General features: G+C 65.3%; 53 protein-coding genes, 1 tRNA gene and 1 pseudogene (2 of these 55 running past the window's edge). 25 read left to right on the plus strand and 30 right to left on the minus strand.

Features of this window, described 5'->3' with window-relative positions; genetic code table 11:
- The 7 genes from paaE to paaI form a co-directional block, all read right to left on the minus strand.
- Window positions 1–140: the 5' portion of a 1,2-phenylacetyl-CoA epoxidase subunit PaaE gene (gene paaE / locus AAC014_RS02265; protein WP_121053322.1), read on the minus strand. Its footprint begins 940 nt before the window's first position; the window shows 140 of its 1,080 coding nt (coding positions 1–140); the start codon lies at window positions 138–140; the stop codon falls past the left edge of the window.
- 8 nt (window positions 141–148) lie between these two features.
- On the minus strand, window positions 149–616 hold the full coding sequence (gene paaD, locus AAC014_RS02270) for a 1,2-phenylacetyl-CoA epoxidase subunit PaaD (RefSeq protein ID WP_339703690.1): 468 nt from the start codon (window positions 614–616) through the stop codon (window positions 149–151).
- On the minus strand, window positions 613–1,365 hold the full coding sequence (gene paaC / locus AAC014_RS02275; RefSeq protein WP_339703692.1) for a 1,2-phenylacetyl-CoA epoxidase subunit PaaC: 753 nt from the start codon (window positions 1,363–1,365) through the stop codon (window positions 613–615). Before paaC ends, paaD begins: the two co-directional genes overlap by 4 nt.
- Complete coding sequence (paaB, locus tag AAC014_RS02280) at window positions 1,365–1,649, minus strand: 1,2-phenylacetyl-CoA epoxidase subunit PaaB (RefSeq protein WP_121053320.1); 285 nt, start codon at window positions 1,647–1,649, stop codon at window positions 1,365–1,367. The genes paaC and paaB overlap by 1 nt, the downstream gene beginning before the upstream one ends.
- Window positions 1,650–1,663: 14 nt before the next feature.
- A complete protein-coding gene (gene paaA, locus AAC014_RS02285; RefSeq protein ID WP_339703694.1) occupies window positions 1,664–2,650 on the minus strand; it encodes a 1,2-phenylacetyl-CoA epoxidase subunit PaaA in 987 nt (328 codons plus the stop codon).
- A 70-nt stretch (window positions 2,651–2,720) separates the two neighbouring features.
- Complete coding sequence (gene pcaF, locus AAC014_RS02290) at window positions 2,721–3,923, minus strand: 3-oxoadipyl-CoA thiolase (protein ID WP_339703696.1); 1,203 nt, start codon at window positions 3,921–3,923, stop codon at window positions 2,721–2,723.
- Window positions 3,920–4,396, minus strand: a complete 477-nt coding sequence (gene paaI / locus AAC014_RS02295) for a hydroxyphenylacetyl-CoA thioesterase PaaI (protein WP_339703698.1) — start codon at window positions 4,394–4,396, stop codon at window positions 3,920–3,922. The genes pcaF (AAC014_RS02290) and paaI overlap by 4 nt, the downstream gene beginning before the upstream one ends.
- A gap of 90 nt (window positions 4,397–4,486) precedes the next feature.
- Between paaI and paaG the strand changes: the two genes are divergently transcribed.
- Window positions 4,487–5,275 (plus strand): 2-(1,2-epoxy-1,2-dihydrophenyl)acetyl-CoA isomerase PaaG, encoded by a 789-nt coding sequence (gene paaG, locus AAC014_RS02300; protein ID WP_339703700.1) that lies wholly within the window; start codon window positions 4,487–4,489, stop codon window positions 5,273–5,275.
- A 38-nt stretch (window positions 5,276–5,313) separates the two neighbouring features.
- Window positions 5,314–7,326 (plus strand): phenylacetic acid degradation bifunctional protein PaaZ, encoded by a 2,013-nt coding sequence (gene paaZ / locus AAC014_RS02305; RefSeq protein ID WP_339703702.1) that lies wholly within the window; start codon window positions 5,314–5,316, stop codon window positions 7,324–7,326.
- Window positions 7,327–7,363: 37 nt separating this feature from the next.
- On the opposite strand, the gene AAC014_RS02310 is transcribed toward paaZ, so the two are convergent.
- Window positions 7,364–8,110 carry a LuxR C-terminal-related transcriptional regulator gene (locus AAC014_RS02310; protein ID WP_339703704.1) on the minus strand — a complete coding sequence of 249 codons (747 nt, stop codon included), beginning with the start codon at window positions 8,108–8,110 and terminating at the stop codon, window positions 7,364–7,366.
- Window positions 8,111–8,129: 19 nt separating this feature from the next.
- Window positions 8,130–9,224, minus strand: a complete 1,095-nt coding sequence (locus AAC014_RS02315; protein WP_339703706.1) for a helix-turn-helix transcriptional regulator — start codon at window positions 9,222–9,224, stop codon at window positions 8,130–8,132.
- Between the two features lie 276 nt (window positions 9,225–9,500).
- Between AAC014_RS02315 and AAC014_RS02320 the strand changes: the two genes are divergently transcribed.
- Window positions 9,501–11,705, plus strand: a complete 2,205-nt coding sequence (locus AAC014_RS02320; RefSeq protein ID WP_339703708.1) for a TonB-dependent receptor — start codon at window positions 9,501–9,503, stop codon at window positions 11,703–11,705.
- Window positions 11,706–11,772: 67 nt separating this feature from the next.
- Here AAC014_RS02320 and AAC014_RS02325 read toward each other — a convergent pair whose 3' ends face one another.
- From AAC014_RS02325 to AAC014_RS02370, 10 genes are read right to left on the minus strand one after another with little or no spacing between them, the layout of a single operon-like run.
- A complete protein-coding gene (locus AAC014_RS02325; protein ID WP_339703709.1) occupies window positions 11,773–14,136 on the minus strand; it encodes a TonB-dependent receptor in 2,364 nt (787 codons plus the stop codon).
- Between the two features lie 33 nt (window positions 14,137–14,169).
- Complete coding sequence (locus tag AAC014_RS02330) at window positions 14,170–15,309, minus strand: thiolase family protein (protein ID WP_339703711.1); 1,140 nt, start codon at window positions 15,307–15,309, stop codon at window positions 14,170–14,172.
- 7 nt (window positions 15,310–15,316) lie between these two features.
- Window positions 15,317–15,730 carry an OB-fold domain-containing protein gene (locus tag AAC014_RS02335; protein ID WP_339703713.1) on the minus strand — a complete coding sequence of 138 codons (414 nt, stop codon included), beginning with the start codon at window positions 15,728–15,730 and terminating at the stop codon, window positions 15,317–15,319.
- Window positions 15,727–17,331, minus strand: coding sequence for an AMP-binding protein (locus AAC014_RS02340; RefSeq protein ID WP_339703715.1), 1,605 nt, complete (start codon window positions 17,329–17,331; stop codon window positions 15,727–15,729). Before AAC014_RS02340 ends, AAC014_RS02335 begins: the two co-directional genes overlap by 4 nt.
- Before the next feature lie 7 nt (window positions 17,332–17,338).
- On the minus strand, window positions 17,339–19,417 hold the full coding sequence (locus tag AAC014_RS02345) for a hydantoinase B/oxoprolinase family protein (protein ID WP_339703717.1): 2,079 nt from the start codon (window positions 19,415–19,417) through the stop codon (window positions 17,339–17,341).
- Window positions 19,418–19,430: 13 nt separating this feature from the next.
- Window positions 19,431–21,572: a hydantoinase/oxoprolinase family protein gene (locus AAC014_RS02350; protein ID WP_339703719.1), complete on the minus strand. Its 2,142-nt coding sequence runs from the start codon at window positions 21,570–21,572 to the stop codon at window positions 19,431–19,433.
- A gap of 16 nt (window positions 21,573–21,588) precedes the next feature.
- Window positions 21,589–22,356 carry a hypothetical protein gene (locus tag AAC014_RS02355; RefSeq protein ID WP_339703720.1) on the minus strand — a complete coding sequence of 256 codons (768 nt, stop codon included), beginning with the start codon at window positions 22,354–22,356 and terminating at the stop codon, window positions 21,589–21,591.
- Window positions 22,353–22,691, minus strand: coding sequence for an acetone carboxylase subunit gamma (locus tag AAC014_RS02360; protein ID WP_339703721.1), 339 nt, complete (start codon window positions 22,689–22,691; stop codon window positions 22,353–22,355). Before AAC014_RS02360 ends, AAC014_RS02355 begins: the two co-directional genes overlap by 4 nt.
- A 3-nt stretch (window positions 22,692–22,694) precedes the next feature.
- Window positions 22,695–24,710 carry a hydantoinase/oxoprolinase family protein gene (locus tag AAC014_RS02365; protein WP_339703722.1) on the minus strand — a complete coding sequence of 672 codons (2,016 nt, stop codon included), beginning with the start codon at window positions 24,708–24,710 and terminating at the stop codon, window positions 22,695–22,697.
- A gap of 23 nt (window positions 24,711–24,733) precedes the next feature.
- Window positions 24,734–25,348, minus strand: coding sequence for a TetR/AcrR family transcriptional regulator (locus AAC014_RS02370; RefSeq protein WP_339703723.1), 615 nt, complete (start codon window positions 25,346–25,348; stop codon window positions 24,734–24,736).
- Between the two features lie 278 nt (window positions 25,349–25,626).
- On the opposite strand from AAC014_RS02370, the gene AAC014_RS02375 reads away from it, so the two are divergent.
- Together AAC014_RS02375 and AAC014_RS02380 are read left to right on the plus strand one after the other, a co-directional pair.
- The gene (locus tag AAC014_RS02375; RefSeq protein WP_339703725.1) at window positions 25,627–26,496 is read left to right on the plus strand and encodes an alpha/beta hydrolase; all 870 of its coding nucleotides are present in this window, start codon (window positions 25,627–25,629) and stop codon (window positions 26,494–26,496) included.
- Window positions 26,493–27,269 (plus strand): SDR family oxidoreductase, encoded by a 777-nt coding sequence (locus AAC014_RS02380; protein ID WP_339703727.1) that lies wholly within the window; start codon window positions 26,493–26,495, stop codon window positions 27,267–27,269. The genes AAC014_RS02375 and AAC014_RS02380 overlap by 4 nt, the downstream gene beginning before the upstream one ends.
- Here the strand turns inward: AAC014_RS02380 and recQ are convergent.
- The 6 genes from recQ to hisG form a co-directional block, all read right to left on the minus strand.
- Window positions 27,266–29,038: a DNA helicase RecQ gene (gene recQ / locus AAC014_RS02385; protein WP_339703729.1), complete on the minus strand. Its 1,773-nt coding sequence runs from the start codon at window positions 29,036–29,038 to the stop codon at window positions 27,266–27,268. The genes AAC014_RS02380 and recQ overlap by 4 nt on opposite strands.
- 53 nt (window positions 29,039–29,091) lie before the next feature.
- The gene (locus tag AAC014_RS02390) at window positions 29,092–29,721 is read right to left on the minus strand and encodes an energy transducer TonB (protein ID WP_339703731.1); all 630 of its coding nucleotides are present in this window, start codon (window positions 29,719–29,721) and stop codon (window positions 29,092–29,094) included.
- A 4-nt stretch (window positions 29,722–29,725) separates the two neighbouring features.
- Window positions 29,726–31,846 carry a TonB-dependent receptor gene (locus tag AAC014_RS02395; RefSeq protein WP_339703733.1) on the minus strand — a complete coding sequence of 707 codons (2,121 nt, stop codon included), beginning with the start codon at window positions 31,844–31,846 and terminating at the stop codon, window positions 29,726–29,728.
- A 94-nt stretch (window positions 31,847–31,940) separates the two neighbouring features.
- Complete coding sequence (locus AAC014_RS02400; protein WP_339703975.1) at window positions 31,941–32,327, minus strand: DUF2946 family protein; 387 nt, start codon at window positions 32,325–32,327, stop codon at window positions 31,941–31,943.
- Between the two features lie 66 nt (window positions 32,328–32,393).
- Window positions 32,394–33,674, minus strand: a complete 1,281-nt coding sequence (gene hisD / locus AAC014_RS02405; RefSeq protein ID WP_339703735.1) for a histidinol dehydrogenase — start codon at window positions 33,672–33,674, stop codon at window positions 32,394–32,396.
- Window positions 33,664–34,320, minus strand: a complete 657-nt coding sequence (hisG, locus tag AAC014_RS02410; RefSeq protein WP_339703737.1) for an ATP phosphoribosyltransferase — start codon at window positions 34,318–34,320, stop codon at window positions 33,664–33,666. The genes hisD and hisG overlap by 11 nt, the downstream gene beginning before the upstream one ends.
- A gap of 81 nt (window positions 34,321–34,401) precedes the next feature.
- Between hisG and AAC014_RS02415 the strand changes: the two genes are divergently transcribed.
- The 17 genes and pseudogenes from AAC014_RS02415 to AAC014_RS02495 all read left to right on the plus strand — a co-directional run bounded on the left by AAC014_RS02415 (window position 34,402) and on the right by AAC014_RS02495 (window position 47,020).
- Window positions 34,402–34,704, plus strand: a complete 303-nt coding sequence (locus AAC014_RS02415) for a hypothetical protein (protein WP_339703739.1) — start codon at window positions 34,402–34,404, stop codon at window positions 34,702–34,704.
- Between the two features lie 92 nt (window positions 34,705–34,796).
- Complete coding sequence (gene infA / locus AAC014_RS02420) at window positions 34,797–35,015, plus strand: translation initiation factor IF-1 (RefSeq protein WP_339703741.1); 219 nt, start codon at window positions 34,797–34,799, stop codon at window positions 35,013–35,015.
- Window positions 35,016–35,026: 11 nt separating this feature from the next.
- On the plus strand, window positions 35,027–35,605 hold the full coding sequence (locus AAC014_RS02425) for a nucleoside triphosphate pyrophosphatase (protein WP_339703743.1): 579 nt from the start codon (window positions 35,027–35,029) through the stop codon (window positions 35,603–35,605).
- A complete protein-coding gene (locus AAC014_RS02430) occupies window positions 35,598–36,575 on the plus strand; it encodes a ribonuclease (protein WP_339703745.1) in 978 nt (325 codons plus the stop codon). Before AAC014_RS02425 ends, AAC014_RS02430 begins: the two co-directional genes overlap by 8 nt.
- On the plus strand, window positions 36,553–36,735 hold the full coding sequence (gene yacG / locus AAC014_RS02435; RefSeq protein ID WP_339703747.1) for a DNA gyrase inhibitor YacG: 183 nt from the start codon (window positions 36,553–36,555) through the stop codon (window positions 36,733–36,735). Before AAC014_RS02430 ends, yacG begins: the two co-directional genes overlap by 23 nt.
- A gap of 70 nt (window positions 36,736–36,805) precedes the next feature.
- Window positions 36,806–36,881, plus strand: a tRNA-Phe gene (locus tag AAC014_RS02440).
- A 153-nt stretch (window positions 36,882–37,034) separates the two neighbouring features.
- On the plus strand, window positions 37,035–38,285 hold the full coding sequence (locus tag AAC014_RS02445) for an integrase arm-type DNA-binding domain-containing protein (RefSeq protein WP_339703749.1): 1,251 nt from the start codon (window positions 37,035–37,037) through the stop codon (window positions 38,283–38,285).
- A 195-nt stretch (window positions 38,286–38,480) separates the two neighbouring features.
- Window positions 38,481–38,879 (plus strand): sigma factor-like helix-turn-helix DNA-binding protein, encoded by a 399-nt coding sequence (locus AAC014_RS02450; protein WP_339703750.1) that lies wholly within the window; start codon window positions 38,481–38,483, stop codon window positions 38,877–38,879.
- A 72-nt stretch (window positions 38,880–38,951) separates the two neighbouring features.
- Window positions 38,952–39,416 (plus strand): annotated as a pseudogene (locus tag AAC014_RS02455) (nucleotidyltransferase domain-containing protein); the annotation flags it as partial.
- Between the two features lie 29 nt (window positions 39,417–39,445).
- Window positions 39,446–40,729 (plus strand): benzoyl-CoA 2,3-epoxidase subunit BoxB, encoded by a 1,284-nt coding sequence (boxB, locus tag AAC014_RS02460; RefSeq protein WP_339703977.1) that lies wholly within the window; start codon window positions 39,446–39,448, stop codon window positions 40,727–40,729.
- A 99-nt stretch (window positions 40,730–40,828) separates the two neighbouring features.
- Complete coding sequence (locus AAC014_RS02465) at window positions 40,829–42,394, plus strand: benzoate-CoA ligase family protein (protein ID WP_339703751.1); 1,566 nt, start codon at window positions 40,829–40,831, stop codon at window positions 42,392–42,394.
- Window positions 42,391–43,155, plus strand: coding sequence for an alpha/beta hydrolase (locus AAC014_RS02470; RefSeq protein ID WP_339703753.1), 765 nt, complete (start codon window positions 42,391–42,393; stop codon window positions 43,153–43,155). The genes AAC014_RS02465 and AAC014_RS02470 overlap by 4 nt, the downstream gene beginning before the upstream one ends.
- 2 nt (window positions 43,156–43,157) lie before the next feature.
- Window positions 43,158–44,360: a 3-oxoadipyl-CoA thiolase gene (gene pcaF, locus AAC014_RS02475; RefSeq protein ID WP_339703755.1), complete on the plus strand. Its 1,203-nt coding sequence runs from the start codon at window positions 43,158–43,160 to the stop codon at window positions 44,358–44,360.
- Between the two features lie 79 nt (window positions 44,361–44,439).
- Window positions 44,440–45,675: an FAD-dependent oxidoreductase gene (locus AAC014_RS02480; RefSeq protein ID WP_339703757.1), complete on the plus strand. Its 1,236-nt coding sequence runs from the start codon at window positions 44,440–44,442 to the stop codon at window positions 45,673–45,675.
- A gap of 19 nt (window positions 45,676–45,694) precedes the next feature.
- Complete coding sequence (locus tag AAC014_RS02485; protein WP_339703759.1) at window positions 45,695–45,883, plus strand: LysR family transcriptional regulator; 189 nt, start codon at window positions 45,695–45,697, stop codon at window positions 45,881–45,883.
- The gene (locus AAC014_RS02490) at window positions 45,880–46,287 is read left to right on the plus strand and encodes a hypothetical protein (RefSeq protein WP_339703761.1); all 408 of its coding nucleotides are present in this window, start codon (window positions 45,880–45,882) and stop codon (window positions 46,285–46,287) included. Before AAC014_RS02485 ends, AAC014_RS02490 begins: the two co-directional genes overlap by 4 nt.
- 7 nt (window positions 46,288–46,294) lie before the next feature.
- Window positions 46,295–47,020 carry a hypothetical protein gene (locus tag AAC014_RS02495; RefSeq protein WP_339703763.1) on the plus strand — a complete coding sequence of 242 codons (726 nt, stop codon included), beginning with the start codon at window positions 46,295–46,297 and terminating at the stop codon, window positions 47,018–47,020.
- Here AAC014_RS02495 and AAC014_RS02500 read toward each other — a convergent pair.
- The 4 genes from AAC014_RS02500 to AAC014_RS02515 all read right to left on the minus strand — a co-directional run bounded on the left by AAC014_RS02500 (window position 46,980) and on the right by AAC014_RS02515 (window position 50,974).
- Window positions 46,980–47,444, minus strand: coding sequence for a MucR family transcriptional regulator (locus tag AAC014_RS02500; RefSeq protein ID WP_339703765.1), 465 nt, complete (start codon window positions 47,442–47,444; stop codon window positions 46,980–46,982). The genes AAC014_RS02495 and AAC014_RS02500 overlap by 41 nt on opposite strands.
- Before the next feature lie 610 nt (window positions 47,445–48,054).
- Window positions 48,055–49,227, minus strand: a complete 1,173-nt coding sequence (pobA, locus tag AAC014_RS02505) for a 4-hydroxybenzoate 3-monooxygenase (protein ID WP_339703767.1) — start codon at window positions 49,225–49,227, stop codon at window positions 48,055–48,057.
- A 12-nt stretch (window positions 49,228–49,239) separates the two neighbouring features.
- Window positions 49,240–50,130 carry an amidohydrolase family protein gene (locus AAC014_RS02510; RefSeq protein ID WP_339703769.1) on the minus strand — a complete coding sequence of 297 codons (891 nt, stop codon included), beginning with the start codon at window positions 50,128–50,130 and terminating at the stop codon, window positions 49,240–49,242.
- Between the two features lie 13 nt (window positions 50,131–50,143).
- Window positions 50,144–50,974 (minus strand): aldolase/citrate lyase family protein, encoded by an 831-nt coding sequence (locus AAC014_RS02515; RefSeq protein ID WP_339703771.1) that lies wholly within the window; start codon window positions 50,972–50,974, stop codon window positions 50,144–50,146.
- A gap of 137 nt (window positions 50,975–51,111) precedes the next feature.
- Between AAC014_RS02515 and AAC014_RS02520 the strand changes: the two genes are divergently transcribed.
- The 3 genes from AAC014_RS02520 (at window position 51,112) to AAC014_RS02530 (ending at window position 55,998) form a co-directional block, all read left to right on the plus strand.
- Complete coding sequence (locus AAC014_RS02520; protein WP_339703773.1) at window positions 51,112–52,053, plus strand: LysR substrate-binding domain-containing protein; 942 nt, start codon at window positions 51,112–51,114, stop codon at window positions 52,051–52,053.
- A gap of 169 nt (window positions 52,054–52,222) precedes the next feature.
- A complete protein-coding gene (locus AAC014_RS02525) occupies window positions 52,223–54,496 on the plus strand; it encodes a TonB-dependent receptor (RefSeq protein WP_339703775.1) in 2,274 nt (757 codons plus the stop codon).
- Between the two features lie 77 nt (window positions 54,497–54,573).
- Window positions 54,574–55,998 carry a sulfatase-like hydrolase/transferase gene (locus AAC014_RS02530; RefSeq protein ID WP_339703777.1) on the plus strand — a complete coding sequence of 475 codons (1,425 nt, stop codon included), beginning with the start codon at window positions 54,574–54,576 and terminating at the stop codon, window positions 55,996–55,998.
- A 3-nt stretch (window positions 55,999–56,001) separates the two neighbouring features.
- Here AAC014_RS02530 and AAC014_RS02535 read toward each other — a convergent pair whose 3' ends face one another.
- Window positions 56,002–56,905: the 3' portion of an MFS transporter gene (locus AAC014_RS02535; RefSeq protein WP_339703779.1), read on the minus strand. It continues 323 nt past the right edge of the window; the window shows 904 of its 1,227 coding nt (coding positions 324–1,227); the start codon falls outside the window, past its right edge; it ends in the stop codon at window positions 56,002–56,004.

Genomic DNA, 56,905 nt, shown 5'->3' on the forward strand with positions numbered 1-56,905 from the left:
GCGCGCAGCGTGATGTGCTGGCCGGCGCGGAAGGCGAAGGCGTCGCGTTCGGCTTCAGGCACGTCGAACAGGATCGAGACGGCGCTCGGCGTTTCGCGGCGGACTTCGGCGATTTTCAGCGTGTGGAAATGCGTGGACATTCAGGGCCTCAATGGCATTTGAAACGATCGAAGGGTTCCCGGCAGCTGTCGCACTGCCAGAGCGCCTTGCAGGGGGTGGAACCGAACCGACTGACCTCGTGCGTCTGTTTCGATCCGCAGCGGGGGCAGGTGGCCGGTTGGCTGTTGAGCGCGGTGCTCGCGGGCGGTGGATCGATCCCGTAAGCGCGCAGTTTCTCGCGGCCGTCTTCGGTGATCCACGCCGTCGTCCACGGCGGCGACAGCCGGGTTTCGATGGCGACATCCTGCATCCCCGCCGCGTCCAGCGCCTCGCGCACGGCGAGCTGGATGTAGGCGGTCGCCGGGCAACCCGTGTACGTTGGCGTGATCAGCACGCGCGCCGGTTCGGCATCGGTGAGCACATCGCGCACGATGCCGAGATCGACGAGCGATACCGCCGGAATCTCGGGATCGGGCACGGAGGCAAGCACGGCCATGATGGCGCGCGCGTCGTTCACCAGACGGCTTCCGGGTAGGTGCGCGGAATATGCTGCATCACGGCGAGCATGTGTCCGAGATGTTCCGAATGATGGCCCTTGCGGCCGCCGACGATGGGGCGCGGCAGCTTCATTTCAGGCAGGCCTGCCTCGGCGAGCACCGCCGCGACGCGCGCCTCGAACACCGGACGCAGAGCGGCAGGATCGACCGCGATGCCTTCCGCGACGAGCGCGTCGGTGACGGCATCGGTCTGGAACAGCTCGTCGACGAAGCGCCAGTGCCAGTCGAGGCCATCGATCATGCGCGTCCGGCTCTCTTCGGTGCCGTCGCCGAGACGGATCACCCACTCCGCCGCGAGATCGGCGTGATAAGCGACCTCCTTCACGGCCTTGGCGGCGATTTCAGCAAGGCGCCCGTCCTTCGAAAGCGCGAGCTTGTCGAACAGCGCCTTCTGCCATGTCGAAAACAGGAACTGCCGGGCGATGGTGCGTCCGAAGTCACCGTTCGGCTGCTCGACCATCAGGCAGTTGGTCCATGCGAGCACGTCGCGGTGGAAGGCGAGGCGGTCCGCATCACGGCCCTTGCCTTCGACTTCGCCGGCATAGCCGAGGAACAGTTGCGCCTGCCCGACGAGATCGAGCGCGACGTTGGCGAGCGAAAGATCGACCTCGATGGTCGGCGCATGGCCGCACCATTCGGAAAGCCGCTGCCCGAGCACGAGGCTGTCGTCGCCGAGACGCAGCGCGTATGTGAAAAGCGCGTTTTCCATCACATGTGCTTCACAGCATCGGGGAGTTCGTAAAACGTCGGGTGACGATAAATCTTCGTCTCCGCCGGTTCGAACATCGGCCCGGCCTGTTCGGGGTCAGACGCGGCGATGTCCGACGAGCGCACCACCCATAGGCTGACGCCTTCCATGCGGCGCGTGTAGGTATCCCGCGCGTGGCGGAGCGCGATCGTCGCGTCGGGCGCGTGCACCGAGCCGGCATGGCGGTGCGAAAGCCCGCCGCGTGCACGCACAAACACTTCCCAGAGAGGCCAATCGGTCTTCATGTCTTGTCTTTCCTTCAGGCTGCGGCCTTGATGCGGCGACGGGCTTCATGGGCATCCGCGGCTTCGCGTACCCAGGCGCCGTCGTCCCATGCCTTGCGGCGGGCTTCCATGCGTTCCTTCGCGGTCGGGCCCTCGCCGCGCACGACGGCGTAGAATTCCTCCCAGTCGATCGTGCCGTAATCGTAGTGGCCGCGTTCCTCGTTCCACTTGAGATCGGCGTCCGGCACCTTCATGCCGAGCAGCAGCACCTGCGGCACGGTGGCGTCGATGAACTTCTGGCGCAGCTCGTCGTTCGTCTCGCGCTTGATGCGCCAGCGGATCGACTGCGCGGAGTTCGGCGAATTGTCGTCGGAAGGGCCGAACATCATGATCGCGGGCCACCACCAGCGGTCGATCGCGTCCTGCACCATCGCTTTCTGCTCGTCGGTGCCTGCGGCCATCACGAGGAGGGCGTCATAGCCCTGGCGCTGATGGAAGCTCTCTTCCTTGCACACGCGGACCATGGCGCGCGCGTAGGGACCATAGGACGTCCGCTGCAGCGGCACCTGGTTCATGATCGCGGCGCCGTCCACCAGCCAGCCGATGGCGCCGATGTCGGCCCAAGTCAGCGTCGGGTAGTTGAAGATCGTGGAGTATTTCGCCTTGCCGCTGTGCAGCGCGTCGATCATCTCCTCGCGCGAGGCGCCCAGCGTTTCGGCGGCGGAATAGAGGTAGAGGCCGTGGCCGCCCTCGTCCTGCACCTTCGCGAGCAGGATCGCCTTGCGCTTCAGCGACGGTGCGCGCGTGATCCAGTTGCCTTCGGGGAGCATCCCCACGATCTCGCTGTGCGCGTGCTGCGAAATCTGGCGGATCAGCGTGCGGCGGTACGCCTCCGGCATCCAGTCCTTGGGTTCGATGAAGGCATCGTCGGCGACTCGCGCCTCGAATGCATCGACAAGCTCCTGCGGCTCCCGCGTCGGGGCCTGCTGCGGATCAACCTTCTGAAGTTCAGTGGTATACACGGGGGCGCTCCTTCCTCCCTGCGAGTCCTATAATAAATCGACCGATCGATCAATTATTATTTCTGGTCCGTCAAACGCGCTCGATCAGCAGGGCAATGCCTTGCCCCACGCCGATGCACATCGTGGCGAGGCCGTAGCGCCCGCCGCGATTCCTGAGTTCGATCGCCGCGGTCATCGCGAGCCGCGCGCCCGACATGCCGAGCGGGTGGCCGAGTGCGATGGCGCCGCCATTCGGGTTCACGTGCGCGGCGTCGTCGGGCAGCCCGAGCTGGCGCAGCACGGCAAGGCCCTGCGCGGCGAAGGCTTCGTTCAGCTCGACCACATCGATGTCGCCAATCGACACGCCGGTGCGGGCGAGCAGCTTCTTCGTGGCGGGGGCGGGGCCGATGCCCATGATGCGCGGTGGTACGCCTGCGACGGCACCGCCGACGATGCGCGCGATGGGCGTCAGGCCGTGCCGTACGGCGGCGGCTTCGCTCGCGATCAGCAGCGCGGCAGCGCCGTCGTTGACGCCGCTGGCATTGCCTGCCGTGATCGTGCCGTCCGCCCGCACGATCGGCCGCAGCTTGCCGAGCGTTTCCATGCTCGTCTCACGCGGATGCTCATCGCGGTCGACGACGATGGGATCGCCCTTCTTGCGCGCGATCGTGACCGGCACGATCTCCTGCGCGAAGCGTCCGTTGGCCTGCGCGGCGGCTGCGCGGCGCTGGCTTTCGACCGCGAACCGGTCCTGATCCTCGCGCGAGATGCCGAACTCATCTGCGACGTTCTCGGCCGTCTCGGGCATCGAATCGACGCCGAAGCCCGCCTTCATCGCCGGGTTCACGAAGCGCCAGCCGATCGTGGTGTCGTAAACGGCATTGCTGCGCGAAAACGCGCTGTCCGCCTTCGGCATCACGAAGGGTGCGCGCGTCATGCTTTCAACGCCGCCCGCCACGATGAAATCGGCGTCTCCGCTGCGAATCGCGCGCGCGGCCATCGCCACCGCGTCGAGGCCCGAGCCGCACAGGCGGTTCAGTGTCGTGCCGGGCGCCGTCTCGCCGAGCCCGGCGAGCAGCGCTGCCATGCGCGCGACGTTGCGGTTGTCTTCGCCCGCCTGGTTGGCGCAGCCCATGATGACGTCATCGAGCGCGCCCCAATCGATGCCGGGGTTGCGCGCGGCGAGCGCCCGCAGCGGCACTGCGGCGAGGTCGTCCGGCCGGACCTCGGCGAGCGATCCGCCGTAGCGTCCGATTGCCGTGCGCGCGGCGTCGCAGATGAAAGCGTCGGTCATTCCTGTTCCTCTTCGATCACGGGGCCGCCTATGGTGCGGCTCAGCCCTTGGAATTCAGCGATGATGCGGCCGTCCTCGCCGAAGACGCTGACGGCATAAACCCCTGTGCGGCCCTTCACGGCGCGCTCCTGCGCCTCGGCGACGATTCGCTCGCCCGCGCGCCCTGAATCGATGAAGCTGATGCTGGCGTGTTGCGCAACCGTCTGCACGTTGCGCGAATTGCACGCGTAGGCGAAGGCCGTGTCGGCGAGCAGGAAGATCATGCCGCCGTGCGCCATGCCGAAACCGTTGAGCGTGGCAGGCGACAGCCGCATGGCGACGCGCGCATAGCCTGCGCATGCGGCTTCGATCTCCAGCCCCAGCGCGGGCGTCGTGCCTTCCGTCGACGCCATTGCACGCGCGATACGGAGCGCCGTATCATTGGCGGCGGATGACGCGGAGTCGGCCGGTTTCGGCGTGTCTGATTCGGGCATGGTGACGCAAATAGCCGACGATTTCGCGCTTGCCAATAATTGTTCGACCGTTCATTCTATCATTAACGATTGCGGATGGGGAGGCTTTGCGTGTCTTTCGAAACGATCATTTTCGACATCAGCGAGGGCGTTGCCACGCTGACGCTGAACCGGCCGGACAGGCTCAACAGCTTCACCGTGCAGATGCACGGCGAGGTCTCGCAGGCGCTTGATCGCACGGAGAAGGAGGGCGCACGCGCGCTGCTGCTGACGGGTGCGGGACGCGGTTTCTGCGCGGGGCAGGATCTTTCCGACCGTGCCGTCGCACCGGGAGAAAGCGCCGTCGATCTCGGCGATTCGGTCGAACGCTTCTACAATCCGCTGATCCGCCGTCTGAACACGATTCCGATGCCCGTCATCTGCGCCGTGAACGGTGTCGCGGCGGGTGCGGGCGCCAATATCGCGCTCGCCTGCGATATCGTTCTTGCGGCGAAAAGCGCCAAGTTCATTCAATCGTTTGCCGCCATCGGCCTCATCCCCGACAGCGGCGGCACGTGGGTGCTGCCGCGCCTCATCGGTCAGGCGCGCGCGCTCGGCCTCGCTATCACCGGCGAGCCGCTTTCCGCGGAACGTGCCGAGGAATGGGGCCTCATCTGGAAAAGCATCGACGACGAGGCGCTTGCCGGGGAAGCCCGCGCGCTCGCCGTCCGCCTTGCCGCCGGGCCGACACAGGGGATCGCCGCGACCCGCGCGGCCATTCGCGGTGCGTGGGCGAACACGCTCGACGAGGAACTCGCCAATGAGCGCGACCTGATGCGCCGCCTCGGCTTCTCCGCCGACTACAGGGAAGGCGTCGCCGCCTTCATGGAAAAGCGCAAACCCAAGTTTACCGGCGCCTGAGCCGATTCCTCCCCGCCGATTTTCGGAGCCATTCCCGCATGACCAAGATTCTTGAAAACTACGCCGAGGGCCGCTGGGTAAAGAGTGCGGGCGGGCTTTCGCCCATCCATTCCGCGCTCACCGGCGATGTCGTCGCCGAAACCGGCAGCGACGGCCTCGATTTCGGCGGCATGGCGGACTTCGCGCGGAAGAAAGGCGGCAAGGCGCTGCGCGCGATGACCTTCCACGAGCGCGCGCTGATGCTGAAGGCGCTCGGCCAGGCGATCATGGAGCGCAAGGAAGAGCTCTACGACATGTCGTGGGACACGGGCGCGACGCGCACGGACAGCTGGATCGACATCGAAGGCGGCGCGGGCACGCTCTTCTCCTACGCCTCAAAGGGCCGCCGCGAGCTGCCCAACGACCGCATCCTCCTCGACGGCGACACCGAGGTGCTGGCGCGCGACGGCACCTTCATCGGCCAGCACGTCTACACTTCGATGCAGGGCCTCGCGCTCCACATCAACGCGTTCAACTTCCCCGTGTGGGGGATGCTCGAAAAGCTGGGGCCGACGCTGCTCGCCGGTGTTCCGGCGATCGTGAAGCCCGCGTCTGCGACCGCCTATGTGGCTGAAGCCGCGTTCCGCATCATGATCGAAAGCGGCGTGCTGCCCGAAGGCGCGCTGCAGTTCATCGCCGGGATGCCGGGCGATCTGATCGATCATCTGTCGGGGCAGGATTCGGTGGCGTTCACCGGATCGGCGGCGACTGCGGCGAAGCTGCAGCAGATCCCGGTGATTGCGCGCGAAGCCGTGCGCTTCACGGCAGAGCGCGATTCGCTCAATGCTTCGATCCTTGCGCCCGATGCGGCGCCGGGCACGCCCGAATTCGACCTGTTCGTGAAAGAGGTCGCGCGCGAGATGACTGTGAAGGCGGGGCAGAAGTGCACCGCGATCCGCCGTGCGCTCGTGCCCGCCGCGCTGATCGACGCCGTGCAGGACGCGCTCTCCGCGCGCCTCGCGAAAACGGTTGTCGGCGATCCGCGCAGCGAAGGCGTCACGATGGGCGCGCTCGTCAGCCGCGGCCAGCTTGCGGACGTGCGCGCCAAGATCGCCGAGCTTTCGGCGGTCGCACCGGTCGTTTACGGCGATCCCAATGGAGCGGACGACGGCAAGGGTGCGTTCTTCGCGCCGGTCCTGATGCGCACCGACGATCCGTGGAAGGCGGCGGCGATCCACGAGGTGGAGGCGTTCGGCCCGGTTTCGACGCTGATGCCCTATGCCGATCTCGCCGATGCCGCCGCGCTCGCCAACCACGGCAAGGGCTCGCTCGCGATTTCCGTGTTCACGCACGACGGCGCCACGGCGCGCGAACTCCTGCTGGAATCGGGCGCGTTCCACGGCCGCATGGCCTTCCTCAATCGCGAGTCCGCGAAAACCTCCACAGGCCACGGCTCTCCGCTTCCGGTGCTCGTCCACGGCGGCCCCGGCCGCGCGGGCGGCGGCGAGGAGATGGGCGGCATTCGCGGCGTGAAGCACTATATGCAGCGCACCGCGCTGCAGGGCGATCCGGGGCTGCTTTCAAAGGCGCTCGGCGAATATCTGCCCGGCGCGCCGATGGAAGAGGGGGCGGTGCACCCGTTCCGCCTGCGCCTCGGCGAGCTGGAGCCGGGCTACACGCTGAAGACAGGTTCGCGCACGATCACGCTTGAGGATATCGAGCATTTCGCGGACTTCACCGGCGACAATTTCTACGCGCACATGGACGAAGAGGCTGCAAAGGCGAGCCCCATCTTCGGCGGGCGCGTGGCGCACGGCTATCTGATCCTGTCGTTCGCGGCGGGCCTCTTCGTCGATGCGCCTCCGGGGCCGGTGCTCGCGAACTATGGGCTGGAGCACCTGCGCTTCGTGAAGCCGATGAAGCCGGGCGATTCGATGAAGGTCTCGCTTACCGTGAAATCGAAGTCGCAGCGCTCGCCGGAAATGGGCGAGGTCCGCTGGGCGGTGCGCGTCACCAATCAGGACGACGAGCTCTGCGCGACCTACGACCTGCTCACGATGAACGCCGTATAGGTTTGCAGCCCGGCATCACCGGAAATCGCAACAAACCCTAATCGAGGATCGCCGGAAGGAAATCCGCCGCGCCTGAGAAGCCGAGCCGCTGATAGGCGCGCTGGCGGTAGGTGAGGACGCTGCTCGGGCGGATATCGAGCGCGTCTGCCGTGCGTTCGGCGGTCCAGCCCGCGACGGTGCGCGCGGCGACCTGCCGTTCGCGCAAGGTGAGCACCGGAAAGGCACGGGTGATGCGCGTTTCCAGCCGTTCGACGAGTCGCGCTTCAGGATCGGGTGACGTGATGTTTTGCCGGGCGAGCGCGGTAAGGCCGACGTTCGCGAGCGCGGCGAGCGCGGCGAGCGCGGCGGTACCTTCGCTGTCGCGGCGCCGATAGAAGCTCAGCACGATCGCGCGTCCCGCACCCCGCCAGCCGAAGCAGAGCTTGTCGGCGAAACGCGGCTGTTCGAAGCAGATCGCGCGGTAATCGCGCAGGCCGATTTCGCCCGCCCGCACGCAGGCGACGAAGCCGCGCCCCGCCGCGGTGCGCTGGCGGGCGTGTACGACGGGATCGTGATGATAGAAGCGCTCGGCATAGTGGCGCGCACGCCGATCGTGGTCGCCGCGTTCGCTGATCGAGGAGAGCGCGACCGGGCGTTCGCCGTCGCGGATGTGATAAGCGAAAATCTCGTCGACCCCCGCCACGCTCTGCGCGGCATCCAGCATCAATGTTCCGAACGCTGGCGTGCCTACGGCGTCGACGAGCGCGGCGCCGATATCGGGATCGAGGAGTGGAAGTTCGGCCATCGCCGAGACGCTACCCCGGCTACTGGATGTGCAGCAAGCGCGAGACGAGTTGTGTCCGGCTGCTGACGCCCACCTTGCGGTAGATCGAGCGGAGATGATTTTCGCCAGTGCGCAGCGAGATGCCGAGCTCGTGGCTGAGCGAGGCGTTGCACTTGCCCGATGCGATCTGGCGCGCGATCTCCGTCTCGCGCTCGGTGAGCCCGAACCGGCGGCACGCGTCGCCGATCGCATGGCGCGGGCCGCCGCCGCTGGTGACGACGAGGTGGAAGTTGCGCCCGTCGGCAGTCTTGAAATTGCGCACCTCGATATCGAATGTCCGTACGCCGTTCGCCTTGAAGCTGAACGAAACGCCCGGTGCGCGATCGGCAGCGAGCAACCGCGCCTTGATCTCGCCGAGCACCGACGATCCGCCCGGCGCAGCAACGGTAAGGCCCAGATCTTCCATGCCCTTCGCGTTGCCGTTGCGCACCACGAGATCCTCGTCGAGAATCAGGAAGCCCATTTCGGTCCCGGCCTCGCGCGCGGCGATGGCGATCGTTTCGGAAAGCGCCAGCGCCTCCTTGCAGGCGAGTGCATAGAGCACCGAACGGATCGCCGGCACCAGACGCTGGAACCACGAAAGCTGCTCGGGCAGGAAGGCGATGTCGCCGTGGCGACGATGGAAGCCGACGCAGGCGAGCTGCGTTTCCAGCCCCGTCCGCATCGGCATGGCGACCGCAACGACGTGGCCGATGTCATAAGGGCGGAGGAACGTATCGCGATACTGGGGGTCTTCCTCGAGGTCGCGTTCGAAAGAGCCCGTCAGCAGGCTCGGTGCCGGGCCGCGTTCGTCGTCCAGCCAATCCATCACCGGACGGATCACGGGGTCGAGCGCATAAAGCCCATCGACATAGACATCCACGGACGTGGGCTTGCTGCCCACATAGCTGCGCGCGCCGAAATGCCGATCGCCATAGGGCGAGGAAAAAATCTGCATGAAAACGCCGCTACGCGCGCCCAGGGCATCGACCATCGGTTCGAGCAGGGTTTCGCTGACTGCGTCGGCGGTCTCGCAGGACAGAATCTTCTCGAAGAGTTCCGCCGAGGGATCTCCCCTGAAATTCGCGCTGGGCACCTCCGCCTCCCCTCATGTCTCGGTCCGGCGCTGTTCACGGGCGCACGTGTTATAAATCGACCGATCGTACAATTAATCTACTGCCCCTGCAGCACGCATTCAATCAGAAAACAGGCAACAGGGAAAGTGCCGGATATTCGCGGCTTTCGTGCCACACCCCCCATGAGTGTTTCCCGTTATAGCAGGGGAGCCGCAAGCGGGGCATGAAGCACCCCGAGAAGCAAGATGCCGGCCGCCATGGGGCGTGACCGGCTTTTCGGGGGAGGTACCAGAATCATGAAACGGACCAGCGGCTTCAACACGGGTGCCGGTGTTTTCGCGCTTGCGATCGCGCTTTCCGCAGGCACTGCTGCCGCGCAGGATTCAGCGTCTGCCGCGAACGGCGACACGATCGAGGAAATCGTCGTCACAGCAACGCGCCGCGCTGCAAACGTGCAGGACATCGGCATTGCGGTGACGGCGCACGGCGGCGACCGCCTTCTTGAGCTCGGCCTCCGCGACACCACCGATCTTGCGGCGATGACGCCGGGTCTGCAGTTCGTCTCGCCGGGCGGCCCGCCGGTTGCCGGTCTCATCTCGATCCGCGGCGTGTCGCAGAACGATTTCGCCGGCCACATCGAACCCGCGAACGCCTTCTACATCGACGAAGTCTATCAGCCGTCGAGCGGCACCAGCGTGCAGCAGCTGTTCGACGTGGGCCGCGTCGAGGTCCTGAAAGGCCCGCAGGGCACGCTCTTCGGGCGCAATGCGACGGGCGGTCTTGTCCACATCATCACCAACCAGCCGGGCGACGAGCTCGATGGTTACGTGGACGTCACCTACGGCAGCTACGACCAGCTCCGCTTTGAGGGTGCCGTCGGCGGCCCGATCGCGGAAGGCGTCTCCGCGCGTCTCTCGTTCATGAAGGACAAGCACGACGGCTATGTGAAGAATGCGATCGGCCCCGATCTGCTCGCAGACGACACCATCGCCGGGCGTTTCCAGCTGCGTCTGGAGCCGACCGAGGCGCTCACCATCAACCTCTTTGCCGACTGGTACAAGACACGGCCGGTCGCCACCGGCGGCGCGATGATTACCGGCGCGACGCAGGATGCGGACGGTCTCGGCGTGCCGCTGCCGGCGGGTTCGCCCACGGGCTTCGGCTATGCCGACGCTGACGGCGACCCCTACACGGGCGCCTTCAATTTCCCGGGCAATTTCGCGCGCGAGACGTGGACGATCGGCGGCAAGATCAATTACGATCTCGGCGGCGGTTATTCGCTCGCAACCGTAACGAGCTATCAGAAGCTCGACAGCACCTACGCGGCCGACAATGATTTCTCGCCGGTCGATATCGGCGTGTTCGAACAGGATGCGAAGGCGAAGCACTTCACGCAGGAAATCCGCCTGATCGAGGATGACGGCGCGTTTCGCTGGACCGCGGGTCTTTATTACCTCAACATCAACGGCGACTATTTCCAGGGCTTCAATCTTTCGGGCTTCGCCACCTATCCGCGCGCGGATTACCGGGTCGATACCATGTCCTACTCGGGCTTCGCGCAGGCGGAATACGATCTTTCCGACCAGCTCAAGCTGTCGGCGGGCATCCGCGTAACGCGCGACGAGAAGGACTATTACTACTCCGAAGTCTGCGACGGCCCGCTCTGCCCGTTGTTCATTGCACCGGGGTCGCTCGCGGCGAATGGCGTCACCACGGACAAGCACGGCGAAACGGGCGTCTCCGGCCGCCTTGCGCTCGATTGGAAGCCGAACGATGCGACGCTGCTCTATGCAAGCATCAACCGCGGCTACAAGGCGTTCAACTACAACGCCGGCTTCGTGGGTCAGGCGCCGCTTTCGGGTTTCCGCTTCAAGGGCGAAGACCTGATGGCCTATGAAATCGGTGGCAAGTTCGAATTCCTCGATCGCCGTGTGCGCTTCAATGCCGCGACGTTCTACTACGATTATTCGGACTATCAGGCGTTCGACCAGCGCGGCTTCAACTTCACGCTGTTCAACACCGGTGCCGAGATTTACGGCGCGGATTTCGAGCTTTCGGTGCACCCGGGCATGGGCTTCCGCTTCGATGCGGGCCTCGCGCTCCTGCACACGAACGTCGAGGATATTCCGATCGGAACGCGTCTTGTCGACCGCAAGGCGCCGCAGTCGCCGGGCCACACGATCAACCTCGCCGCGACGAAGGATTTCGATCTCGGCTTTGGCGAGCTGAGCACGACGTTCAACGCCGTCTACACCGCGGACTTCTACTCGCAGCTCACCAACGCGGCGGTCACGAAGGTTCCGGGTGGCTGGCTCGCCAACGCGCGCATCTCGCTGAAGACGATGGAGAACAAGCTCGAACTGTCGGTGTTCGCGAATAACGTGTTCGACAAGGCCCGCAAGGTCTTCTCGTTCGACGTCTCCGCCCCGCCGCTCGGCGGTGCCTACGACACCTACACGCAGCCGCGCTGGTTCGGTGCGCAGGTGCGGTACAACTTCTAGTTTGATACGAAAACGGCCGGAGGCAGGGCGCTGCCTCCGGCCGATACCGGCGACCCGAAGGGGATCGTCAGAAACGCGCGGTGAGTTGCAGCCCCCATTCGCGGGGACGGCCGACCACCATGTTCTGCACACCGAACGCGGGCACGAATTCGGCGGCGGTGAAATAGTCTTCCTTCGTCAGGTTCTTGCCGAAAAGAGCGACCTCGAACGCCTCGCTCGATGACGTCCAGGCGAGACGTGCATCAACAAGCGTATAGGCCGGCTGCACGATCGAGAGCGAATTCGCCGGGTCGTGATACGTCTTGCTGCGGTGGCTGAGATCGCCGCGCACCGTGAGCCCGCCCATCGTTCCCGGCAGATCGAAACGATACTGCGCGCCGAGCGCGAGCGTCCATGCGGGCGCCTTCGGCAATTTGTTGGAGATCGGATAGCCTGTGCCCGCCGCGAGCGACTGATATTCGTTGTGCAGGTAGCCGATGCTTGCGTTGAGATCGAGGCCGGGAACCGGCGCGGCAAGGATCTCCGCCTCGAACCCGTAGAGATCGACGCTGCCCGCATTGTCGACCGTCAGAATGAGACCGCCCGTCGTCGGTGAGACGCTGTTGGTCTGCAGCTGCAGATCCTTGTACTGGCTGTAGAAGCCGGCAAGGTTGAAGGTCATCAGCCCATCCAGCAGACGCGACTTCACGCCGGCCTCATACGCGGTCAGCTTTTCAGGATCGTAAGACTTGAACTCCTCGGGCGTCAGCGGTCGCGGGTTCCAGCCGCCGCTCTTGAAGCCCTTCGACCACGACGCATAGAGCAGCACGTCGTCGCTCGCGCGGTAATCGATGCCGATCTTCGGCGTGAAGTTCTTCCACGTGCGCTCGTCATGTGTCGGCGGTGTCGCGATGCGGCCCGAATTCGGATAGATCGAATCGATGAAGTAGCGTTTGCGTTCCCAGCTGTAGCGCCCGCCGAGCGTCAGCGTCAGCGCAGGCACCACCTCGTAGCTCGCCTGACCGAACACCGCCCAGTTGTTGGTGGTGAGCGCGGTCTGCGGCCGCACGTCGAGATCGAGCAGGGCGTTGAACGGATTGCCCGCGCCGCCCGCACACGGCAGGCCCGCAACCGGCGGCGGGCAGGGCACGCCGGGAACCAGCGGAATCAGCGCATCGGGCAGCAGTTCGAGCGCATCATAGAGCCCTGACGCGAGCAGCGTCTGGTTCACGTCATGCGCGCGTTCGCGGAAATAATAGCCGCCGACCAACCAGTTGAGGCGCTTGTCATCGGTCGCGCCGCTCAGCTGCAATTCCTGGCTGAACTGGTTCTCGCTCTGCACCTCGTCGGTGTGGATGATCGGGAACGGCGACTGGTCCATGTCGACCTGGATTTCCGCATCCATCTCGCGGTAGCCGGTGATCGACTTCACGGTGAGCGCCGGGCTCGCCTCCCAAGCGATGGTGAGGTTCGTGCCCCACACGTCCGCCTTGTCGCGCGTCGGCCCCGTACCGTTGCTGACGCGCCGGTCGGACGATACCCAGCGGTCGTCGAACAACGAACCTGCCGGGAGACCGTCGCGTGCGGCAACGAGCGGCGCGGCGATGGCATTGTAGAGATCGTAAAGACCGCCCGGGAACGAGAACGTGTCCGAAAGGCGCTGCGGCGATCCGTTCTGGCGGATGCGCGAGGCATCGAACGACAGGTCGACGGTCCAGTCCTCGGACGGATTCCACGCGATCGCGAAGCGGCCCGCATCGACATTGATGTCGCCAAGGTCGGTGCCGTCCGGGCGGATCACGTAGCCGTCCTGGTTCTTGCTCGCGGCGGCGATCTTGATCGCAAGCACATCGGGGATCAGCGGCACCGAGATGCGGCCTTCCACATCGATGCGGTCGCGCGCGCCCACTGTCGTGCGGACCTGCCCGGAAAGTTCGTTGCCGGGCCGCGAGGAGATGATGTTGATCGCGCCGCCAATGGTGTTCTTGCCATAGAGCGTGCCCTGCGGCCCGCGCAGCACCTCGATGCGCTCGATGTCGGAAAGGTCCATCATCGCGCCGATCGAGCGCGCGATATAGACGCCGTCGACGTAGACGCCGACGCCGGGATCGGTCGGGAAGATGAAGTCGTTCTGGCCGACGCCGCGAATGAAGATCGCCGCGTTGGTGCTGCCGCCGTCACCCTTGCCCGAATTGATTTCGACGTTCGGCACATAGGCCGCGACATTGCCGATGTTGGTGACGTCGCGCGCGTTCATCTGCGCCGCGCCGAAGGCGGAAACGGAAAGCGGCGTATCCTGCAGGCTCTGCTCGCGCTTCTGCGCGGTGACGATGATCTCGGCGATGCCGGTTTCATCGGTGTCCTGCGCGGCGGCCGGCAGGGCAGCGAAGCCTGCGACGAACGCCGAAATGGAAATGCCGGTCCTGATGGCACCGGCAACAGTCCTAACCATGATGTGATCCTCCCTTTTCTGATGTTGCCTGCTTCACCGGGAAAGAACCGCCACGGTGCAGGATTTCGTGTCGCCGGCGAGGTCGCCGCCCATACATTGGGCGAGGCCGACCTTCGCGCCGTCCACCTGGCGCGCGCCCGCAGTGCCGCGCAGCTGTGCGGCGATTTCGGCGATCTGGGCGACGCCTGTCGCCGCGACCGGATGGCCGCGGCTCAGAAGCCCGCCGGAGACGTTGACGGGAATGCGGCCGCCGAGCGCGGTCGCACCGCTCGCCGCAAGCGGTCCGCCTTCGCCGGGCGCGCACAGGCCAAGCGCTTCGCAGTGCAGGATCTCGGCGATCGAAAAGGCGTCGTGGCACTCGACGAGATCGAGATCGTCGGGACCGATGCCGGCGCGCGCATAGGCGGCGGCGGCGGTTTCGCTGTCCGTGTCCCACCGCGCGAGATCGACCGGGTTCTCGTAGCCGCCGCTTGCGAGAACGATGCTGTCGATACGAACGCCCGCACCCAGTTCGCGCGCCAGGCGATCGGAACCTATGACGATCGCGGAGGCGCCGTCCGCGATCGGGCAGCATTCGGAGCGTGTGAGCGGATCGGCGACTGCCGGACCGGCCAGAACATCGGCCACGGTTTCGGCGCGCTGAAACAATGCATTCGGATTGAGCGCGCCATGGCGGCGGCTTTTTTCGACGACCGCCGCCATCTGTTCGCGCGTGGTGCCGAATTCATGCATGTGCCGCTGCGCACGCAGTGCAAAGCTCGCGGGCGTGACGAGGCCGAGCAGCGTATCGATCTCGGTGCGCCCGGAATTGATGAGGCCGAGCGAGGGCACGCACATGCGCTCGACGCCGAGCACGAGCGCCGCCTCCATCTGCCCGGCGCGCACGGCGTTCCAGGCGAGCCACAGCGCGCTCGATCCCGATGTGCATGCGTTCTCGACATTCACGATCGGCAGGCGGCGCAGGCCGACGTCGCGCAGCAGTGTCTGGCCGATCGTCGTGTCGCCGAACAGCATCCCGCCGAGCGCGTTCGCGACAAACGCCCCTTCCACGCGCGCGGGCACGAGACCGGCGTCGGAAAGCGCCAGGCGTGCCGCCTGGACACCGAGTGAAACGATCGTTCGTTCTAGTTTCTGCGTGAAGCGTGTCGTGCCGACACCGAGGATCGCGACCATGCGGGGATCAGTCTTTCAGTGCAGGCGTGAAATAGGGGCGGATGCAGGGTTCGCCGCCGAGCCCGACGCCGAGCGCGCCGCTTCTCAGATCGAGTGGCATACCGATACGGAAATCCTCCGTGTGCGCGGGATCGAGCAGCATGAAGATACGCAGCGGGTGCGCATCGAGATCGACGTAGCCGACAGCATAGGGCGCGGGCAGGCCGAACGGCGGCTTGGTGCGGATCACCGTGGCGCTGTAGAGCGTGCCGCTGCCGCCGAGGCTCACGGTTTCGGTTTCGGTCATGTCATCCGGGCAGTGCGTGCGTGCCGGAAAATGCTGCGCGCCGCACGCGGTGCAGAGGCTGCCGACGAGTTCGGTAATCGTGCCGTCGCCCGTAAAGATCCCCTCGGCGAAGGGCGGGAGCGTGTCGCCGCTCATGCCGCCGCATCCTTCAGCAGCGCATGCCACGCGGGGTCTGCCTCACGGTCGTAGGTGTCGGCGGTGACGCCCTCGGCGCGCAGCGCGTATTTCTGCACGCGTTCGGTCGGCGTCTTGGGCAGGCTCGCGAGGATACGCACGTAGCGGGGCACCATGAAGCGCGCCATCTGGCGCAGGCAGTGCCGCATCAGTGCGATGGGTTCGAGGGTCTCGCCGGGACGCAGCGTCAGGCAGATCATTACCTCGTCCTCGCCGAGTTCGGAAGCGACGGCGACGGCGGCGGATTCGAGCACGGCGGGATGCGCGTTGACGCCGCGCTCCACCTCGTAGCTCGAAATATTCTCGCCGCGCCGGCGCAGTGCGTCCTTCTTGCGGTCGACGAAATAATAATAGCCGTCTGCGTCGCGCTTCAGATAGTCGCCGGTGTGGAACCAGAGATCGCGCCACGCCTCCACGGTCTTTTCCGGCATCCGGTAATATTCCAGCATCATGCTGTTCATCATCTTCGGCCGGATCAGCAATTCGCCGGGCGTATCGTCGGGCACGTCGGCGCCGTCGTCGTCCACCAGCCGCACCTCATATTGCGGCAGCGGCTGGCCGCAGCATCCGGGGTGGCGGTGATCGATGCTGTTGTTGAGCGGAATCCCGATCTCGCTCATGCCGTAGCCTTCGACGAGGCGGACGCCGAAACGCTGCTCAAACGCCTCGAACAGATCCTTAGGCGCGCCCGCACCCATCATCAGGCGAAGGCTATTGGCTGCATCGTCTGGCGAGGGCGGGGCCTTCCAGAGGATCGGCAGGATACCGCCGATGTAGTTGAACGCAGTGCAGCCGTGCGCGCGCACTTCGTCCCAGAATGCCGAAGCTGAAAAGCGCCGCGCGAGCACCACGCGCGCGCCCGAAAGCAGCGCCGGGATCGTGGAGAGGAACTGCGCGTTGCCGTGAAACAGCGGCAGCGCGTTGTAGAGGCAATCCTCGGGCGTGTAGCGGCAAGCGTCTGCGATGATCGCGGCCTGCATCAGCACGTAGTTCTGCGGCAGCACCGCGCCCTTGGAGGGGCCGGTGGTGCCGGAGGTGAACATCACTGCGACAGGATCGGCGGGGCCGATCATCGGCGCATCGCCAAGCGGCGCGGCGCTTTCCAGCGTGCGGAAATCGACAACCTGCTGCGGAATACCGCCCGGCTCCGTACCATCGAGCAGCGCCACGGTGCGCAGCTTCGGCAGATCACCGGCGACGTCCTGAAGGCGATCCTGAAACGCGCCTTCCAGGATCAGCAGCGAACACTCCGCCTGATCGAGCATGTAGTGGAGGAGCGTGCCCCGATGCGCGGTATTGATCGGCACCTCGATCGCGCCGAGCTGCGACAGCGCGAACCAGCAGAGCAGGAATTCCGGGCGGTTCCCCATCATGATCGCGACCTTGTCGCCGCGCCCGACGCCGAGCGCGGCAAGTCCGCCTGCAATGCGTGTGGCCGCTTCATGCAGCGCGCCGAATGTGAAGTCCTGACCTTCGAAATGCAGGAACAGGTCGTCCGGCCGTTCGGCGGCGCGCTGTTTCAGCAGGCCGTGAACGGTCCGTTCGGCAACGTTCGCGAGCATGTCCATCTCAAGCGGCGCGAAGCTGTACGACCGGCTGCATCCCGTCGCGCGGGTTCGGCCAGGTGCCGTAGTAGCGCAGCGCATCTTCCGGTGGTGACAGTTTCGACCAGCCCTTCACGAATTCGCCGTAGGGTTTTGCCCGCGCGAGCCGCTTCGCCCGCGCAGCCTTGCGAAGTGCCTCGGTGCCTTCGGCATCGAAGCGCAGGGTCTCGGGGTCGTAGGCGACCTTGTAGATGTTCGCCGCTGCCCAGTGCGACACGCGGTTGTTGCGCAGGTCGGTGAGCACGCTCACGGGGTCGCGCTCGAGCGGATCGCCGTAGCCGCCGCCGCCACCGACCGCGACATAGTAAGTGTCGCCGTCGTTGAACGGCCGCACCACCATATTGACGTCGAGCGTTTCCTTGATGCCTGCCTCGGGATTGTCCGCCGCGAACACCTCGGAAAGGTCGTGCGGCAGCGGCGTGTGGCCGTCGGCGAGCAGCGCCTTGATGTTGCTGTCGTGCACGGTCTGCACGAACACCGGCGGCACGGCATAGCCACCGAACAGGCCGAGCGTCGTCGGGAAGCGCGAGCCGCCGCCCATCGAGCCGAGCATGAAGCGGTTGGTATCGTGGACGATGAGACCGAAGCCGACGCCGCAGCCACCGCGCTGCTTGCCGTGCCCGTAGCTGTTATTGAAGAGATTACGGAACGTATAGAGGAACGGCCGGTCGCTTTCGGTCGCCTCGACGTCCGAGCAGTCGCTCATCGTCGCGAAGAACGCGCCCGCCGCCTCCACCCCGTCCATGTCGGGCCGCGCGCCGCAGCCGGTGGCGTTGATCTCGGGCGTGATGTCCGCGATGCCTTCGCCGAACTGGTTGATGCCGCCGAAGGTCGGGATCGCGAAACCCGAGAACCACGCCGCAACCGCGCGCGAGGAATCGTAGCTGTAGGTCATCCGCGCGCCGGTCAGGAAGATGCCCTGCGTGAAGCAGGTCTGCACCAGCGGCGCGAGCGAGGTGGACGCGTCGCCCTTGGCGTTCACCATCGCATCCTCCGGGAAGCGCCAGTCGATCGCTTCCAGAAGGCCGTTGTTCGCGGGCAGATCATGGAACAGCCAGCCGCAGTAATAGACGCACGACAGGCCGAGGATGCCCTGGAAGAAGCTGTTGATCGGGCGTCCTTCCACCAGCGGCGAGGTGTTCTCGAAATCCATGATGATGCGGTCGCCCTGCTTGATCATGGTGAGATTGATCTTGGTGAGCCCGGATTCGGTGCCCACCGTGTCGAGGAAGCGCGGCTGCCGGTAGATACCGTCGTTGAGTTCGGCGACGCGTCGCTTCGCGGCCTCGCCCGTTTGCGTCAGGATACGGCGCAGGCCGCCGATGAAGAACTCCGGCCCCTTCTCCTCGATCACCTCGAGCACGCGGCGCTGCGCGATGCGCGCTGCGGCAAGGCGTGCCTTGATGTCGAGGATCATGGTACGCGGGTCGCGCGTCATCGCGGCCAGCATGTTGAGGATGTCCTCGCGCAGCTGGTAGTTCTCGCCGATCTTGATCGGCGGGACGAGCAGACCTTCGTCGTACTTGGTCTTCGCGGTGTTGCAGGTGCCGCCGGGCTCGGTGCCGCCCGCCTCGCCCGTGTGCACGGCGGCGGCGATGAAGCACATCAGCTCGCCCTTGTAGAACACGGGCACGGCAAGCCCCATGTCGGCGTTGTGCACGCCCGCGTAGAACGGGTCGTTGTAGAAGAAGCTGTCACCGTCCTTCACGCCCACCGAAGGTTCGTCGACCCAGTGCTTCACCACATATTTCAGCGGCAGCTGGCCGAGCACGGCGTGGTGATAGATGCCCGTCGCGCAGACGCTGAGATCGCCCTGCCGCGTGAAGATGCCGAAGGCGACATCACCCCAGCGCATCGCGGTGGAGGCGCCGAGTTTCATCGTCGTCTCTTTGCCCTCAAGCGCGATCATGTGCATCTTGTGCTTGAAGATGTCGAACTCCACCGGGTCGATCCCCGCCTGCGCGGCGATCTCGGCTTCGGTCATCGGTTCGGGGCGCAGGCGCTGGACCACTTCGTGGTCGCGGGCGTAGGCAATGCCGGTCATGTTCTTGTCTCCCTCAGGCGCTGCGTTCGAGGACGCCGTTTCGCCAGGCGTCGATGTGGAAGGTCCAGCCCGGCGCGACCACATGGGTGGTGTCCGGGCTTTCGATGACGGCGGGGCCGGCGAGGCGGTTGCCCGGCTTCAGGCGGCGCGCGTCGTAGATCGGCGTATCGACGAAGCCGTCCGCCGGATCCCAGTAGACAGGGCGCGTTTCGGTCTTGGCGTTCGCATCAGGTTCGGGCGCGGCAAGCGTTTCCGCCGGCAGCGCGAACGGGTCCTGCGCGACGGACGCGGTAAGGAAGAAGCTCTCCACGTTGATGCCGCCCGCCGGGAAGGTCGCCTCGGGCGAATAGACCTCGCCGTAGCGTGCGGTGAAGGCATCGCAGAGCGCCTTCACATCGTCCGTGCCGTCCAGCCGCAGCTTCGGCGCGGTGACACGCGTCATATTGTACTGGCTACCATAGCGCATATCGAGTTCGAGCCGGAACGCCATGTCGCGCTCGTTGAAGCCTTCCAGCTTCAGGTCGCGCGTCGCGAGATCGACGAGTTCGGTGACGAGATCGTTGAACGGCGCGAGATCGGAAAGATATGCCTGCTCCGACCAGTTGAAGAGTTTCAGCGAGCGTGAGCGCTCCCACACTTCCTTGATCGCCATCGTCGAGGCGCCGAACGCGCCAAACACCGAGGATTGCAGCGGCACGACGATCTTGCGGACGCCGATGAACGGCGCGAAGCCCACCGCGTGCGCGCCGCCCGCGCCGCCGCACGCGTAGAGCACGAAGGTGCGCGGGTCGTGGCCCTTCAGCGCGACCTCGTTGAACACCTCCTGCCCCATGCGCGCGTCGATCATGCGGCGGATACGCCACGCGGCTTCCTCCACCGGAATGCCGAGCGGCTGCGCGATCTTCTCGCCGATCGCCTTCTTCGCGAGATCGATGTCGAGCAGCATCTCGCCGCCGAGATAATTCTCCGCATTGTAGAGGCCGAGCACGAGATCGGCATCCGTCACGGTCGGCTCCTTGCCGCCCTTGTCGTAGCAGGCCGGCCCCGGCATCGATCCGGCCGACTGCGGCCCGACTTCGAGCGTGTCGCCGAGTGTCGTGTTGATCCACGCGATCGAGCCGCCGCCCGCGCCGATCGACTTCACCTCGATCGCCGGGATGTTGGTGCGCCAGCGGTCGATCACCGGGATGAAATCGTGTGCCTTGATCGCGCCGCCCTCGATGAGGCCGATGTCGAACGAGGTGCCGCCCATGTCGGTGAACACGATGTTGCCGTCCGCCGACAGCCCGCCGAGCGCGGCCGCGCCGTGCAGCCCCGCGACCGGCCCGGCGTTGTGCGTGAGGACGGCGCGCGTGCGCGAGGCTTTCTTGGTGCCGCCGGTGTTGTGGACGAGCGTCAGCGGCTTTTTATAGCCGCCGTCGCGCAGTTCGTTGCCGAGCTTGTTGAGTTCGTCAGCCATCAGGCCGTGGATGTAGGCGTTGACGACTGCGGTCATCGTGCGCGTGTATTCGCCTGCCTTGGGGGAGATTTCCGACGACAGGATCACCGGCATCGAGCCGAGATAATCTTCGGGATACTCCTCTTCGATCACCTGTTTGATGAACTGCTCGTGCTCGGGGTTCACGAACGACCAGAGCAGCGACACGACGAAGCCCTGCGCGCCGCGATCAACGAGCGCCTGCAGCTTTTCGAGAACCTCCTCGCGCGAAAGTGGCGCGATGATCTTGCCCGCATAATCGATGCGCTCGCGCACCCCGACGACCATGTCCGGGCTGATCAGCGGCACCGGCTTTTCGATGCGCGCGAGGTCGCGGCCCTGCTGCCAGCCGAGCCCATCCGCCCAGCTACGGCCGCGGCCGATGAAGATCGTGTCCTCGAAGCCTGCCGTGGTGATGAGCCCGAGCTTGGGGCCGGTGCGCTCGATCAGCGCGTTCGTGCCCACCGTCGTCGAATAGCGCACGCTCGAAAGGCCGCCGAGGAACTCCGGAAGCTTCAGCTTCAGCCCCTTGGCGAGCAGGCCCATGCCGCGCATGAAGCCGACCGAAAGATCGTAGTGCGTCGTTGGCGTTTTCGCCGTGTGGAAGCCGCCGCCCTCGTGGGCGCAATAGAAATCGGTGAACGTGCCGCCGACATCGATGCCTACCGTGTAACTCATCGAAACGCCCTCGTCCTCAAGGTTGGCGGGCGCCGCTGAAGGCGCCCATGAATGCGTGCATGGTCTCGACCGGCAGCGGATCGGGTCCGCCGCCGAGCGTCGTGATGATGAGCGGGCGCGTTGCCGCGAGGGCCGCTGCGTCCGCAGTCGTGTCGTCCACGGAAAGCGCGATCCCGATGGCGGGGCCTTCCGCAGCAATTCGGTCCAGAAGGTCGGCGTCCACCGTTCCAGCGGCGATCACTGCATCGGGCTTCAGCCGCAATGCAGTGTCGGCAGCGTCTTCGTCCGGGATCGCCATGATGATGCCGAGCGGCACGTCGAAATAAGAGGTGACGTTGCGCAGCGTGTTGAACAGCTTGCGCGCGCTCATCCCCGCAAGGTCCGATGCGGCGACCCCGCTTTCATCGAACAGCAGCAGCGCGGGACGCGCCTCGCCGATCGCCTCGACGATGGCGGTCAGCACGTCCTTCGCCGTGTCGGCGTCGCTCGCAGCGGCAAGCGTCACCGGGCCGGGCAGAACAGGGACCACCGGGCGCCCACCTTCGGCGGCAAGACGGCGCACCGCTTCCACCGCGCTTTCGCTGTCCGCTGCATCGATCTCGATGACGATGGCGTCACTCCCGAACAGTGCGGCGATGCGCTTCGCCGCCTGCACGATCTGGCCAGCGTCGGCGGCAAACGCGCTCCACGGCTGGCCGCACACGGGTGCGGCCGCCGCCGACAGGCGCGGCAAAACCGCCGCGCCCGCGTCGCCGCCGAGAACAGAGGCCAGCCGGTTCGTCATGCGGCCGCGCCGTGGCGCCGCTTCAGCGCCGCGATGTCGAGTTCGATCTCGTGCGTGATCGGGTGGCCCGGCGGCAGATATTCGTTCTCCAGCATCGTCGCGCAGCCGGGGCAGTAGAATTCCACGAGCCGGCAATATTGGCTGTCCGGCGTGAAGCTGTAATTGCCTTCGGCGACGAGCGGCGGATGCACCTCCTCGAGCGGCTGCTCGGCAACGAGGCAGCCTTCCTTGTAATTCCCGTGCGCGGAGCCGAGGTCGTGGCCGCAGCGGTTGCAACACCATGTTTCCGCTTGCAGGTCGATGTCGAGATACTCGGTGATGCGGACTTTGCTCATCGCTTATTTCCGTTCGAGAAGCGCGTTGTCGTAGGCGTCGATGGCGAGGCTCCAGCCTTCGGGCACAAGGATCGTCGTCTGGTTGGATTCGACGATCGCCGGGCCGGAAAGCGCGTGGCCGGGGCCCATGCGCGCGCGGTCGTACACCGGTGTCTGGGTGCGCTCCGGTCCGCCGAACCACACCTGCCGGTCGGCAAGACGGGCAGCCGCGAGATCGGATGCTGCCGTCTGGCCCTGCCGCCATTCGAAATGCGGTACGCGTGCGGACGCGCTGTAGGCGATGCTGGCGAGGCGCAGCGGACCTGCCGTGCCCAGTGCTTCACGCGCGGCGACGAGCGCTGCGGCGGCGGCATCGGCGTCGGAAATCGCGGCGGTTTCGGCGCCCACGAGGATTTCGGGCTCGCCGCCCGCGCCGGTCCAGAACAGCTGCAGCCGCGCCTCGGCGTCCGCCGGATCGAAGCCCTCGCCCCGCATGTCGCGGGCAGCTTCGGTCGCCATCTCCGCGACGAGCGCGCCGGCGGAGAGCAGGTCGGTTGCGCTTTCGACGAGAATGTCGGCGCGGCGGTAATAGATGTGGCCCACGTCCATCAGTGAGGAGCCGAATGCCGAGGAGACGGCGGAGAAGGGCGTGATGACGACGCGGCCGATGCCTGCGTTCGCCGCAATGTCCGCAGCGTGGATCGCGCCCGCGCCGCCGTAGGCGATCACGGGAAGACCGCTCGGACGCCCGAGCCGCTCGGCGACCGCGCCGACCGCCTTGCCCATCGCGGCTTCCACGTTGCGGCGGATGGCGAGCGCGGCGTCTTCGATGCTGAGCCCCAGCGGCTGCGCGACGGCAGCGTCGATCGCGGCGCGCGCTTTACCCAAGTCGAGCGTCATGCCGCCGCCGAGGAAGCGCGCGGGATCGAGGATGCCGAGCACGAGGTTTGCGTCCGTCACCGTCGCTTTCGTGCCGCCGAGCCCGAAGCAGGCCGGGCCGGGAAGCGCGCCCGCGGATTGCGGCCCCACCCTAAGCACGCCGCCTTCGACTTCGGCGATCGATCCGCCGCCCGCACCGAGCGCGTCGATCGCCATCATCGGCAGGTTGCACGCGAAGCCTTCAACCTCGGGCTGCAGCGCGTAGCTCGCCTGTCCGCCCTCCACATAGGAAATGTCGAATGAGGTGCCGCCCATGTCGGTCGCGATCAGCGTGTCGGCGCCGTAGAGCGCGCCGATCGCGCGCGCGCCATAAAGACCGCCCGTGGGCCCGCTGTTGTAGGTGTTGATCGCGCGCGTTTTCGCAACGCGGGCCACCGCGCCATTGTTGTGGCCGATGAACAGCGTACCGCGATAGCCGCGCAGGCGCAGTTCCTCGCCCGCCTTGTAGAGCAGCCGCGCGAGCTTGCCGTGAATGTAGGCGTTGAGCACGGCGGCGTTGATGCGCTCGCGCGTGCCCGGCCGCGCCGAAATGTCCGAAGCGAGGAAGGTGGGTACCGAGCCGAGATAGTCGCGCGGATACTCGGCCTTGATGACGGCGCGCACGCGGCGCTCGTTCGCCGGGTTGAGATCGGAGTTCGCAAGTGCGACGACGATGCCGCGTGCGCCCCGGTCGATCAGCGTCTGCGCCGCATCGAGAATGGCGGCGGCGTCCGGCGACGCCGTCATGGTGCCGTCGCCTGCGACGCCTTCGGCGATCCCGATCACCATGTCCGGCGCAACGAGCGGCGACTTGCCTTCCTCGTCATGCGTCGGTGCCAGCGCTTCCGAGCCCGCTGTCACGATCAGCCCGATCTTCGATCCGTTGCGCTGGATGATCGTGTTCGTGCCGATGGTGTTCGAAAAACGGATGATGTTCGTCTCGTTCAGGAAATCCTCGACGCTGCAGTCGAATGCGCCCGCGCCTGCGCTGATGCAGTCGAGGAAGCAGGCGGTGAGGTCGTGCGGCGTCGTCGGCACTTTCACGGTGCGCACGTCGCCGCCCCGCACGATGAAGCCGTCGGTGAAGGTGCCGCCGGTGTCGATGTCGATGGTGATGCCCATGAGGTCTTCGTTTTCCTGTTTCGTTATGAACCGGTGGCGCCGCGCAGAATGAAGGCGAGCACCTGGTCGACGGTCTGTTCGCGCTTCGCCTGGCCGGCGGAGGGTTTCGACCAGCGCAGATACCAGTTGATGACGCCGAGCATGTTGAAAGCGGTGACGCGCACGTCGCCGTCCGCGAGGAGGCCGGCGGCGCGCAGGGTTTCGAGTTCGGCGACGTAGATGGTCAGGATTTCGCGCTGGATGCGCTTGTTCGCCTTGTTGCCGCTCGCCGAGAGGCGTTCCTCGTCGATGAAGAAGATGCGCGATTCCCGTCGGTATTGTTCCGAGACGTCCAGATGTTCGCGCACCAGCGCGGCGATGCGCGCGCGCGGCTCCGAAACGTCTTCGAGCGCGCCGCGCAGGCGGGCGGGAAGCGCCTTCACCGAGCGTTCGAGGATGGCGAGCCAGAGCGCCTCCTTGTTCTCGAAATAATGATAGACGTTCGAAACGCTGCGTCCCACCGCGTCCGCGATGTCGCGGATCGAGGTTCCCGCGAAGCCGTTGCGGGCGAACAGCTCCACCGCGACCTCCACGAGCTCCTCGCGGCCTCGCACCTCACGGGCGGCAGGCGAATTCTTCAGGCTGACGACGCGCGCCATACACTCTCCCCAGATTTTCCGTCCGCCGAATCGCGGATCTTGTCTGTTCTATCACGGCTTCGAATCAAGCCGACTAGAACGATCGTTCTATAATTGACTGATCGGTCTGGGATTTGTCAAGAGACGAGTTTGTGGCACAGTATTTTTCTATATCTTTATGTTTTATATGAATAAAAAATTCTGTTGAGCAAGATGTCCCGCCAAGGCATATTCTCGTTCTTGAAAAGATCGACCGATCGGTCTGTTTATAATTTTCATTTCGAGGGGGAGTTGAAAGCATGGACGGCGCCTATTCGCGGCTGATCCCCATCGGTGCCGAGCGTATGCATGTGCGCATCTGGGATGCGGACGGTCCCACGGTGATGATCGCGCACGGCGTCACGGGCACCAGCGCCGATCATACGCCGCTGGCCCGCAATCTGAGGGCACTGGGTTTCCGCGTGATCGCGCCCGATGCGCCGGGCTGCGGGCGGTCCGATCCGTCGCCCGATCCCGAAAACGGCTACGGCCTCGGCGCGATGGCGGTCACCGTGCGCCGTTTCCTCGATGTCGTCGCCGACGGCCCCGTGCACTGGGTGGGCGCCTCCAAGGGCGGGGCGCTCGGCATCCGCATCGCCGGGGAAACGCCGGAGCGCATCGCCAGCCTCGTGCTCTACGATGTCGGCACCACGCTTCCCGATGCGATGCGCAGCGTGCTCGGCGAGCGCCTCGGCGGCCCGCCGCGCTTTCCCGACATGGGCGCGTTCCGCGAACACGTCGGCCGCTTCTTCGAGCGCGCCGGCGCCAGCCTCTCATCCGATCGCCTCGACGAGATCACCATCGGCTGGTCGCGCCGCCTCGACGATGGCGGCGTCGGCTATCACTACGATCCGGCGCTCTCCAACCAGTTCCGCAACAACCCGGAAGATTTCGCGCTCTGGCCGTGGTGGGACCGTGTCGCCTGCCCGGCGCTCATCATGCGCGGCGAGCGCTCGACCGTGCTGAGCGCAGCCGAGCTCGCCGAGATGGCCGCGCGCAACCCGCGCGCCGCCGCGCACACGGTTCCGGGCGCCGTGCATGTCGACATGCTCGACAGCGAGGGAATTCAGAACACGATCATCGATTTCATCGCGGCCCATGCCGCGCAAGGGGAGGGCGTTGCAGCATGACAGGACGGGTTCAGGACAAGGTCGCAGTCATCACCGGCGCCGCAGGAGGCCTCGGCCTCGCGATGGCCGAAGCGCTGGGCCGCGAGGGCGCGGTCGTCGTCCTCACCGACATCGACGCCGCGCGCGGCGAAGCCTCGGCGAAGTCTCTCGCAGCGAGCGGCATCCGCGCCCGCTTCGTCCGCCACGACGCGACCGTGCCCGAGGAATGGGAGCGTCTGACGGCGGACGTCCTCGCGAATGAAGGCCGCATCGACGTCCTCGTCAACAACGCCGGCGGCGGGCTCGACATGGATATCGAGAGCATGGATTTCGCGCACTACAAGCGCATGATCGCGCTCAATCTCGATACCGCGTTCCTGGGGTGCAAATACGGCATCGCCTCGATGAAGGACCGCGGCGGCTCGATCATCAACATCTCGTCGGTCGGCGGCCTCATCGGCACGGCGGCGCTCCCGGCCTATTCGGCGGCGAAGGGCGGCGTCCGGCTGCTCACGAAATGCGTCGCCGCGCACGCCGGCCAGCGCGGCTACGGCATCCGCGTGAACAGCGTCCACCCCGGCCTCATCCGCACGGCGGCGGGCGTCGAGGTGACGCGCATGGCGACGGGGCTCGACGAGGAAGGCGCGGTCGCCGCCTTCGCCTCGCTGCACCCGATCGGCCGCGTTGGCCAGCCGCACGAGATCGCGAACGGCGTCGTCTTCCTCGCGTCGGACGAATCGAGCTTCATGACCGGCTCCGAACTCGTCATCGATGGCGGCTACACGGCGGTCTAGTCGCCGAAGGCCCGGATCGTCTCGATGAACCGGTCGCCATAGGCATCGAGCTTGCGCGCACCCACCCCCGATATCTCCGAAAGCCCGGCGCGCGAAGTGGGCCGCGCCGCCGCCATCTCGCGCAGCGTGCTGTCGTGGAAGATCACGTAGGGCGGCACGCCCGCCTCCTCGGCAAGCGCGCGGCGGCAGGCGCGTAGCGCCTCGAACAGCGGATCGCCCACGGGGTTGTCCGCCTGTTGCTTCTTGCCGCGCCCCGTGCGCTCACGGCGCGGCGGCAGCACCAATGTCACGCTCTCCTCGCCGCGCAGGATCGCCCGCGCGCCGGGCCCGAGCGCAAGTCCGCCATGCTCGGTGGGCGTCACCGCCTCATGCACCAGCAGCGCGCGCGACACCGGCTTCAACAGCGGCGCCTCCTCGGCCGAAACGATCCCGAACACGGTCAGGCTGTCGTGCCCGCGCGCGCGCACCTTGTCGCTCGCCTTGCCGGTCAGCACCTCTTCCAGATGGCCGATGCCATAGCTTTGGCCCGTGCGGTAAACGGCGGAGAGGAACTTCCGCGCCGTCTCCGTGGCGTCGATGCTTGCGGGCGGGTTCAGGCAGTTGTCGCAGTTGCCGCACGTCTGCGGCGGGTTTTCGCCGAAGTGTTTCAGCAGCACCGCGCGGCGGCACCCGCCGGTTTCCACCAGTGCGCTGAGCGCTGAAATGCGCGCACGTTCGCCCGCCTGCCGCGCCTCTTCCACCTCGAAAACCCGCGTCCGCGCGCGCGCGAAATCCTCCGCGCCCCAGAACAGATGCGCCTCGGCGGGTTCGCCGTCGCGTCCCGCGCGTCCGCTTTCCTGGTAATAGCCCTCGATCGATTTCGGCAGGCCCGCGTGTGCCACGAAGCGCACGTCGGGCTTGTCGATGCCCATGCCGAACGCGACCGTCGCGACCATCACCATGTCTTCGCTGGCGATAAAGGCGGACTGGTTCGCCGCGCGGACTTCGGCGGGAAGCCCGGCATGATAGGGCAGCACGCGCCGCCCGCCGCGCGACAGCGTCTCCGCCAGGCTCTCGGTCGCCGCACGCGTCTGCGCATAGACGATGCCAGGGCCGGGGTTCGCCGCGAGCAGCTCGCCGATCTGCCGCGTCAGGCCGTTTCGCGGATGCACGGTGTAGCGGATATTCGGCCGGTCGAACCCGGCGATGATCATGCCCTCTTCGGGGATACCGAGCGCCGCGAGCACATCGATCCGCGTGTGTGCGTCGGCGGTCGCCGTGAGCGCGAGGCGCGGTACGTGCGCGTAGTCGTCGAGCAGCGGACGCAGCAGGCGATAGTCCGGCCGGAAGTCGTGTCCCCATTCCGAAACGCAGTGCGCCTCGTCGATCGCGAACATCGAAATGCGCGCATCGTCGAGAAGCTGCCGGAACCCGTCGCCGCTCGCGCGCTCGGGCGCCACGTACAGCAGATCGAGTTCGCCCGCGCACAGCCGCCGCTGCGTCTCCCAGCGGTCTGTATCCACCGATGTCAGGCTCGCCGCGCGGATACCCACGGCCTCTGCCGCGCGCAGCTGGTCGTGCATCAGCGCGATCAGCGGCGAGATGACGACGCAGCAGCCGTCCATCGCGACGGCGGGAAGCTGGTAGCATAGCGACTTGCCCGCGCCCGTCGGCATGATGGCGAGCGTATGCTGCCCGGTGAGCACGCGTGAAACGACCGTCTCCTGCACGCCCCGAAAGGCGGGAAAGCCGAAAACCTCGTGAAGAATGGCGGCGGGATCGCGTCGCATTGCAGCGCGTGTAGGGAAGCGGCGCGGCCTGTGCAAAGCGGAAAACCGCAGGATCAGCGAAAATGAAACGTCAGCGTGAAGCGCAGCGCATCATCGGGCAGGGCTTCGGGCGGTGGGGGGACAGGCGCTGAAAGGCGCACGGTCCGCTGCGCCAGCCGGTCGAGCGACATGCTGCCGCTCGGCTGCACGAGCTGAATGTCGGAAATCGCGCCACTCCGCGCGACGCTGAACGCGACCACCGCCTCGCCCGCCAGTCGCAGGCCCTGCGGCCGCCGCGCCGCGATCCACTGCCACAGCCGCCGGGCATAGTCGTCGCGGACGGCATCGGTGTTCGAAGGCGGGGGCATCTCGGGTCGCGGCGGCGGCGTGATCGTCAGCACGGGAGGCGGGGCGGCGGGCAGGATTGCGGGCGGCGAAGGCACCGCAATCTGGGGCGCGGCTGTCGGCGGCACCGTGCTGCGTGCCGGCGGAGCGGTCCGCGTGGGCGCGGTCGTCACCACCGCATCGGGTTCCGCAACCGGCGGCAACAGCGTGATCGCCGCCGTGTGCAACATGGGCACGGGCGGCGTGTCCGCCCGCCCGCTGAACACGAACGCGGCAACGGCAAGGTGCAGCGCGGCGGACACGAGGATCGCAGTGATCCTCGTGCCGCCCGCTTGCCCGCCGGAACCGCGCCCGCGCATGGACTCAGAATGCCGCCGAAAGCCCGACGTTTACCGATCGGCCGCGCCCCGGCACGGGCCGCAGCGAGCCGGTCGCGTCATAGTCGCCGAGCGACTTGCCGCCGAGCGGCAGGTCGTAGCCCGTGTCGAACAGATTCTGCACATCGAGGCTGATGCGGTAGCTGCCGAAACGATAGCCGGTGGAGATATTCACCAGCGCATAGCCATCCGTCACGGGCTCGTTGCGCGTCGCATCGACACGCGTCTTGTCGTCGATCAGCTCCACCTCGATCAGGTTTTCCCAGCCGCCGAGCGCGTGTTCGATGCCGATCCGGGCATTCAGCGGCATCTGGTGATAGAGCGATCCGCCGTCGTCCCGGTTCTTGCCGCGCAGCCAGCTCGCGCTCGCCGTCAGCTTCACCTTGCCTGCCGCGCTGCTCGCCCAAAGCGGCAGTTCGCCCGACACGTCGATGCCGTAGAATTCGGCGTCCTGGTTCACGAACTGCAGCTGCGCGAATGGGGTCGGCATCCCCATCATGTCGGTGAAGTCCTGCAGCTTCACCGCGTCGATATAGTCGTCGACGCGCGTGTAATGCGGCGCGATCTTCAGCGACCAGCTCTCGGCGCCTTCGCCCTTCAGGCTTAGCGCCGCGCTCAGCGTGTCGGCCGTCTCGGGCTTCAGCGCCAGATTGCCGACATAGCCGTTGCCGTCGCCGTACCAGCCGATCATCCGGCTCGACATCGAACCGCGTCCCCAAGAGTAGCGCTCGTAGACGTTGGGCGAGCGCACCTTGCGCGCGTAGCCGATTTCCAGCGCCGCGCGGTCGCTCGCCGCATAGCGCGCGATCGCGCTCCAGCCCCAATTGCTGTCATGGCGTTTGCGGTCCGCCGCATTGAACGCCATGGCCGCCATCGCGTCCGCCATGTTCATCATCGATGTCGAATAGGCCTGCACCTCGCCCGTGTTCATCCATACCTGGTCATTCCTCACGCCGATCGTCGTCGTCAGCGCGGGCGACCATTTCGCTTCCCATTCGGCGAAGCTGCCGAGCCGGTCGCGTTTGGAGGCGTTCACGTTGATGTAGGTGTTCGGACCCATCATCATGCTGCCCGCAACCGGCGGCCAGTAATCGTCGAGCCACTGGTGATGGAATTCGCTGCCCACGCGCAGCGTGTCGCGCGCATTCAGCGGCAGCTCCGTTTTCAGCGTGTAGCCGATCGTGTGCACCTCGGTGTTCATCGGCATCCCGCCGCTCGCCGTGCCGCCCTTGTCGGCCAGGAAGTTCATGCGGTGGTCGGTGTCGCGCCAATAGCCGCGAAGGTCGATGTCACCCCAGTCGAACGTGCCTTTCCAGCCGCCGTTCAGGAACCATGATCGGTTCGATGTCATGTCCATGTACTGGTTCGGGAAGCCTTCGTAGGGCGAGAAGTGGTAGCCGCCCTTCAGCGTGAACAGCCCCGCGTCCGTGTCGGCCGCGAAGCCCAGCGCGTGGTCGGTCTTCTTGTATTCGGTGGATCGCACCGTGCCGTCTTTGCCGCCGCCCTTGTAATTGTCGCTTTGGGTGAAGGATCCGTCATAGGTGAAGCTGGTCTTGTCGCCCGCGATCGTCAGCGATGCGGCACCGCCGAAGCCGTCGCCGTTGCTGCGATAGAACGTCGAAACCTCGCCCGTCACCAGCGTCTGGCCCGCCGCCGCGAAGCGCGGCGTCGCGGTTTCCACGGAGATGACGCCGCCGATGCTGTCGCCGCCCATCGAAACGGGCGACACGCCGGTGATCACGCTCACCGCGTCGATCGTCTGCGGGTCGGTGTACGACAGCGGCGGGTTCATGTCGTTGGGGCAGGCGCTGTCGATCGGCGCGCCGTCGATGCGGATCGAAAGCCGGGGGCCGTTCAGGCCGCGGATCGTCGGCAGGCTCGAAAACCCGCCTGCGCCGTATGCGGAAACGCCGGGAATGCGGGAAAGGAGCGCGCCGGTATCGCTGCTGCGCGTGGCGCCGAGGTCGTCTTTCGAAAGCGTTTCGGCAGAGGCGGGGGCGATGCTGGAATCGACATCGATATCGGGAAGCGCGGTCGGCTCTTGCGCGGCGGCGGGTGTGGCAACGGCAAGCGCGGCCGCAAGCGCGGCAAAAGAGGTGCGGGACATGGAAACTCCATCCTGTGCTGTGGGGCAACGGCCGGGCGCGAATGGCCCGGCAGGCGGTGGAGATGCGTCCGCAGAAAAAGGGTGCCGGAAAGGCCTAGCTGCGGACGCGAAGGCCCGGCGGTCCGCGCAGCGGCGGCCTCAGTCGCAGCAGGGCCGTGCGCGGGGCGTGCTGCGGCATATGCAGCGCAGCAGCAATGATGAAAACGATCGCGAGGGCCAGAAGCGCCGGATCGGCAGCGCCGAGCGCGGGCGCGGACAGTCCGCCGAAGGCGCAGGGCATGTCGTTGCTGCTCTTGTGTCCCTCGTTTGAGGGCACGGCGACGGCAACCGACTTCAGCCCCTCGCCCGTGCAGAGTTCAACGACCATCACGCCATCGACAACGGCGGGCATGAACCCGGTGGGCACCAGCACTTTCACGAGCAGCGCGGCGGCAGCGAGCCAGACGGCAAGCCACCGGTAGCGCAGCAGGATCGTGTGCATCGTGTTCACGGCCTGTCCCCTAGCCGCAGCGGGGCGGTATTGTCGCGGGGATAGGGTGTCGCACCATCAACCGAGGCGGCGCGTCACCGAAAGCGCGTGCGCGGGCAGGCCCTCTGCCTCGGCCAGTCGCGCGGCGGCGGGACCGACGGCGGCGAAGCCTTCCGCCGAACAATCGAGGAAGGTCGTGCGCTTCATGAAGTCCGCCACCGAGAGCCCGGAGGAGAAGCGCGCGCGGCGTCCCGTGGGCAGCGTGTGGTTCGGCCCGCCGAGATAATCGCCGATCGCCTCGGGTGTCCGATAGCCCATGAACACCGATCCCGCGTGGCGCACGCGCGCGAACATCGCCTGCGGGTCCGCGATGCTGAGCGCGAGGTGTTCGGGCGCGAGCGCGTCGATCAGCGGCGGCGCTTCGTCGAGGCCGCGGACCGTGATGATCGCGCCGAAGCGCGCCCAGCTTTCGCGCGCCACCTCGCCGCCGAGTGCGTCGAGCGTGGCGTCCACAGCCTTGGCCGTGCGCGCAGCAAGGCCCGCATCGTCAGTGATGAGGATCGCCTGTGCGGTGCGGTCGTGCTCGGCCTGGCTCAGCAGGTCGGCCGCAAGCCAGTCCGGGTTCGCGGCGCTGTCCGCGACCACAAGGATTTCCGAAGGCCCCGCGACCATGTCGATGCCGACGCGCCCAAAAAGCTGCCGCTTGGCTTCGGCGACGAAGGCGTTGCCGGGGCCGGTGATCTTGTCGACGGCGCGAATCGTGTCCGTCCCGAAGGTGAGCGCGGCAATCGCCTGGGCGCCGCCGACGCGGTAGATCTCGTCGACGCCCGCCAGGCTGGCGGCATAAAGCACCAGCGGATTGACCGTGCCGCCCGGCGTCGGCGTCGTCATCACCAGCCGGCGCACGCCCGCGACCTTCGCGGGGATCGCGTTCATCAGCACGGTCGAGGGATAGCTGGCGAGTCCGCCCGGCACGTAGATGCCGACGTCGTCGATCGCGGACCAGCGCCACCCGGCGCGCACGCCCACCGCGTCCACCGCATCGTGGTCGGATGGAAGCTGCCCGACGTGAAAGGCGCGGATGCGCTCCGCTGCAAGCTCAAGCGCCGCGCGGAGATCGGGAGCGATCTTGTCTTTCGCGGCGCTGATTTCAGCGTCGGTGAAGCGCAGCGTCGTCGTGTCGAGCCGGTCGAAGCGCTGTGTCAGTTCGAAAAGCGCCGCGTCGCCGCGCGCACGCACGTCGGCTATGATCCCGCTGACCGTCGCCGAAACATCGGTCGCCGTCTCCCGCCCTGCGTCCACGAACGCCGCGAAACGCTGCGCGAAATCCGCGTCGGAGGTGGAAAGTTCAAGCGGCACCGGCAGCCTCCCGGAAGCGCTCGATCCACGGCGCGATCGCCGCCGCCTTGGTCTTGAAGGCCGCGCGGTTGACGATCAATCTGCTCGTCACCTCGGCGATCTTCTCCACCTCGACGAGCCCGTTTTCCTTCAGCGTCCGCCCGCTCGACACGAGATCGACGATGCGCTGCGTCAGGCCGAGCTTCGGCGCGAGTTCCATCGCGCCGTTCAGCTTCACGCACTCCGCCTGCACGCCTCGCGCCGCGAAGTGCTGACTGGTGAGGTTCGGGTACTTCGTCGCGACGCGCACGTGGCTCCAGCTGCGCGGATCGTCGCCCGCGGCCATCTCGGCGGGTTCCGCCACCGAAAGTCGGCAGCGCCCGATGCCGAGGTCCACGGGCGCGTAGATCTCGGAGTAAGCGAACTCCATCAGCACGTCGTTCCCCGCGATGCCGAGGTCCGCCGCCCCGTGCGCCACGAAGGTCGCGACGTCGAACGCGCGCACGCGGATCAGCGAAAGCCCCGGCACGTTCGTGGCGAACTGCAGCGCGCGGCTGTTCTCGTCCGCGAATGCGGGTTCGGGCTTGATTCCAGCGCGCGCAAGCAGCGGCAACGCTTCCTCAAGGATGCGTCCCTTAGGGATTGCAAAGACCAGTTCCGTTTTCATCGCGACTGCCTGTAAAGAAGGCGGTGCTGCGCTGCAACGGAGTCGGCGGTTCGCCAGCGCGGATAAACATGCGGGGTGTGTATGGTCGACTGGTGGTATTCGGGTCCGCAAATGGTCCGATTGTGGCGCATGTCGATGGAAACCTGGTCGGCCTCAATGGTCGTGATCGCTGAACGTAGCGCCATGCTCGGCAACGCGGCGATCTTCCCGGAAGCCTTCGATGCCAAGGAATTCAATCGCATGGTACCGGAAAAGGTCGATGCCTTCACGCGCGGCATGATGGGCGCGGCGCGTGCTCGCGACCCCATGGAGGCAGCCGAAAGCGCGCTTGCGCCCGTACACCGCCGCGTCACCGCAAACGCGCGGCGTCTCCGGCGCCGCTGAACCCGTCTCCAACAGCAACCTTGCGTTTCTGCGCCTTTTCCGCCAAGGGCAGGCAGCATTTGCGGGCACGCTTGCCCGCGCAAGGAGACTGAATGGCGAAGGAAGAACTTCTGGAAATGCGGGGGATAGTCACCGAACTACTCCCCAACGCGATGTTCCGGGTCAAACTTGAAAACGATCACGAGATTCTGGGCCACACCGCCGGCAAGATGCGCAAGAACCGCATTCGCGTGCTCGTCGGCGACGAAGTGCTCGTCGAACTGACGCCCTACGACCTCACCAAGGGCCGCATCACCTACCGCTTCAAATAACGGAACTGTTTGTGCCGGCGCTGGTCCTTGCCTCATCGAGCCCGCGCCGCCGCGCCCTTCTCGAACAGATCGGCATCGTTCCGGCGCGCACGCTTTCGCCCGACATCGACGAAACGCCTCGGCGCGGCGAGCTGCCGCGGGACTATGCCGTGCGCCTGGCTGCCGAGAAGGCTGCCGCCGTGTCGCGGGAGCCAGGCGAGGCGGTGATCGCGGGCGACACCACGGTCGCCGCAGGCCGCCGTATCCTGCCGCCCGCCGACACCGACGAGATCGTCCGGCAATGCCTCACGCTGCTTTCGGGGCGGCGGCACCGTGTTTTCAGCGCTGTTGCGGTCATCGATGCGGAGGGGCGCCTGCGCCAGCGTGTTGCCGAAACCATCGTCACCTTCAAGCGGCTCTCGGCTGCTGAGATCGATGCCTATGTTCGCGCGGGCGAAGGGTGCGGCAAGGCCGGGGGCTATGCGATCCAGGGCCGCGCCGCCGCCTTCGTGCGCTTCCTCTCCGGCAGCTATTCGGGTGTCGTCGGTTTGCCGCTTTACGAGACGTCGGCGCTTCTCGCCGCGTCCGGTATTGTCCCCTCCGATGGCTGAATGGCTGATCGAGCGCGGCATCGGCGAAACCCGCGCCGCGCTCATCGAGGCCGGCGCGATCGCCGAAATGCGGATCGTGCGCGAAGGCGGCCCCCGCGCGGGCGAGATATGGGATGCGCGGCTGACGGCGAAGCTGGGCGCGCGGCGCGGCATCGTGCTGCTGGGCGATCACGAAGCGCTGCTTGAACCCGTTCCCGCCGATCTTGCCGAAGGCGGGCTCGTGCGGGTCATCGTGGCGCGCGAGCCGATCCCGGAGCGCGGTCGTCCCCGGCTTGCGAAGGTGCGGGCGCAAGGCGCTGCGGGCGCGGTGCCCGGGCGGATCACGGCGCCCGCGTTCGATCCGCCGAGTGCGCGCGCACTCGGCCACGGCGAAGCGCTGGATCACTACGGATGGGGAGAGGCGATTGCGCAGGCGGAAAGCGGCCATGTCGCATTTACCGGCGGCAGCCTCGCCATCGTGCCGACCCCGGCGATGACGACCATCGATATCGATGGCGATCTCCCGGCCGTGGACCTCGCGATGGCCGGGGTTCGCGCCGCCGTCGCTGCGATCCGCCGGTTCGACATCGGCGGCTCCATCTGCATCGACCTGCCGACGCTGCGCGACAAGGTCGCACGCCAGGCTGCAGGTGACCTCGTCGACAGCCTGCTCCCGCAGCCCTTCGAGCGCACAGCGGTGAACGGCTTCGGTTTCTTGCAGATCGTCCGCCCGCGCCCGCGCGCTTCGATCATCGAGCTTGTGCAGAATGCACGGCTCGAAACCGCCGCGCTTGCGCTCCTACACCTTGCCACGCGGACGCCGGGGGCAGGGCCGCGCACGCTCACCGCCGCACCACGCGTCGTCACATGGCTGCGCGCGCACGCGCCGTTGGTCACCGAACTCGAACGCCATATCGGTGCGCAGGTCGTGCTGGCCGAAGATGCCGCGCTCGCGCTACAAGCCGGTTATGTCCATGCCGCCCAAAGCTGACTCGCGCCTTGGCCGCTGCCCCGTTTGCGGCAAGCCCGAAACGCCCGCGCACAAGCCGTTCTGCTCGCAGCTCTGCCGCGACCGCGACCTCATTTCGTGGCTCGACGAACGCTACCGCGTGCCCGTGCATTCCGATGAGGAGCCCCCTGCCGAGGATTGACGCGCGGGTGCTGGACAAGCCCTGCGCAGGCCATTAAGAGGCGCGCTTCATTCCGCGTTCGCCGGAATGTGCCCGGGTAGCTCAGTTGGTAGAGCATGCGACTGAAAATCGCAGTGTCGGCGGTTCGACTCCGTCCCCGGGCACCATCGCCTTTTCCGCACACATCCGCAGGCGTCCAAAAAACGGCAGAATTCTGCGCCTTTTGACGGTACATTGTCCGCTCGTGACCGTCCCAGTTTGTTGTCAACTTTTGCTGCTGACGGTACATTGACGGTACATTTTTTGGGAAATGTACCGTCATGCTGACTGATGCCGTCATTCGCAGACTGAAGTGTCGGGAGAAGCCCTACAAGGTTGCCGACATGTACGGGCTGTACCTGCTGATGCATCCGAATGGCGCACGTTACTGGCGTTTCGATTACCGTCATGCGGGCAAGCGGGGCACCTTGGCGCTGGGCATCTATCCTGAGGTCTCCCTTAAAGAAGCGCGGGAAAAGCGCGCGAATGCGGGCAAAATGCTCGACAAGGGGCTGAACCCGTCCGCCTACAAGAAGCTGACCAGCGGCATCGCTTCCCTCGAGGGCGGTGATTCGTTCAAGGCGGTGGCCGATGAGTGGCTCGCGAAAATCGAAGCGGAAGGACGCGCGACGGCGACCATGGAGAAGCTGCGCTGGCTTCTCAGCTTTGCAGAACCGCTTATCGGGACGTGCCCGATTGGAAAGCTGACCGCGCCTGACTTTTTGACGGTGCTGCGGACTGTCGAAGTGCGCGGCCGGTATGAAACGGCACGGCGGCTGAGGAGCACCTTCAGCAGTGTGCTTCGCTATGCGATTGCAACGGGGCTCGCCAAGCGGGATGTGACGGTCGACCTTCGCGGTGCGCTCATCGCTCCCAAGGTCACACATCGCGCGGCCATCGTCGAACCCGCCAAGGTTGGCGCACTACTCCGCGCGATCGAAGGCTACGAAGGTCAGCCTGCGGTCGAGTATGCGCTGAAAATTGCGCCGCATGTGTTCGTTCGGCCCGGTGAACTCAGGAACGCCGAATGGGACGAGTTTGATGCGGACGAGGCCGTTTGGACGATACCCGCTTCGAAAATGAAGATGGGGCGGGAGCATAAGGTGCCGCTCTCGAAGCAGGTCGTGGACCTTCTTGAGCGCCTGTATGCGATCACCGGAAACTCTCGCTATCTGTTCCCGAGCGTGAGGACGAACGACCGGCCGATCTCCGAAAACACCATCAACGCCGCGTTGCGGCGTCTCGGCTATGACAAGACCGAGATGACCGGCCACGGCTTTCGCGCGCTCGCGAGCACGCTTCTGAATGAAAGCCGCAGATGGCATCCGGACGCGATCGAACGGCAGCTGGCGCACATGGAAAGCAACAACGTCCGCCGCGCCTATCTTCGCGGCGAACACTGGGCCGAGCGCGTCCGAATGATGCAATATTGGTCGGATCACCTCGACAAGTTGCGCAGGGCGAACGTCGTTCGAGGCAAGTTCACGAAGGATAACCGCCATCCGCCCTTCGGACGGATGAAGTCTGTTTGATCCGGCTCCCGCGCGGTGTGTGCGGGTCGCTTTGCCTTTGGTCCGGCCGCGCCGGTCCTGCAACCCGCATGGCGGGTCTTTCACTTCGTTGCAGCCCTTCGGGTGCAGGCCCGGCCCTTGGGGCCGGACCTGTCGGCGCTCCGCCGCCCACCCCGCTCTTCCGCCGGGTGCGGCTGTTGGAGAGGGAGAAGAGGGATGGAGCAGCCTATCAATGGAACCGCCGTGCCGCAGGATATGGACCGGCTGTCGGTGATGCGGCGCGTGCTCGACGGCCTGCCTGAAACGACGCTGATCGTGTTCATGGCGCACCGGGTCGAAGGCAAGTGCTACGCCGAGATCGCGCGAGAAATGGGCATCAGCGAATGGCGTGTCGAGCGCCACATGGTGCGCGCGATCAGCCGGATCGCGGACGTCGGCGCACGCTATCGGACGGCGTTTCTGGCGCTTGACCCCGTGTCGCGGCAGTTGCTGGAGCTGGCTTGGGACGGGCTCTCGCATGACCGGATCGCCGTGCGGCTCGGTCGTACCTTGGATGAGGTCGAGACCCGCATGGCGGATGCACTGGTGGCCTTGGATGAGGCCACAACCCTCTGATCAGGGGGTTGTGGCCGTAGCGCCCTGTTCTTGCAGTGCAAAGTCACGCCCCAGTTGCTAGGAAGGTCTCGTATGCGCACCGACCTCGATCATCTGCCGCCCGCCAAGCAGCGCGAGCTTGAGCGCGTGCTCGAGGTTCTGTTCGCAGGCTTCGAGGAAGCCACCGCGCTCGCCACGCAGGCATGGAAGAAGAAGGGCCGCATCCTCAAGGTCGTGCTCTACGGCAGCTACGCGCGCGGCGGCTGGGTCGACGAGCCGCACACCGCCAAGGGCTACAAATCCGACTTCGACCTGCTTGTTGTCGTCAACGACAAACGCCTCACCGACCGCATCCCCTACTGGGAGAAGGCCGAGGACCAGCTGATGCGCGAGTATGGCATCACCAAGACGCTGAAGACCCCGGTGAACTTCATCGTGCACACGCTGCAGGAGGTGAACGACGGCCTCGCGCACGGCCGCTATTTCTTTATGGACGTCGCGAAAGACGGCATCGCGCTCTACCAGAGCGACGACACGCCGTTCCATACGCCGAAGCCCAACCCGCCTTCCTCGACTGGTGGAAGGAGCTGGGCCCCGAGCACTATCAGGGTCATGAAGTCTATCTGCGCACAGCGACCTCGGTGGACGCGAAGGGTTGGGCGACGTTCGGCCATGTGAAGATGCCCGACTATCGGTGGGGGATCTTCCTGGCCGACAAGCAGCAGGAGCGCACGATCGGGTTCGGCGACTTCAAGGGCAAACCGGTCTGGCAACAGGTGCCTTCCGAATATCGTTCGGTGCTGCGCCGCCTGATCGTGACCCAGGGCGATACCGAGCCGGCCTCGGTCGAGCAGCAGCGATTGCTCGCACTGACCGCACCGTCGCTCTACGACATGCGCAACCTGTTTCAGGTCAATGTTGAGGAAGGGCGCCACCTCTGGGCGATGGTGTACTTGCTCCACGCCTATTTCGGCCGCGACGGACGCGAGGAAGCGGAAGACATGCTGTATCGCCATTCGGGCGATATCGACAATCCGCGTATCCTGGGCACCTTCAACGAGCCGATCGACGACTGGTTGTCGTTCTTCATGTTCACCTATTTCACCGACCGCGACGGCAAATATCAGCTCAAGTCGCTCGCCGAGAGCGGCTTCGATCCGCTCGCCCGTACATGCAAATTCATGCTGACCGAAGAAGCGCACCACATGTTCGTGGGCGAGACCGGGATCGGACGCATCGTCAAGCGCACGCTGGAAGAGATGCAAAAGCTGAGAGCCGATGATCCGGAGACCCTGCGCAAGGCGGGCGTCATCGATCTGCCGCTGCTGCAGCGCTATATCAACTTCTGGTATTCCTCTGCACTCGACCTGTTCGGCGCCGAAATCTCGTCCAATGCCGCGAACTATTTCGCCAACGGGCTGAAGGGGCGGCCCGACGAAGAGACGTTCGAGGATCATGACGCGAGCGGCACCATCGAGCTGCTCGATACGCCGGACGGGGAGCAGGAGGTGCCGACCCGCAACGCGATGAACTTCATCACCCGGTCTGCCTATATCCGCGATTGCCAGGTCGGCTTCACCCGTTGGAATCGAACGATCGCCAAGGCCGGTTTCGACTTCGAGCTGGCGCTGCCGTCCCAGCGGTTCAATCGCAAGGTCGGTCTGTGGTCCGGTTCCGATTTCGGCATCGACGGAAAGCCGGCATCGCGCGACGAGATCGAGATCGCGCTGCCGGGCGAGCGCGACCGTGCCTATGTGAAGTCGCTGATGGTGCCGGTGACCGAGATCGGCAAATGCGCCAACTGGATCGCGCCGCCCGATCGCGGGATCAACAATCATGGCTTCGATTATGAGTATGTCCGCGCGGCCTGACCGCGCTGTTCGATGAGGAAGGCCGGCGGGCGGGCCCGCCCGTCGGCGTCCGCAACCATGGTCAAGAGCGTCAGCAAATGACGCCGATGCGGAGGGTGTGTGAAGAATAGCGCCGAGGCGCGGCGGATCGAGGATCTGCCGGAAGAATTCAACGGTGCGGTCGATCTGATCGAGCCGAACCTTGCCGGCGGCCGAGCCGCCAAGACGGCGATCGTCGACCGAAACGGCGCGACCAGCTATGCCGCGCTCGCAGATCGTATCGCACGCATGGCCGGGGTGTTTGATCGCCTCGGCGTGGTACGCGAGCAGCGCGTGCTGCTCTGCCTTCTCGACACCGTCGATTTTCCGACGGTGTTTCTCGGGGCCATCCGGGCCGGCGTGGTGCCGGTGCCGCTCAACACGCTATTGGTTGCGGAAGACTATCGCTGGATCCTCGAGAACAGCCGAGCGGCGGCGGTGTTCGTATCGCACGAACTCAGCTATCACTGGACCGAGATCGCTAAGGATTTTTCGCATGTCCGCTTCGTCTCGAGCGGTGACGGACCGTGGGAGCCGCTCGAGGAGATGATCGCTTCGGGCAATCCGGCGGCGCTTGCAGCCGACACCCATCGCGACGACATCGCCTTTTGGCTCTACACTTCCGGATCCACCGGCCGGCCAAAGGGCGCGATGCACAGCCATGGATCGATGCGGCTCACTGCCAACCTGTTTGGCATCGGCGTGGTTGGATTTCGGGAGGACGATGTCGTCCTGTCGGTGGCCAAGCAGTTCTTCGCCTATGGCCTCGGCAATTCGTTGAGCTTCGTTTACGCGGCAGGGGCCACCGCCATATTGTTCGACGGACGGGCCACGCCCGACGCGATCTCCTCGCTGATCAAGACGCATGGCGTCAGCGTGCTGTGCGGCGTGCCGACCTTCTTCGCGGGCTGGTTCGCTTCGGGCGCGACGCCGACACGTGACGAGGCACCCCGATTGCGCATCGCCACCTCGGCCGGCGAATGCCTTCCAGCCCATCTCGGCGAAGCGTTTCGCGAGCGTTTCGGCGGCGACATCATCGACGGCCTGGGCTCGACCGAGATGCTGCATGTCTACCTCGCGCAGTCTCCGGGGTCTGTCCGATACGGATGCACCGGGAAGGCTGTGCCCGGATACGAATTGCGCATCGTCGACGAAGGCGGGCGGGAGGTTGCCTCGGGCGAGCTCGGCGAGTTGCAGGTGCGCGGTCCCACCGTGGCGCTTGGCTATTGGCGCAACCGCCCCAAATCGCGCGCGACCTTTCAAGGCGAATGGATGCGCACCGGCGACAAATATTCCTGCGATGCCGATGGATGGTACAGCTATGGCGGCCGCAGCGACGACATGCTGAAAGTCGGCGGTATCTATGTATCGCCGATCGAGGTCGAGGAGGCGCTTGTCTGCCATTCCTCAGTGCTCGAGGTCGCAGTGGTGGGCGCGCCGGATGCCGATGGTCTGATCAAGCCGCGAGCGCATGTCGTGGTGCGGCCCGGAGAGCAGGCCGGAGACGAGCTTGAAGCAGAGCTCAAGGCGCATGTGAAGTCGATGCTCGCGCCCTATAAATATCCGCGCTGGATCGTCTTTGCCGACGAATTACCGAAGACTGCGACGGGCAAGATCCAGCGCTACCGGTTACGCGAGACGGCATGATCCGCGAGACGTTGGAGTTGAATGGCGCCAAGCTCGAATTCGCGCTCTGGACGGGCATCCGGTCTGGACGATTGCCGATCCTGCTGATGCATGAAGGCCTTGGGTCGGTCAGGCTGTGGAAGAACTTTCCCGAGGCCCTGGCCGAGGCGACCGGCCGCGAGGTGATTGCCTGGTCGCGCCAGGGGCACGGCTGGAGCGATCCGATCTTCGAGCCGCGTCGGCCGGACTATATGCACCGTGAGGCGGAACTGCTTCCGGTGTTCCATCGACAGCTGGGCCTTCCCCGCGCGCACTGGCTGGGGCACAGCGATGGCGGCTCGATCGCGCTGATCGGTGCGTCATGGTATCCGGAGCTGGCGGTATCCCTCATCCTCGAGGCGCCGCATGTCTTCGTCGAGGACGTGACGGTATCGAGCATCGCGACGATCGGTGCTTCCTATGTGGCATCCGGCATGGGTGAGCGGATGCAGCGCTATCACGCCGATCCGGATCACATTTTTCGTAAATGGAACGATATCTGGCTCGATCCAGCGTTCCGCGACTGGAATATCGAGGCACTGTTGCCGCGGATTCATGCTCCCGCGCTGCTGATCCAGGGCCGTGACGACGAATATGGCACGATGGAGCAGCTCGACCGGATCGCCGCGGTGCTGCCCGCGACCCAGCGGCTCGAACTCGACGGTTGCGGTCATTCGCCGCATCGCGACCAGGCGGCCGCGGTGATCGCCGCAATATGCGATTTTCTCAAGGACAGGGACTGAACATGGCCGAAGCATTTATCTGCGACGCGCTGCGCACGCCGATCGGTCGCTTCGGCGGCAGCCTGGCCTCCGTTCGCGCTGATGATCTGGCGGCGGTTCCGATTGCCGCGCTGATCGCGCGCAACGCCGGTGTGGATTGGGAGGCGGTCGACGACGTGATTCTCGGCTGCGCCAACCAGGCGGGCGAGGACAACCGCAACGTCGCGCGCATAGCCGCGCTCCTCGCCGGGCTGCCAGCGGAGGTCGGCGGCGTGACGGTCAACCGCTTGTGCGGATCCGGGCTCGACGCCGTTGGCACCGCGGCGCGGGCGATCCGCGCGGGCGACGCCGATTTCTTGATCGCGGGCGGGGTCGAGAGCATGAGCCGTGCGCCCTTCGTCATGCCCAAGGCCGAAAGTGCCTTCTCGCGCACAAATGCGGTGTACGACACCACGATCGGCTGGCGTTTCGTCAATCCGGCGATGAAGACCGCGTTCGGTGTCGATTCGATGCCCGAGACCGGTGAGAATGTCGCGACGGAATTCGGGATCTCGCGCGCGGATCAGGATGCGTTCGCGGCGCGCAGCCAGATGCGCGCTGCCGCGGCCCAGGCGTCAGGGCGGCTCGCAATCGAGATCGCTGCAGTAGAGGTGCCGCAGCGCAAGGGCGGACCGCTCGTCGTCGACCGCGACGAGCATCCGCGGGCAACGACTGTCGAGGCGCTGGCGGCACTACGCCCGATCGTGCGCCCCGGCGGAACCGTCACTGCAGGCAATGCGAGCGGTGTCAACGACGGTTCGGCCGTGATGATCGTCGCCTCGCAGAAGGCGGCCGCGAAGCATGGCTTGATCCCCCGCGCGCGCATCCTTGGCATGGCGTCGGCCGGGGTCGAGCCGCGGATCATGGGCATTGGGCCGATTGCCGCCACGCGCCGGCTGCTCGATCGCGCCGGTCTCACGACCGAGAAGATCGATCTGATCGAGCTCAACGAGGCCTTCGCCAGCCAGGCTCTCGCGGTCCTGCGCGGGCTGGGTGTCGCTGACGACGACCCGCGCGTGAACCCCAACGGAGGCGCGATCGCGCTCGGCCATCCCCTTGGTATGTCCGGCGCGCGTCTGGCACTGACGCTGACCGAAGAACTGGCGCGTAGCGGCCGGCGCTACGGCATTGCAACGATGTGCGTCGGCGTCGGACAGGGTGTGACGATGCTGCTTGAGCGCGTGTGATGCGGCGCCGATTGCCGTCTACGCGTCTCGAGCATCGCGGTTTTCACCACAGATCGATGGTCATCGGAGGTGAGGCGCAATGAGTGGACTTGGATTCGACGTCGTCATCGTCGGCGGCGGGCATGGCGGAGCCGCTGCGGCGTCCTCGCTTCGGCTTCGGAAATTCGACGGCACCATTGCGATCGCGGGGGACGAGCGCGAGCTTCCCTATGATCGGCCCCCACTTTCGAAGGAGTATCTGCTGGGCGAGAAATCATGGGATCGCCTTCCCTTCAAGACCGCCGAGAAATGGCAGGAGGCGGACGTCACGCTGCTCCAGGGGCACCGGGTGGTCTCGGTCGATGCCGATGCGCATGTCCTGACGACCGCCGACGGCCGCACCATATCCTATGGGACGTTGATCTGGTCCGCCGGCGGGACGCCCAGGCGGCTGACTTGCGCCGGCCGTACGGCTGCCGGCATTCATACCGTCCGGTCCAGGGCGGACGTCGATCGCATGCTGGGCGAGATCGCATCCGCGGACAGGATCGTCGTGATCGGCGCCGGTTATATCGGGCTGGAGGCGGCGGCGGTTTTGTCCAAGCTCGGCAAGCGGGTCACCGTCATCGAGGCTCAGGACCGGGTGCTGGCCCGCGTTGCCGGCGAGCCGCTTTCTCGTTTCTTCGAGGCCGAGCATCGCGCGCATGGCGTCGAACTGCTGCTCGCAACGAGCGTCGATTGCATCGAGGAGGCGCAGGGCAGGGTCGTGGGGGTTCGGCTGACCGACGGCCGCGTCGTTGCGGCCGACATGGTCATCGTCGGCATCGGCATCTCGCCCGAGATCGCGCCGCTGGCTGCGGCGGGCGCCGAAGTCGGCAACGGTGTCCGGGTCGATGCGCAATGCCGCACGTCCCTCAAGGACATTTACGCGATCGGCGACTGCGCCGAGCATCGCAACCGGTTCGCGGGCGGCGCATGGATCAGGCTGGAATCGGTTCAGAATGCGAACGACCAGGCGATGACGGTCGCCAAGGCGATCTCGGGCGCGGACGAGCCCTATGAAGCGGTGCCTTGGTTCTGGTCCAATCAGTTTGACCTCCGCCTGCAGACCGTGGGATTGTCTTTAGGGTTCGAGGAGGCGGTCGTCCGCGGCGAGCCGACGAGCCGCAGCTTCTCGGTGGTCTATCTGAAGGGCGGCAAGGTCGTCGCGCTGGACTGCGTCAACGCAATCCGCGACTATAGCCAGGGGCGCAGGCTGGTCGAGCTTGGCGTGGCGGCTGAGCGTGATCGGCTGGCCGACACGGCGATTCCGTTGAAGAATCTACTGCCGGCATAGACCCGTATCGGCGCATTTCGTGGACGGCTCATCGGACAGCATTTTATCCGCGCTGGATCTCAACCATCTGAGAATTCTGGATACGATGCTGCGCGGACTGAGCGTTCGGCAGACCGCCGAGCATTTCTGCGTGACTCCCTCGGCAATCAGCCACGCTCTGGCCAAGCTCGATGCGACCTCGCCGACAAAATCACCGACCGTGCCGTGATCACGACTGAACAGCGAGCACACGAGCGAGCCTTCGCCGGCGCGCACGAGCGAGGCGGCTTCCTGGATATCGCGATAGGGCATCAGGGTCGAAACCAGGCCAAATGCCTCGGCGCTATGGACTATAGTTGCGTTGCCGGGGTTTTCACAACGCAGAAGCGTGGGGGCCAGGAAAGCGCCCTTGTCAGCGTCGGCCTCGATCAGGTTTCCGGCTTCGCCGCCAGTGATCAGTGTTGCTTCCTAGAGCAACTAGTCCAACTTGGTCCGGACGTCATCGCGCTGAGCAAGCCCGGCAAGCGCCCCCGTCCGGACGCCTTCGGCACGGGGATTGCCCACGGTGGTTTTCTGCAGACGCGTAACGATTGCCGTCTGCACCTTGTACATCATGTCGGTGGGCACGAATGAGCGGCGGATGCCGCAGACCGCAGCCGGGATTGAGCGGCGGCTGGCACTTCTCGATATGGTGGTTCGGGACTTCCCAGGCGTCGCTTGGCGCATCTGCGTTGCGCAGGACGGTTCGCACCCTCGCTTTGCAACCCGCAATTCCTCCCCGAAGTGGCGCACCGATGCCGCCGGCGTCAGCCGGGACAGCTTCGATAGTCACGAGGATTATCTGATGCACCGCCACGCGCTGGACGTGATGCTGGACTGGCCGTTGCTCGACCGTAGCCGACTTGCCAATCTGATAGGTCTTTCGACCTACTTAGTGGATGAGGATCAGGAGAAGCTTTGGGCAAGCGTTCGGCAATGGATCGACAGCAAGCCGGATGATGCCGAAAGAGCCGTTCTTCACGAACATAGGCGCATATCGGTCTTCTCCCGCTATGCTTGGAAGAAGGCCAAGGCCGAGTCCGACAACTGGGCCGGTACGCGCCACGATATTTATGACGCCCTTGCTCCGCGCGATCCAGTGGCGCGGCATCGCTGGCTCTTCGCAGAGCATTTTGTGACCGAGGCAGGAGACGAGATCCTCGAAGAAGACCTTGACTGCTCGAAAGCATCGCCGAGATGTGGGATAGCCAGGCCAAGTGGCATGACGAGGACGACACTGTCAGCGACCGGCTTGGGCGAAGGTGATGGTCGCCGCAGAAGACCATTCAATCATGCTTCAATGCTAGGCGTCCCCTTGGCGACTTAGCTGCAGGTTTCCCTCCGCGCTTCGCCGGCGCGCTCTTCTTCCCGAGCCCGATCTTGAGCGCGAGTTCCTTCCGCTGGGCGGTGTAGTTCGGAGCGGTCACCGGGTAGTTGTCCGGCAGACTCCACTTGGCACGGTATTCGGCAGGAGTCATTCCATGGTCGGTCAGGAGATGCCGTTTAAGCATCTTGAACTTCTTTCCGTCCTCCAGGCACACGATGTGATCAGGCTTGACCGAAGCACGCACTGACACCGCGGGTTTCAATTCCTCGGCGGTAGGAGCAGCTTCAGCACCAAGGCCCTTCAGCGCGCCATGCACACGCTCGATCAGCATCGAAACATCGCCGACCGCGACATTGTTGTTCGATACGTGTGCTGCCACGATATCGGCCGTCAACGTAATCAAGGTTTCGTCGCGCTCGTCCATTAGGCCTCCCATCGCTGTTAGCCCGGGGCTAAGGCGGACGGCCTATAGCGTCAACTGGCGCTTCACCTTCACCGACTGAAGGATGCAGACCAACCGCAGACTCATGGCAATTGCAGACTTTTATAATCGCTACGGAAATCGGTGCCGCAAATGCTCAGATATGCGGGCCGCTTTCAGCTTCGCGTTCGGGCGGTCGTTTCGTCCAACAGCGCTGGCAGTGAAAAAGCTGATTGAGTTAGGCATTCATGCGCGAGGAGTTCCACTACGCCGAGCGAAAAGTATTTTCCGTACATTTTCCGTACGTAATTGGTCGGGGGTAGCTAAGTGTTTGAAAAATGGCGCACCCAAGAGGATTCGAACCTCTGGCCTCTGCCTTCGGAGACCAAAACGATTACAGAGGAGGTTAGAAATGAGGTCTGAACACAACAGGGCAAAAAAGTAGTGGTTTGGGAATCGAACTGGAAAGGCCAAATTTGACGGTACATTTGACGGTATCAGAAACTGACACCCTACTCTCATCATTTTGAAAACATTTACAAAGTCACGTTTATTGGACTCCGGCCGTGCCACTTTTCGGAAAGCCGCCTGCAACAGCAAGGCGCCCGCCGTCCTAAACGGGCAACCCCACATAGTTTTCCGCTATACTAACCTGCGCGGCGCGGCTCGATGAGATGTAATCGAGTTCAGCGGTCTGCATGGCGCGTTCGAAGGGGCCGTCATCCTGAAACCTGTGCATCAAACGTGTTAGCGACCAACTGAAGCGCTCGCATTTCCAGACACGGCGCAGCGCCTTTGCCGAATAATCGGAGATGGCGTCGCGGTCGGCCTTTCGGAAGAAGCGGGTGAGTGCGTCCGCCGCGTAGTGGACGTCGCTCGCTGCTAGGTTGAGGCCCTTCGCGCCGGTGGGAGGAACGATATGCGCGGCATCGCCGCAGAGCAGCAGGCTCCCGTAGCGCATCGGTTCGAACACGAAAGAGCGCAGCGGTGCGATCGATTTCTCGATCGCCGCGCCGCGCGTCACTTGCGCGCGCGCCGCGGGCCCAAGACGGAGCGAAAGCTCATCCCACAGCCGTTCGTCGGGCCAGTCCTCCAGCTTTTCGGTGATCGGCACATCGATGTAATAGCGGCTGCGCGTCGCGCTGCGCATCGAAGCCAGGGCGAAGCCGCGTTCGTGCGCGGCGTAGATCAGCTCTTCGTTGCACGGCGGCACGTCAGCGAGAATGCCGAGCCATCCGAACGGATAGCTGCGCGCGAAAACCTGCCCAGCGGCTGGCGGTATCGCCTGGCGGCTCGGCCCGTGGAACCCGTCGCAGCCCACGATGAAGCGTGTGTCCACGCGGTGCTCACGCCCGTTCTTCCGGTAGGTAACGTAAGGGGCCCCGCCCTCGATATCGCGCAATGCGACCTCGGCACAATTGTAGCGAATCTCAAGGCCGCGCGCCGTACTTGCATCCATGAGATCGCGGGTCAGTTCGGTCTGGCCGTAGACGACTACATGTCCGCCAACGAGGGCTTCGAGGTCGATGCGGATCAGCCGCTCGCCGTCCGCCAGATTGAAGCCGTCATGCTTCAGGCCTTCGGCCTTGAGCCGGGCGTCGAGACCCAGCCGCTCCATCAGATCGACCGTGTTCCGTTCGAGCACGCCGGCGCGTATGCGAGAAAGCACGTGGGCCGGATCGCGGCGTTCGAGCACGATGCAGCCTATGCCTGCGCTGCGCAGGCTGTGGCCGAGCAGCAATCCGGCCGGACCCGCGCCGATGATGCAGACCTCTGTTCGCGTCATCGTGCATGTCCCTCAATCGGCGCCGAAGCCGAACAGTGCCTTCGGATTTTCCACCAGGATGAGCTTTCTGTCGGCGGCGTCGGGTGCCCACAGTGCGAGCTGGTTGAGTAGCGCGCCGGTATCGCGGCCGCCGTCCGGAATATGCGGCCAATCCGATCCCCAGATCGTTCTTTCCGGGGCCGAGCGAACGATCGCCTTTGCGATGTCGTCCACGGCGTCCATGCCGCGCTTCTTCGCGAGCCGGTAAGGCGCGCTCGCCTTGAGCCAGCACCGTCCGCCTTTGAGAAGCGCGAGCAGGCGTTCGAAATCAGCCTCGGTGAGGCCGTCTTCCTCCAGCATGTAGCCCATATGATCGATGACGAAATCGATCTCGAGCGTCGCCAGGAAATCTATGAGATCGCGAACGATGTAGCCGGGCGCGTAGAACTGCAGATGCCAGCCGAGCGGCGCCACCTTTGCTGCCGAATCGAGGATGAAGCGCTGAATCTCTGCAAGCGGAAGCGCGCGCCGCTTGAAGAGATCCAACCGGATTCCACGCACGCCGACGGCGTGCCATTCGCGAAGCGTATCCATGGCGATGTCGGGCTCGATCATGACGACGCCGCGCGCGGCGCCCCCCGAAACCTTGAGAGCGTCGATCAGGCAGCGATTGTCGGTATCATAAAAGCTCGGCTGCACGATCACGAAAGAATGCAGGCCGAGCACGTCCATCACCGTCCGGTAGTGGGCGAGCTTCGCATCGGGCAGCGTGTACTGTGGATAGCGGACGCTGGGATAGGTTTCGAGCGGGCCGAACACGTGCATGTGCGTGTCGCAGGCGCCCGCCGGCATCGCGAAGCCGGGGTGTTCCAGCGAGTCCGCATCGCGCATCGGCTGCGAGACAAGAGGTTCGATGGGAATCATGTTGCGCGTCTCTCTATTCGCAGTTGAAGTCTTGCTCCGCCAACCGCTCCCGCCAGGCGTTGCGGCGTGCGGCGATCCCGTCCGCGACGATGTCGGTGTCGATCCCGGTGAAGACGAAGGGCGAGAAGCCTGATTTCAGGAAGGCGATGAAGTCCTCCTGGACGGCGATGCCGCCGATGATGGCGGCCTTGCCGTGCCGCCGCGCGGCATCGGCCACGGCCTTGCAGGCGTCCACGAACTCGGGGCGGCGGACGTCGCCGGGAAAGCCCATTTCCGCGGTCAGGTCGTTGGCGCCGATCGCGAGGATGTCGATGCCGTCCGTGGCGGCGATGCCGTCGGCGTTGCGAACGCCGAGCCGGGACTCGATGAGCGCCTGACAGACCGTCTGCCCGTTGGCCGCCGCAGTGAGTTCGGCGGCGGGCAGTCGGCTGAAGCCACTTTGCGGCAGCCGGGCAATCATCGACCGCTCGCCTGCGGGGGGAAAGCGGCAGCAGGCCGCAAGGCGCTGTGCCTGTGCCTCTGTTTCCACGCGGGGGAGGATGATGCCAGTGGCGCCGCTGTCGAGGAGCCGCCCGATCACGCCGAAGTCGTTTTCGGGTACGCGCACCCAGGCGCCGAGCCCGAGGTCGTGCGCGCAGCTCAGGATCTGACCCGCCACGTCTATCGACATGCCACAGTGTTCGAGATCGATCCACAGCAGGTCGTAGCCGGCCATGGATGCCATGCGCGCGATATCCGGGGACCGCGCGAAGCGAATGCCGAGCGCGTAAACGGGGACGCCGCCGGCAAGCCGCGCCATAAGATCCAAACCGATCGCCGATGGCCTGCGGGTGTCGTAGCGCATGTCCCTCGTCCGAAGCTGCCCGCCGATGGAGCGGCGCTGCCAATCAGCGCGAACTCACGGCATTGCGTTGATTTGCCGGGGCCCATCGATTTATGCTAATTCAATCAAGCTCAACGATTGATTGCTCTGACATATCAATGGACCTTCGCCAGCTCCGGTATTTCGTCATGCTCTGCGAGGAGTTGCATTTCCGCCGCGCGGCAGAAAAGCTGAACATCACGCAGGCACCGCTCTCAGTGGCGATCAAGTCGCTGGAAACGGAACTGGGCGCCCAGCTGTTTCATAGAACGCAGCGCCACGTTTCGCTGACGCAGGTCGGCGCCGCGTTTCGCCAGCATGCGACAGCCGTGCTGGATCAGCTCGATCGCAGTATTGAGGAAATTCGCGAGATGGTCTCCGGCGAGGCCGGGCAACTTCGCATCGGCTTCACGACGGCCTCGTCGCTGCTCGTTTTCTTCCCCCAGATCATCCGCGCGTTCCGCACGCGCTATCCGAAGGTCGATATCCGGCTGCATGATCTGTCTTCGCAGCAGCAGATCGCAGCGCTGGAGAACAGGGACATCGATGTCGGTCTTCTTCGCAGCCCGCAGATTCCCGTGCGCTCGGATATCCACTTCGTCCAGATCCTGCAGGACCCGCTCATCGTCGCGATGCATGCCGACAGCCCGCTGCTCGCGCGCGAGCAGCTGCATATCGCGGACCTGCGCGGAGAGCCGATGATCTTCTATCCGCGAAACTCCGGCGTCGGCATTCACGAGCAGTTCCTGCGCCTGTGCGGCGAGGCCGGCTTCGTGCCCAATATCGTTCAGGAGGTTCGGGAATCCGCCACGATCATCAGCCTCGCTGCATCGGGCCTCGGCGTTGCCGTCGTGCCGTCCGAGCTGCAATGCATCAATGTTCCGAACATCCGCTTCAAGCCGCTCGCGGACGAGGGTGCCATGACCTATCTGGTGATGGCGTCGCGCGCTGGCGAAGCCAGCACGCTCGTCGCGAACCTCAGGCGCATGGTTCAGGCGTCGATCGCGCGATCGACCGCGCCGGTTGATTGCGTTTTCCCATCAATCGATGTGCAAGATTGAATTGGAATAAATCACCCGTTCTCACCTACCTCTACTGTCAGTCACGTTGCACCGCGGAGAAGGTCTGTCAGGGACGGGAACGGCGCGTCGGCTTTCTTCCCAAACCCTGCGATCCCAATTCTCAATGAACCTTCGCAAGGTGCCGGCTACTGTTCGGGGAGGCACAACAATGATCATGATATCGATGCCGCGTCATGCCGCGATCCTTCTGGCGAGCGCCGCGCTGCCGTTTTACGGACAGGCGGCCGCCGCCCAGACCGGGGGCGATGCAGTCGCCGCGGCGGACAGCGAGGTGCTGGACACCATCATCGTCACGGCGATGCGGCGCGCGGAGAACCTCGAAAAAATCCCCGTCTCCATCACGGCGCTTACCGGCGGCACGATCGAGAAGCTCAATATCGAGACCACTGAAGGCCTCTCGCAATATACGCCGAGCCTGCACATCTACGCGGAGGCGGTCGGCTCGGAAAAATACACGATCCGCGGCATCGGGCGGACGAGCGAGGACCTGAGCGCCGACCCCGGCGTCGCGATCTTCCTGAACGAGGTCTATATCCCCCGGCAGGCGGCCGCGAACCTCGCCTTTTTCGATACGGAACGCGTGGAAGTGCTGCGTGGACCGCAGGGCTCGCTTTACGGCAAGAACGCGACCGCCGGCGCCATCAACATCATCACGCGGCAGCCGACCGAGCAGCTCTCGGGCTACGGCGAAGTCGCCTACGGCAGCTTCGATCGCATTACGACGAAGGGCGCGATCAGCGGCCCGATCGTCGATGGCAAGGCGTATGCCCGGTTGGCGTTTCTCACGGACGACCGCGACGGGATGTACCGCAATCTTACCACCGGCGAGAGCGCGAACGACATCAACACGCGCGCCGTGCGTGGCACGCTGAAGATCACGCCGACGGATCGGCTCACGCTCAGCCTGATCGGCGACTGGGCGAAGAGCAAGCAGGATGGCGTGCTGAAGAGCATCATCTCGGACGTTCCGGGGCTGCGCTATGTCTTCTTCACGAACAACCCGGTGACTGGCGCGCCGCGCCCCGGCGTCACGCCGCCGGTGCAGGAAGAGAAGCTGCGGACGGCACGCTCGGCGATCAACGGCCGGCAGGGTGTCGAGACCTACGGCGGCGCCTTCAATGTGACTTACGAGGCCTCCGGCTTCGATGTCGTCGCGATCACCGGCGTGCGCGCCGAAAAGAGCTATGGGCTCGAGGACAATGGCCGCGCGCGGGAAGTGACCTCCTACACCGAAACGGCACAGGATACGTGGTCGGCAAGCCAGGAACTCCGGCTGGTGTCGAGTGAGCCGAACGAACCGGGCAGCGCCAACCGCTTCTCGTGGACGCTCGGCGTCTACGCGTTCCACGAGGAAGGCAGCCGCACGACGGATATCTATCGCAACGTCGCCCCGTTCAGCGGCATCGCGACCTTCACGCAGCGGATCAACACGGATGCGCTCGCCGCGTTCGCAGAAGCCAAGTACCGGGTTCTCGACAATGTCAGCCTCACCGCAGGCATACGCTACACGACGGAAGAAAAGGCGCTCGACGTCACCGGCATCGCGCGGCGGATTACGGGTATACCCGCAGGTGGACCCGTGTCGCCCTTCGTCAATGCCGATTACACGGCAAGCGCATCCAAGCGCTGGAACCGGCTCACGCCACGCGCCGTCTTGGACGTATCGCTCGGCGAAGGCGCGATGATGTACGCCAGCGTTTCGAAGGGATTCAAGAGCGGCGGCTTCCAGGGTCAGCCCCCGGCCCCCCCGCTCCGGGAATTCAGTCCCGAAGACGTGATGAACTACGAGCTCGGCTTCAAGGGCGACCTGCTCGACCGCCGCCTGCAGTTCAGCGCCGCGGTGTTCTACAGCGACTACAAGAACCTGCAGCTTCAAACGTTCGACATAAACGGCGCCCCGACGACGGCAAGCGCCAGCGCGCGCAGCAAGGGCGTCGAATTCGAGATCACGGCGCTTCTTGCAAAGGGCTTCACCGTCAATGCCGGAGCCTCGTTCATCGATCCCGAATACAAGGACTATATCGCGCAGCAGCCGGGCTTCAGCGATCCGGCGCATACCTTTGATCGTTCGGGCGAGCGGATTGGCGGCGTGCCCCGGTACAATCTTTCGCTGCGCGCCGATTATCGGCACTCTCTGGGCAATGCCGGTGATCTGGTTTTCTCGGCAAGCGCCGTCGCGGTCGACAAGGTGGTCACCGAGTTCAACACCCTGTGGGCGAACGAATACGCCAAGGGCGACGTTCGCCTGAGCTGGGAGTCGTTGGACGGCGGCTGGATCGTCTCGGGATGGGTCAAGAACGTAACGAACGAGAGGTACTACCGCGGCGGCGGGCCGGTGGCGAAGTACGATACCGACAAGATCAGGCTGGGCCTGATCAGCGATCCCCGAACCTTCGGCGTGAGCGTCCGGCGTTCCTTCTGACGCCTGCCCAAAAACAGCACGTCGCCGGGCTGCATCGATGTTAGTACCACCTGAAGAGACCAGGGGAGAGCGGAGCATTGCCGATAGCGATTGACAGGCGATCGTTCATCGCACTCGGCGCGGGCGCGGCGGCGTCGATTGCGCCCGCGCTTGCGAAGCCTGCCGCAGAGCGCCTGCCTAACATCGTGTTCATTCTAGCAGACGATCTCGGCTACGCGGATGTGGCCTGCTACGGCAACGCATCGCTCCGAACGCCGGCCATCGACTCGCTGGCGACCGACGGGATTCGCCTTCTGAACGGTTATGCGAATTCGCCGGTTTGTTCCGCGACACGAACTGCGCTTATCACCGGCCGCTATCAGTATCGGCTTCCCATCGGGCTTGAGGAGCCGCTCGCGCACATCAGCCCCGATGTCGGTATCCCGAGGGACCACCCGACGTTACCATCGCTGCTTCGCGCCGCCGGCTACCGGACAGCGCTCGTCGGCAAATGGCATCTCGGAAAGGCGCCGAATCACGGGCCGCTCCTCAGCGGCTACGACGAATTCGTGGGAATGCGTTCGGGCGCGACGGACTATTTCTCGCATCGGAGCGTGGTCGATGAGCCCGATCTCTGGAGAGGGGATGCGCCCCTTGAGGCAGAGGGCTATCTGACCGAGATTCTCGGGCGAGAGGCGACGGGGTTCATCGAGAGGAGCGCGCGCAATCGGCAGCCGTTCTTTCTCAGTCTTCACTTCAATGCTCCCCACTGGCCATGGGAAGCCCCCGACGACCAATCGGAATCGCAACGTGTTGCAGGTACCAAGCTGAAGCACCTCGATGGCGGAACGATGCGGACCTATCACCGCATGATTGAAGCGATGGACGCAGAGGTCGGGCGCGTGCTCGAAACGCTGGACCGGTTCGACCTACGCGAGAACACCATTATCGTCTTCACCAGCGACAACGGCGGCGAACGCTTTGCGAAGACCTGGCCGTTCAGCGGCCAGAAGTCGGAACTGCTGGAGGGCGGCATCCGCGTTCCGACGATCGTGTCGTGGCCCGCCATGTTGCCGCGCGGGAAGACAAGCGCGCAGACGGCGATCACGATGGATTGGCTGCCGACGCTGCTCGGTGCCGCGAAACGCACGCCCGATCCGGCCTATCCGACCGACGGCATCGATCTCTTTCCGTTGCTCCGCAGCGGCAGCACTGCCGAGCGAACGCTCTACTGGCGTTACAAAGGCAATCACCAGCGCGCGATGCTGCGCGGCGCCTATAAATATCTCAAAATTCTCGACAACGAATATCTCTTCAACGTCGATGAGGATCCACTGGAGCGGGCCAATCTGCAAAGCAGAATGCCCGATGTGTTCGAGGACATGACACGGTCATGGAAGGCGTGGAATCGCACCATGCTTCCTCAAATCGATGCAAGTTTCACCGAGGCCGTGATGGCCGAGGAGCAAGCGGATCACATCGGCGCGGGGTGGGTCGTCGAAACCGCCGACAATCCGGACTGAAGTTTAGTCCGCCTGACCCTTGTCCGCCGTGCGGGCCTTGCGCCGCAGGATCGCGGCGGCGAACACCGCAAGCGCAGCAACGGCGCCGGGAATGGCCGCAAAGCTCAGCAGGGTGCGGGGGCTCATTTCAGTCGCCATCAGGAAACCGCCGACGAGCGGTCCCACGATCGACCCGAGCCGTCCGACGCCGGCGGTCCAGCCGCCGCCTGCACTGCGAACCTCGGGCGGGAACAGGTCCGCGGTCATCGCCGGGAAGTTCAGCTGTGCACCGAGCAGGAGCATCCCGATGATCAGAAACCCGATCATCGCCGGTGCCGTCCCGGTCGCTATCTGGCCGACGACGAGTACAGCGAATGCGCCCAGCAGTGCGAAGCCGGCATTGAGGAAATAGGGACCGAACCGGTTGATGGCCTTGGCGGTAATGAGCGCGCCGACAATTCCGCCAAGATTGAGAACGACGGGCCCAAGCGCAGCGATCTGCGGACTCGCGCCCTCGGCAAGAAGGATGCTGGGGGTCCAGCTAACCAGGAAATAGGTGAGCATCAATGTCGAGAACAGGCCGGTCCAAAGCGCAATGGCGGGGAGCAGGCGTCCTTCGGCGAACTGCGCGGTGAACAGTTTCACCATCCCGGAGCCGAGATGGGAATGCGGGGCGACGCGGTAGGTGGGCATCGTCATGCCGACAGCTGCAGCGATCAGGCAGACGATCCCGGTACCCAGAAAGATCGCGCTGATGCCATGATGCAGCAAAGCGGAGGTGAGCGCACCGCCTACGACGGCGCCCAGCGGATAGCCGATGTACATCAGCGTCACCGTGCCGCTGCGTTTTCCGGGCGCGGCAAAATCGGCGGTCAGCGCGATGATAGCGGGGATGGCGCCCCCCAGGCCGAGCCCCGCGATAAAGCGC

The sequence above is a fragment of the uncultured Sphingosinicella sp. genome (assembly GCF_963974575.1).
Classification (GTDB): domain Bacteria; phylum Pseudomonadota; class Alphaproteobacteria; order Sphingomonadales; family Sphingomonadaceae; genus Sphingosinicella.

Coding starts and splice junctions, on each gene's coding strand:
- AAC014_RS02365 (WP_339703722.1), bottom strand. CDS start 24,710: ATGGGCATCACCATCGACATCGACACCGGCGGCACCTTCACCGACGGC.
- yacG (WP_339703747.1), top strand. CDS start 36,553: ATGTCCATGCCGCCCAAAGCTGACTCGCGCCTTGGCCGCTGCCCCGTT.
- AAC014_RS02500 (WP_339703765.1), bottom strand. CDS start 47,444: ATGGACGAGCGCGACGAAACCTTGATTACGTTGACGGCCGATATCGTG.
- AAC014_RS02335 (WP_339703713.1), bottom strand. CDS start 15,730: ATGAGCGGCGACACGCTCCCGCCCTTCGCCGAGGGGATCTTTACGGGC.
- AAC014_RS02370 (WP_339703723.1), bottom strand. CDS start 25,348: ATGGCGCGCGTCGTCAGCCTGAAGAATTCGCCTGCCGCCCGTGAGGTG.
- AAC014_RS02390 (WP_339703731.1), bottom strand. CDS start 29,721: ATGCGCGGGCGCGGTTCCGGCGGGCAAGCGGGCGGCACGAGGATCACT.
- AAC014_RS02320 (WP_339703708.1), top strand. CDS start 9,501: ATGAAACGGACCAGCGGCTTCAACACGGGTGCCGGTGTTTTCGCGCTT.
- paaC (WP_339703692.1), bottom strand. CDS start 1,365: ATGGAAAACGCGCTTTTCACATACGCGCTGCGTCTCGGCGACGACAGC.
- pcaF (WP_339703755.1), top strand. CDS start 43,158: ATGGCCGAAGCATTTATCTGCGACGCGCTGCGCACGCCGATCGGTCGC.
- AAC014_RS02495 (WP_339703763.1), top strand. CDS start 46,295: ATGCCGCAGACCGCAGCCGGGATTGAGCGGCGGCTGGCACTTCTCGAT.
- AAC014_RS02380 (WP_339703727.1), top strand. CDS start 26,493: ATGACAGGACGGGTTCAGGACAAGGTCGCAGTCATCACCGGCGCCGCA.
- AAC014_RS02525 (WP_339703775.1), top strand. CDS start 52,223: ATGATCATGATATCGATGCCGCGTCATGCCGCGATCCTTCTGGCGAGC.
- infA (WP_339703741.1), top strand. CDS start 34,797: ATGGCGAAGGAAGAACTTCTGGAAATGCGGGGGATAGTCACCGAACTA.
- paaB (WP_121053320.1), bottom strand. CDS start 1,649: ATGAAGACCGATTGGCCTCTCTGGGAAGTGTTTGTGCGTGCACGCGGC.
- paaZ (WP_339703702.1), top strand. CDS start 5,314: ATGACCAAGATTCTTGAAAACTACGCCGAGGGCCGCTGGGTAAAGAGT.
- AAC014_RS02330 (WP_339703711.1), bottom strand. CDS start 15,309: ATGGTCGCGATCCTCGGTGTCGGCACGACACGCTTCACGCAGAAACTA.
- AAC014_RS02510 (WP_339703769.1), bottom strand. CDS start 50,130: ATGATTCCCATCGAACCTCTTGTCTCGCAGCCGATGCGCGATGCGGAC.
- AAC014_RS02355 (WP_339703720.1), bottom strand. CDS start 22,356: ATGACGAACCGGCTGGCCTCTGTTCTCGGCGGCGACGCGGGCGCGGCG.
- AAC014_RS02310 (WP_339703704.1), bottom strand. CDS start 8,110: ATGGCCGAACTTCCACTCCTCGATCCCGATATCGGCGCCGCGCTCGTC.
- AAC014_RS02340 (WP_339703715.1), bottom strand. CDS start 17,331: ATGCTCGCGAACGTTGCCGAACGGACCGTTCACGGCCTGCTGAAACAG.
- AAC014_RS02375 (WP_339703725.1), top strand. CDS start 25,627: ATGGACGGCGCCTATTCGCGGCTGATCCCCATCGGTGCCGAGCGTATG.
- AAC014_RS02445 (WP_339703749.1), top strand. CDS start 37,035: ATGCTGACTGATGCCGTCATTCGCAGACTGAAGTGTCGGGAGAAGCCC.
- pcaF (WP_339703696.1), bottom strand. CDS start 3,923: ATGACCGACGCTTTCATCTGCGACGCCGCGCGCACGGCAATCGGACGC.
- AAC014_RS02520 (WP_339703773.1), top strand. CDS start 51,112: ATGGACCTTCGCCAGCTCCGGTATTTCGTCATGCTCTGCGAGGAGTTG.
- AAC014_RS02400 (WP_339703975.1), bottom strand. CDS start 32,327: ATGCACACGATCCTGCTGCGCTACCGGTGGCTTGCCGTCTGGCTCGCT.
- AAC014_RS02350 (WP_339703719.1), bottom strand. CDS start 21,572: ATGAGTTACACGGTAGGCATCGATGTCGGCGGCACGTTCACCGATTTC.
- AAC014_RS02480 (WP_339703757.1), top strand. CDS start 44,440: ATGAGTGGACTTGGATTCGACGTCGTCATCGTCGGCGGCGGGCATGGC.
- AAC014_RS02415 (WP_339703739.1), top strand. CDS start 34,402: ATGGTCGACTGGTGGTATTCGGGTCCGCAAATGGTCCGATTGTGGCGC.
- hisG (WP_339703737.1), bottom strand. CDS start 34,320: ATGAAAACGGAACTGGTCTTTGCAATCCCTAAGGGACGCATCCTTGAG.
- AAC014_RS02450 (WP_339703750.1), top strand. CDS start 38,481: ATGGAGCAGCCTATCAATGGAACCGCCGTGCCGCAGGATATGGACCGG.
- AAC014_RS02470 (WP_339703753.1), top strand. CDS start 42,391: ATGATCCGCGAGACGTTGGAGTTGAATGGCGCCAAGCTCGAATTCGCG.
- pobA (WP_339703767.1), bottom strand. CDS start 49,227: ATGACGCGAACAGAGGTCTGCATCATCGGCGCGGGTCCGGCCGGATTG.
- AAC014_RS02360 (WP_339703721.1), bottom strand. CDS start 22,691: ATGAGCAAAGTCCGCATCACCGAGTATCTCGACATCGACCTGCAAGCG.
- AAC014_RS02345 (WP_339703717.1), bottom strand. CDS start 19,417: ATGACCGGCATTGCCTACGCCCGCGACCACGAAGTGGTCCAGCGCCTG.
- AAC014_RS02430 (WP_339703745.1), top strand. CDS start 35,598: ATGGCTGAATGGCTGATCGAGCGCGGCATCGGCGAAACCCGCGCCGCG.
- paaI (WP_339703698.1), bottom strand. CDS start 4,396: ATGCCCGAATCAGACACGCCGAAACCGGCCGACTCCGCGTCATCCGCC.
- AAC014_RS02395 (WP_339703733.1), bottom strand. CDS start 31,846: ATGTCCCGCACCTCTTTTGCCGCGCTTGCGGCCGCGCTTGCCGTTGCC.
- AAC014_RS02515 (WP_339703771.1), bottom strand. CDS start 50,974: ATGCGCTACGACACCCGCAGGCCATCGGCGATCGGTTTGGATCTTATG.
- AAC014_RS02325 (WP_339703709.1), bottom strand. CDS start 14,136: ATGGTTAGGACTGTTGCCGGTGCCATCAGGACCGGCATTTCCATTTCG.
- recQ (WP_339703729.1), bottom strand. CDS start 29,038: ATGCGACGCGATCCCGCCGCCATTCTTCACGAGGTTTTCGGCTTTCCC.